Below are 57,487 nucleotides of genomic sequence, written 5' to 3'. Positions count from 1 at the left end.
CGTCGCGGGGTCCCAGAGCGTGAAAGCGCCGGCGGCCACGATCTGGTCCGGGTCGGCGAAGCGCGGCGTCGCGTCCGGCGGTCCGAAGGCACCCCAGGCGATGTAGGTGTTGAGCTGGTCGAGTACCAGCGGTCCGATCTCGGCCCACTCGCGCTCCGGGTCCTCGGCGATCAGGGCCCACTGGCCCGCGTAGATGCGGCCCTGTTCGCGGGGCGTGCCCTGGCGCTCCAGCGCGTCGAGGTACATGTCGTGGTGGTGGTTCTGCGTCGAGAGGAAGCCGTCACCGATGCGCGCGACGCGCTCGATCGCCGGCTCGGCCATGGCCCCGACCAGCAGTTGCGGGGTCTGCTCGGGCACCGGCGTCACCGGCAGGCCCGGGAAGCGGTAGCGCTTGCCCTCGTAGGGCTCCGCCGAGCCCGACCAGGCCCGGCGGATGATCTCGACGCCCTCGGTGAGCAGGCTGGGGCGGTTCTTGATGTTCTTGCCGAACGCGGCGAACTCGCGCTCCCAGTAGCCCTGGCCGACCCCGAGGTCGAAACGGCCGCCGGTCAGCAGCGAGACGGTGGCGGCGTCCTCGGCGAGCCGGATCGGGTCGTGCAGCGGCGAGACGATGAGGTTCGTCCCCACCCGCATGCGCCGGGTCCGCTCCCCGATCGCGGCCGCCAGGGTGAACGGCGAGGGCGTGTACCCGTCGTCGCAGAAGTGGTGCTCGGTGAGCCAGACCGAGTCGAGCCCGAGCTCCTCGGCCCAGGCGATCTGATCGAGCACCTCGCGGTAGAACGTGCTGAATGCCCGGTCGGGGACCGGGTTGCGGAAGTCGTACCAGAGCCCGAACGCCACCTCGTGGTCCATGCCCCGATGCTGACCGGACCGCCGCCCCGGGGGGACCATCGCGGCCGCGTCGCGTTGTGGACCTCTCTAAGAGCCCGTGATGGCCCATGCCTCCTCGAGCAGGGTGGGGACGTCGTGCCCGAGGGCCGCGGCGTACGGGGTGTCGAGGTCGCCGGCGAGGTGCTGGGACCAGGCGGCCTCGACGATCGCGGCGAGCTTGAAGAGCGCGAGCACGCGGTAGTACGCGACGTCGCCGACCGGGCGGCCGACCCGCGCCTCGTAGCGCGTCACCAGGTGCTCGACCGGAGGCGCACCGGGAGTGCGGGAGACCGCTTGCAGGGCTGGCATCGCGGGGCTCTCCACCGGACGCGGGCCCCAGAACGCGAGGAGGAGCCCGAGGTCGAGCAGCGGATCGCCGATGGTGGCCATCTCCCAGTCGATCACCGCGAGCAGGCGGGGCGAGGCGCGGTCGAACAGGCAGTTGTCGACGTGGAAGTCGCCGTGCACGAGGCCGGGCCGGAAGCTCGCCGGACGCCGGCGCTCCAGCCAGGCGGCGAGGTCGTCCATCCGCGGCAGCGGGCGGCGCGCGATCCGCTCCCACTGCCCGTACCACCGCCGCACCTGGCGCTCGAGGAACCCGTCGGGGCGTCCGAACCCGTCGAGGCCCACCTCGTCCCACGCCACCCGGTGCACGGCGGCGAGAGCGTCGACGACCTCATCGGCGAGGGCCACGACACCGTCCGACGGCCAGGTGTCGGGCAGCGTGTCAGTGATCGACACGGCGTCGGCGAGGTGCTCCATGACGAGGAACGGGCCACCAGGGACGTCCGGGTCCTCACAGCACGCGGCGGGTCGCGGGGCGGGCGCGCCGGCGACGGCGAGCGCGGTGAGCACCCGGTGCTCGCGGCCGACGTCGTGCGCGGACGCCGACAGGGCGTGCGGCGGCGGACGGCGCAGCACCCACGAGGCGCCCGCCGCGTCGCTCAACAGGCAGGTCTCGTTGGAGTTCCCGCCGGTGAGGCGCTCGAGACGCCAGGGCCCGGCGCCGTCGAGGTGCTCGTCGAGCCACGCCGCGAGACCGGCGGGCACGGCGAGGGTCGCGGTGGTCACGAGACCGTCTCCAGCGGGTGCTCCAGGACCTCGGTGAAGCGGGCCAGGGCAGCCGCGCGTCGGGTGGGGACGTGCTCGGACGGGATCGGGGTCGGCGTGTAGTCGCGTAGGAGACGCCGGGCGACGCTCACCCGGTGCACCTCGTCCGGGCCGTCGTAGATCCGCGCGGCCCGCGCCCAGCGGTACATCTGCTCGAGCGGCATGTCGGTGGTGAACCCCAGCGAGCCGTGGATCTGCACCGCGCGGTCGAGCACGTCGTGCAGCACCGTCGCCCCGTGGTACTTGATCATGGCGATCTCGGTGCGGGCGGCCGGCGCGCCGACCTGGTCGATGCGCCACGCGGTCTGCAGGGTGAGCAGGCGGGCGGCCTCGATCGCCGCCGCGCTGTCGGCCACCCAGTTCTGCACCGTCTGCTTGTCGGCCAGCGGGCCGCCGTGCACCGCGATCGACACCGCCCGCTCGGCGAGCATGTCGAACGCCCGCCGGCACACCCCGATCCACCGCATGCAGTGATGGATCCGACCGGGCCCGAGTCGGCGCTGGGCGAGGGTGAACGCCTCCCCACGGCCGCCGAGGAGGTTCTCCGCGGGGACCCGCACGCCGTCGTAGTCGACCTCGCCGTGCGCCCACACGGGGTTCTCGCCGCCGGGGTCGTTCATCAGGCCCAGGTCGCGCACGCGGATGCCCGGTGCGTCGCCCGGGACGAGCAGCATCGACATGCGGTGGTGCGCGTCGGCCTCGGGCTCGGTGACGGCGAGGACGATGTGCAGGTCGCCCCGCGAGGCGTTGCCCACCATCCACTTCCGACCCGTGAGCACCCACTCGTCCCCGTCGCGCTCCGCGCGGGTGGTGAACTGGCGTGGATCGGAGCCTGTGCCCTGCTCGGTCATCGCGAATGCCGAGAGGATCCGCCCGTCGAGCAGCGGGTCGAGCCAGCGCCGCTTCTGCTCCTCGGTGCCGGCGAGCGCGATGAGCTCGGCGTTGCCGGAGTCGGGGGCCTGGCAGCCGAAGACGAACGGCGCGAGCTCACTGCGACCGAGGACCTCGTGGAGCAGGCCGAGCTTGAGCTGGCCGAAGCCCCGTCCCCCGAGCTCCGGGTCGAGATGCGCCGCCCACAGGCCGCGTTCCTTCACGCGCTCCTGCAGGGGCGCGGCGAGCCGGCGGAAGGCCCCGTGGTCGAGGTCGAGCACCTCGAGCGGGTAGATCTCCTCCTCCAGGAAGCGGCGCGCCCAGTCGAGCTCGGCCGCGAACTCCGGCTCGGTCGAGAAGTCCCAGGCCATCCCTCTCCCCTCGTCATGTCGCCCGCCGGACGGTAGGGAGCCCCGCGCGCCCTCGCGAGACGGTCTCGGCCGGCCTTTGGAGTTCCGTCCAAACGCCGGCCGGAGAAGGCTCCGGGCTTGACGCGGCTCACGCACCGATCGCGGGTCCGTCGACCCCCGCCCGGGCATCCTGGAGGGAGCCTCGAGGGGAGGTCCGAGTGACCGACGACTCGACAGCAGTCAACCGCCGCACGCTGCGGCGATACGCCACCCTGCACGGCGACCACGTCTCCTTCTGGGACTCCGGTCCCGCGCACGACGTCGACGAGCGCGACGGCGAGCTCGTCCTGCTGATCCACGGCATCGCCGGCTCGGCGCACACCTGGAGCCCGCTGCTGGCCCAGATGGCGCGGCGCCGCGACCGCCGTCGCTACATCGCGCCGGACCTGCTGGGCCACGGATCGTCGTCGGCGCCCTGGGCGGACTACTCGCTCGGCGGCTACGCGACCGGCCTGCGCGACCTGCTCGTCTCGTTGGGCTACGAGCGCGCGACGATCGTCGGCCACTCCCTCGGCGGCGGGGTGGCCCAGCAGTTCGCCTTCCAGTTCCCCCAGCACACGAGCCGTCTCGTGCTCATCGACTCCGGCGGGCTGGGCCGCGAGGTCAGCCCGGCCCTGCGCGCGGCGACGCTGCCGGCCGCCGAGTGGGTGCTGCCCGTCATCGCGGGCACCGGCGTGGTGTCGGCCGCGCGCAGGATCGCCGGGGTGGCGGGACGGCTCCCCCGGCAGCTCGCCCGCATCTCTCCGTCGTCGTGGGAGGCCGGCCGCGCGTACGCGTCGCTCGCCGACCCCGTCCACCGCCGCGCCTTCGTGCACACCGCGCGCAGCGTCATCGACGGCGGCGGCCAGCGGGTACGCGCCACCTCGCGTCTCGACCTCGCCGCGGACCTGCCCCTGCTCATCGCCTGGGGCACCGCCGACACGCTGATCCCCGTCGACCACGGCCGCCGGGCCCACGAGCTGGTGCCCGACAGCGAGCTCGCCCTCTTCGAGGGGGCGGGCCACTTCCCGCACGCCGACCAGCCCGAGGCCTTCGCCGAGCGCCTGCTGCGCTTCCTCGCCGAGCACCCGCCCGTCGCGCTCGACAGCGCGGCGTTCGCCGACCGGATCGCCGGACACGCGGACCTGGACAGCGATCGACAGGACGAACTGAACAGTTCACGTTGAACAGTTGAGACTGTCGATCTAACCTGGGGCCCGTGGCGGAGACGGGTGAGCTGAGCACGTCGGCGGTGCGGGCGGCGCACGAGGTGCGGGTCGCGGTGGGGCGGCTGCGGCGTCGGCTGCGTGAGTCGCGCGACCCCGACGAGCTCACGCCGACGCAGACGTCGCTGCTGAGCCGCCTGGACCGCGAGGGCCCGCGCACGGCCAGCGAGCTCGCGGCCGCCGAGGGGGTGCGTCCGCAGTCGGTGGCGGTGTCGGTGGGCGCGCTCGCCGAGCGCGGCCTGGTGGAGCGCCGGCCCGACCCCGACGACGGGCGCCGGCAGACGATCTCGGTCGCCCCCGCCGGCCGGGCGCTGCTCGACAGCACCCGCGCCGCGGGCGAGGAGTGGCTGGCGCGCACGCTCCACGAACAGCTCACCGAGGACGAGCGCGCCACGGTCATCGCCGCCATGGGCCTGCTCGACCGGGTGGTGACCGCCCGCTGATGACGACAACGACCCTCCACCAGCTGCGTCCCGGTTCGGATCCAGCCCCCGACCACTTCGACCGCCGGCTCGTCGCCCCCATGGTGCTCGGGGCGATCCTCAACCCGATCAACTCGTCGATGATCGCGGTCGCGCTCATCCCCATCGGTGCGGCACTCGGGGCGGCGCCGGCGCAGACGGCCTGGCTGGTCTCCGGGCTCTACCTCGCGACGGCGATCGGCCAGCCCGTGGTCGGGCGCCTCGTCGACCTCTACGGCGCGCGACGGCTCTTCCTCGCCGGCGCGGTGCTCATCGGCGCCGGCGGCCTCGTCGGCGCACTGGCCCCGTCGATCGGCGTGCTCGTGCTCTCCCGGGTCCTGCTCGGGTTGGGGACCTGCGCGGGCTATCCGGCCGCGATGACGCTGATCCGCGGCGAGGCCGACCGCACCGGGCAGGACAGCCCGGCGACCATCCTGACGGTGCTCGCGGTGTCGACCCAGACCGTCGCGGTGATCGGGCCGACGCTCGGCGGATTCCTCATCGGCGTCGGCGGCTGGCGGGCGACGTTCACGGTCAACGTCCCGCTCGCCGTGGGCTGCCTTGTCCTGGGCGCGCTCTACCTGCCACGACGTGCTCCGGACGGGGTGCGGCGCCTCGGCGACGCGTTCCGCGCGATCGACCCGCTCGGCATCGTCCTGTTCGTCGCCACGCTCGTCACGCTGCTGGTGTTCCTGACGCACCTGCGCGCCGACCTGTGGTGGCTGCCCGTGCTCAGCGTCGCCGCGGGCGCCGGGCTGACGTGGTGGGAGCTGCGCGCGCCGGCCCCGTTCCTCGACCTGCGCCTGCTCGGCGGCAACCTCCCGCTGCTCGCCACCTACGCCCGGTCGCTGCTCGCGGCGGTCACGTCGTACGCCCTGCTCTACGGCTTCACGCAGTGGCTCGAGGAGGGGCGCGGGCTCTCCCCGCAGATCGCGGGACTCGTGCTGCTGCCGGTGTTCGCCGCCGGGATCGTGGTCTCGTCGATCACCGGACGGTCGCCGCGGATCCGCGGCAAGCTGCTGGTCGGGGCGCTCGCGCAGGTGGCGCTGGCCGTCGTCCTGCTGTTCGTCGACGCGCAGAGCGCCCTGTGGTTCCTGCTCGCCGTCGCCGTGCTCGCCGGCATCCCGCAGGGCCTGAACAACCTCGCCAACCAGACCGCCGTCTACCACCAGGCCGACCCGGCGCGCCTCGGCTCGTCGGCCGGCCTCATGCGGACGTTCTTCTACCTCGGCGCCATCACGGCGTCGGCGACCAACGGCATCGTCTTCCGCGACGGCGCCGGCACCGCGGGGATGCACGAGCTCGCACTCGTCATGCTCGCCGCCTCCGTGCTGTTCGCCGTCCTGACGGTCGCCGACCGTTCCCTGTGTCGCGTGGCCGCCTGAGCCGCCCTCAGGCCCGCGCGACCTCGCGCATCTGGATCAGCCGGACGCGGGGCGGCGGGGTCTGGGCCTCCGAGGAGCTGTCCGCCGACGTGCGGGCTTCGGGGACGTCGACGACGCCGTCGCGCCGCGACTCGATGGCCAGGATCCTCCGGTGGGCGCGGCCCACGAGGTCGCCCTCGGCGCGGTCGAGGGCCGCGGTCAGCCAGTTGATCGCGCCGCGGTCCCAGCGGCCGGGCTCGGGGGTGTGCGCGGCCGAGCGCTCCCCGAGCGTGACGCCGAGCCGGTAGAGGGCCTCGGGCTCGAGGTCGTCGGGCGCGACCTGCGTGGCCAGCCACAGCGCGACCTGGTCGTCGCCCCGGGCCAGCGCGACCCGCGCGGTGCGGGCGCGTTCCACCGGGCCGAGGCGGCCCCAGAGGTCGCGGGCCAGCTCCTCGGGCACGGCCCAGCCCGCCGCGTCGCGGTCGGCGAGGTGGGAGAAGAGACGGTCGGGGCTGAGGTGCACGCGCCCGTCGCGGCGGCTCGCGCGCAGCAGCCGCATCCCGCTGTGATCGGCCCGGACGAGGTCGCGGGCCACCCGTCGCAGCTCCTCGGGCTCCGGCGCGGGCACGCCCAGCGCCGCGAGGTGCACCGGCGCGACCTCGGCGAGCAGCTGCGGCGTCAGCGGGGCCGGAACGTGGAGACGCTCCCAGTCCACTGCGGTGCGCAGCAGGGCGAGCGGCAGGAGCGACGACCACCCGACCGGATCGAGGATGGCGCGCGCCCTCAGCACCGGACGCACCTGCTCCCCCGCCGGCGTCCCGTCCGCGGGCATCGTCACCAGTGCCGCGTCGAGCAGCGCGCGGGTGGGACCGGCGACGAAGGCGTCGAGGGATGTCCGCCGGGCGGTGAGCACCAGCCGGACGTCGGTGGACAGCCGTCCGACGACGTCGGGGACGACCTGGTCGAGCAGCGCGGGCGGCGCGTCGTCGGCGAGGACGACCACCGGCCCGGAACGCGCGGCCGTCTCCGCGGCCGACGTCAGCGCCCGCGCGAGGTCGACGGTGTGCGGGTCGGCGATCGCCAGGAGCCGGGTGTCCCCGAGCATCCGGCGCAGTCCTCGATGCACGGCCCGGGACGTCCCCGCGAGCCGGTCGCCGGTGACCACCACGAGCGGGCGGTCCGCGCCGAGGACGTTCTCGAGACGGTCGTCGGCCGCGCGCGCCACGTACGGCGCCGTCGCCTCGGCGTCGTGCACCCCGACGAGCTCCGGGCCCACGTCCACCATCCGCATCGCGCCGTCCCCGAAGGGTGATCCCGATCGGTGCGTCCGCCCCCATGTCACGCACGGAGTGTCACGTGGATCGTCGCGACACGCCAGAAGGATGTACGTGCCTCACCCGGGGGCGGGTGCTAGGACTCCGGGCGGCGCCGCCTACTCCTCGTCGGCCTTGAAGTCGTCTGGCGTGGCCTCGGCGAGCGCGCGACGCAACCGTTCCACCTCGTCCTCGACGTCGGGGGACGTCGCGCCAGGGATCGGGTTCGCCTCGTCGGGCTCGTCCTCGGTGCCGCCGACCGTCGCCACGGCGCTCGCGGGCAGGGCGGCCTCGTCGAGGACCGCCTCGGACACCTCGATCGGGCAGCCCTGGTGCACGGCGAGCGTCACCGCGTCGCTGGCGCGCGCCGACACAACGCGGGTGCCGCCGTCGGACGTCGTGAGATCCAGCTCGGCGTGGAACTGCCCCTCGACCAGCTCGGTGAGCCGCACCCGCACGAGCTGGGCGCCGAACGCCTCGACCGCGTCGAGCAGCAGCCGGTGCGTCAGCGGTCGCGGCAGGGTGGCCGCGACCTCGGCGGCCGCGAGGGCCGTGGCCTCGGGCGCGCCGATCCAGATCGCGAGGTAGCGGCGCGCACCGCCCTGCTCGCGCAGCAGGAGCACGGGGTCCTCGCTGCCCTGTTCCTGGCCCACCCCGGCGATCTCGACCTCTGCCATGTCTCCATCGTGCGCCGAGCAGCCGGTCCCGTCGACCGGTGCCCCGTGCGGGTGGCCCTGCGGACACGGGGTACCTGTCCCGAGTGCACGCCGATCTCTCCCTGACCGTCGACGGGCGGCGCCACGAGCTCACCGTCGACACCCGCACCACCGTGCTCGACGCCCTGCGCGAGCACCTCGACATCACCAGCGCGAAGAAGGGCTGCGACCACGGTCAGTGCGGTGCCTGCACCGTGCTCCTCGACGGCCGCCGGACCCTGTCCTGCCTGTCGCTCGCGGTCGCCCACGACGGCTCCGAGGTCACCACCGCGGACGGGCTCGGCGCCGACGGCGAGCTGCACCCGCTGCAGGAGGCCTTCCTCGCCCACGACGCCTACCAGTGCGGGTACTGCACGCCGGGCCAGATCTGCTCCGCCGTCGGCATGCTCGAGGAGGCCGCCGCCGGCCACCCGAGCGTGGTCACCCCTGATCTCTCCGCCGACCTCACGGCCGGGGTCGACCTCGACCGCACCGAGATCGCCGAGCGCATGAGCGGCAACCTCTGCCGCTGCGGCGCCTACGCGCACATCGTCGACGCGGTCGACGAGGTCGCCCACCGGGAGGTGGCCCGATGAAGCCCTTCGCCTACGAGCGGCCCGACGACGCCCAGGGTGCCGTCGCCACCGTCTCCGCCGATCCCGGCGCCGCGTTCCTCGCCGGCGGCACCAATCTCGTCGACCACCTGCGGCTCGGCCTCGTCACGCCGAGCACGTTGGTCGACGTCACCGGCCTGACCTCGACGGAGATCACCGACGCTCCCGGCGGCGGCCTGTCCATCGGCGCCGGGGTGCGCAACGCCGACCTCGCCGCCGACGAGCGTGTCCGCGCCCGCTACCCGGTGCTCGCGCAGGCCCTGCTCGCCGGCGCGTCCGGCCAGCTGCGCAACATGGCCACGACGGGCGGCAACCTGCTGCAGCGCACGCGGTGCGTCTACTTCCAGGACCTCACGACGCCGTGCAACAAGCGCGAGCCCGGTTCGGGGTGCTCGGCGCTGGAGGGCTGGGCGCGCCACCACGCAGTGCTGGGCGCGACCCACGAGCCCGCCGACGTCGCCTGCGTCGCCACCCACCCGTCGGACATGGCCGTCGCCCTGGCCGTGCTCGACGCGCAGGTCCGCGTGCTGGGCGCCGAGGGCGAGCGCTCGATCCCGCTCTCCGCGCTGCACCGGCTCCCGGGGGGCGAGCCGTCGCGCGACACCGTCCTCGCCCACGGCGAGCTCATCACCGCCGTCGACCTGCCGGCCTCGCCGATCGCGGCGCGCTCGTCGTACTACAAGGTGCGCGACCGCGCGTCGTTCGCCTTCGCCCTGGTGTCCGTGGCGGCGGCGATCGAGGTCGTCGGCGACACGATCACCGACGCCCGCCTCGCCCTCGGCGGCGTCGCCCACAAGCCCTGGCGGGCGACCGCGGCCGAGGAGGCCCTCGTCGGCGCTCCCGCCACCGACGACACCTTCCGCGCCGCGGCACGCGCCGAGCTCGTCGACGCACGGCCCGTGGAGAGCCCGCGCGGCGGCACCGCGTTCAAGCTGCCGCTCGTGACCGCCGCCGTCACCGCCGCGCTGCGCGGGCTGACCGGAAGGGAGGACCGAGCATGACCGTCACCCCGCACGCGATCGGCACGGCGATGCCGCGTCCCGAGGGCCCGGAGAAGGTCCGTGGGCGCGCCCCGTACGCCTTCGAGCACCCGGCGTCCGAGCCGCTGTACCTCTTCCCGGTGCAGGCGGCGATCCCCCGCGGACGGGTCACCGCGATCGACACGTCCGCCGCGGACGCGCTCGACGGCGTCGTCCTCGTGCTGACCCCGGAGACCGCGCCGCGCCTGTCCGACGCGATCGACCCCGACCACGGGGTGCTGCAGTCGACGCAGGTGCACCAGCACGGGCAGTACGTCGCCGCCGTGGTGGCCACGACGTCGGAGACGGCGCGCGAGGCCGCCGAGCTGGTGCGTGTGACGTACGAGCAGGAGCCGCACGTCGCCGCGCTCGACGAGGACTCCCCCGAGCTCTACGGTCCCGACACGCTCATCACCGGCGCCCCCGCCGACGACACCCGCGGCGACCCCGACGCGGCGCTCGCGCAGGCCGCGGTGACGGTGCGCGCGACGTACCGGACGCCGATGGAGCACCACCAGCCGATGGAGCCGCACACGACGGTCGCCGTCTGGGAGGGCGGCCGGCTCGTCGTGCACGAGGCGACCCAGGCCGTCAGCTGGACCCGGCAGGCGCTCGCGGGGGCGTTCGGGCTCGCCGAGGACGACGTGGACGTCGTCGCCCCGCACGTCGGCGGCGGGTTCGGGTCCAAGGGCGGCACGCACCCCAACACCGTGCTGACGGCGCTCGTCGCGCGGGCGGTCCCGGGCCGGACGGTGAAGTACGCGCTGACGCGCCAGCAGATGTTCGACCTCGTCGGGCACCGGCCCGCGACGATCCAGCACGTCGCGCTCGGTGCCGACGCCGACGGCCGGCTCACCGCGATCACCCACGACGTCGTCGAGCAGAGCTCACGCATCCAGGAGTTCGTCGAGCCCACGGCGGCGTTCAGCCGCGGGATGTACGAGGCCGACACGCGGCGCACGACCCACCGCGTCGCGCCCCTCGACGTCGGCGTCCCGACCTACATGCGCGCCCCCGGCGAGGCCCCGGGCAGCTTCGGCGCCGAGTGCGCGATGGACGAGCTCGCCGCCGCCCTGGGCATTGACCCGATCGAGCTGCGCGTGCGCAACGAGCCCGAGGTCGACCCCGAGGAGGGCCTGCCGTACTCCAGCCGCAACCTCGTGGCCTGCCTGCGCCGGGGCGCCGAGCTCGTCGGCTGGGAGCGCCGTGACCCGACGCCGCGGTCACGTCTCGTCGACGGCTGGTGGCACGGCACCGGGGTGGCCGCGGCGTCGTTCCCCGTCGTGCGGTTCCCCGGCTCCGAGGCGCGGGTCCGGGCAGCCAGGAACGGGGCAGCTGGGAACGGGGCGGGGCTGCCGCGCTACGTGGTCGAGATCGCCGCGTCCGACATCGGACAGGGCGCGTGGGCGGCGCTCACCGCGATCGCCGCGGACGCCCTCGACGTGCCCGTCGAGCGGATCGACCTCGCGATCGGCGACACCGCGTTCGGCTCCGCGTCGCCCGCGGGCGGCTCCAGCGGCACCACGTCCTGGGGCGCGGCGATCACCGAGGCCGCGGAGCGCTTCCGCGACAAGTACGGCGACGACCCGGACGACGGCGACGCGGCCGACGCCACCACCCCGGACAACCCGTGGGCGGGCGAGTACGCGATGCACGCCTACGGCGCGCACTTCGCCGAGGTCGCCGTGCACGCCGACACCGGCGAGATCCGCGTGCCGCGGATGCTCGGCGTCTTCGCCGCGGGCCGCATCGTCAACCCGCTGACGGCGCGCTCGCAGTTCCTCGGCGGCATGACCATGGGGCTCTCCGCGGCCCTGCACGAGGAGAGCGTGCTCGACGACCGGTTCGGCCACGTCGTGAACCGCGACCTCGCCGGCTACCACATCGCGACCTGCGCGGACGTCGGTCGCATGGACGTCGAGTGGGTCGACGAGGACGACCCCTACGTCAACCCGATGGGGTCCAAGGGCATCGGGGAGATCGGCATCGTCGGCGCCGCCGCCGCGATCGCCAACGCGGCCCACCACGCCACCGGCGTGCGCGTGCGTTCGCTGCCGATCACCCTCGACGCGTTCCTCTGACCGGCCCACCCCACGTGCGTGATGCCGTGCACCGTGCCCTACCGGCTGATGATCAGCGGGCAGCGGCGAGACCTGTCGCGAGGCGTGTCACCGCGACCCGGGTCTCGCCGACGGCGGCCACGCACGTCGCGGGGTCGGCCGGGGCGACGCCGGCGGGGCACCCCGCGCGGAGGAAGTGCTCGTGGCCGGTCTCCACCGCGGCGGCCGGGTCGGTGATCTCGCGGTCGTCAGGTCGGGCGCCCGCCGCCGCGTTCGCGACGTTGCGGACCTCCTCCTCCCAGCGACCGCACACCGGCCACTGCCGCAGGAGGTCGCGCGAGGTGTAGCAGGGGTCCTGCTGGATGAGGCCGAGCTTGGTGCGCGCCGCCTCGAGCGAGGTGTTCGGCCGCGCGGCCGGTGCCGAGGTGCCCTGCGCGTACTCGCTGGAGCAGCCGCCGAGGACCCCGCCGAGGACCCCGCCGAGGACCAGGAACGCCAGCGCCGTCGTCACCGCGGCCCGTGCTGCCCGCCCCGTCGCCGTCACCGCCTCACGGTGTCACGCGCGGCCCGTTCCGGCGCGCCAAGTCGTCACCACCCCGGCCTCCCGGGCCGGACGAGGCAGGAGGCACGCTCGACGACGTGGGTGCCGGGGTCGTCGTCACGACGAGCAAGTCGCCGTCGGACGCGGTGTGCGCCGAGGCCCGGCGCCTCGCCGACGCCTGGGGGTTGCCCGTGGTCGACCGCAACCGGCGCTCGGTGGCGACGGCGCGCGGGGACGCCGCGACCGCGCTGGTGTGCACCGCGGAGGGCTGGGTCGCCGAGTCCGCGCGCGGGCGCCTGACGTTCCACCAGGGCACGGCGGCCAAGCGCCTGCGGGCGCTGCGTCACGGCGACACCGACCCGCTGATCCGCGCCGGCGAGCTCCGCCCCGGCGACCGCGTGCTCGACGCGACGCTCGGCCTCGGCCGCGACGCGCTCGTCGCCGCCTGGGCCGTCGGACCCGACGGCGCGGTGCTCGGCGTCGAGGCCGACCTCGTCCTCGCCGTCCTCGCCACCGAGGGGTTCGCCGGCGCCATCCCCCGGCCCGGCTCGGCCCCGGTGCAGGTCCGCCACGGCGACTCCCGGCCGGTGCTCGCGGACCTGGCCGCGCGCGGCGAGCACGTCGACGTCGTCCTGCTCGACCCGATGTTCACCGACCCGCGCGCCTCCGACCACGGCTTCACCCTCGCCCGCGACCACACCGTCGGCACCCCGCTGACCCCGGAGTGGGTCGCGCTGGCGCGCGCCGTCGCGCGGCGGTGGGTGGTCGTCACCGCGGAGCGGAAGCGGCCGTGGTTCCCCGACGCCGGCCTCGTCCGCCTCGAGGGGACGCGGTCGGGTCGGTGGTTCCGTGCGGGACCGTGTCCTCAGGACACGGTCTCCGCCGGGAAGTCCGTGTGACGCCCCAGCTCCTCGACGGCGTCGAGCTCGGCGAGGCGGGCGTTCAGGGTCGCGCGGATGGAGTCGAACGCCGACGGCCCGAGCGGCAGGCGCAGGGGCGGGTCGTCGAGCTCGGTGACGTCCAGGACGGCCCGGGCGGCGCGCTCGGGGTCGCCGGGCTGGGTGCCGTGGAGCGCGGCGAACCGGGCGCGCGACTCGTCGAGGATCGCGGCGTAGGCCTCCATCGGCTCCGCGCGTGCCGGTGAGCGGCCCGCGAAGTCGGTGCGGAACGGGCCCGGCTCGATCATCGTGACCTTGATGCCCAGCGGCGCGACCTCCACCGCGAGGCCCTCGGACGCCCCCTCGAGCGCGAACTTCGAACCCGAGTACGCCGATCCCCCGAGCGCCGAGCGCACGCCCGCGAGCGACGACATCTGGATCACGTGACCCGACCCCTGAGCGCGCATGACCGGCAGCACCGCCCGCGTGACGGCGAGCGCGCCGAACACGTTGACCTCGAACTGGTCGCGGATCTGCTGCTCGGTGAACTCCTCGAACGCCCCGCGGCTGCCGTAGCCCGCGTTGTTGACGACGACGTCGATGCGCCCGAACGCGGCCACCGTCAGGTCGACCGCCGCCCGCACGGCCGCCGGGTCGGTGACGTCCAGCGGGGCGGTGCGCACCCGCTCCGGGTCGAGGGTGACGAGATCGTCGACGTCCTCGACCCGCCGGGCGGTGGCGACCACGCGGTGACCGCGCGCCAGCGCCTCCCGGGCGATCGCGCGCCCGAACCCGCTGCTCGTCCCGGTGATCAGCCAGACCTGCGCCGACGACATCGCCGTCCCCTCCCGATGCTCGGTGACGCCCCGAATCTAGGCCGCATCCAGCCGCTCAGCTCCGGCGCGTGGGCGCGGCCGGGGGCGTCCACTGCGGCGCACCCCGGTACGGGGCCTGCGCGGGACGCTCCCGACGCCGCGAGGGCCAGGCGATCACGACCGCCATCGCGAGCATGACGACGGACAGCAGGTCGGCCGTGGTGACGCCGTGCCGCCGGCTCAGCTCGAGCAGCACCTCGCCCTCGACGGGCTTGTTGATCAGCACCCAGATCGCCGCGGCGACCACGAGCAGGGCCGCCAGCATGAGACGCCGCGCCGAGAACACCATGCAGAGAAGACGTCCACGGGCCGCACATCGTTCCCCCGCCGGCCACCGATGTGACCCGTCAGTGCTCCAGCACCACCCGGAGGACGAGGACGAAGAACCCCAGCAGGCCCGCGGCGACCGCCCCGACGAGCGCGCCCGGCAGGCCCCGCCTCGCCCGCCACCCGCCGACGCCACCGAGCACGACGAGGTACGCCAGCCCGAGCCAGCAGACGAGGTCGACGGCGTCCTCGGGGTCGTAGAGCCCGCTCACCGCGCCGACCACGACGACGAGCAGCGGGACGACGGCGAGCACCAGGTACTGCGCCGCGTGCCCCGTGAGGTGCCGGAGCTCCGCGCGGGTCGGCGGGGCCGACTGCCGCGCGACACGGGCGAGCACCGACGCGAACAGGTGCGCGGCGAACGTCGCCAGCAGCGGGCCCAGGATCACCTGCGCGGCCTCGGCGAAGTCCTCGATGCCGTCGTCCAGCGCGACGACCAGGACGGTCATCAGCACGACCGTCCCGTAGACGCCGGGCTCGACGTCCAGGCGCAGCGGCCCCCAGCGCACGAGGTGGGTGTCGACGGCCTCGGTGTCGGTCACGCGCGGCAGTCTCCCCGCTGATCCCCGGCCGGACGCTCGGAAGCGCCCGACCGGGTGAGCGGATCAGTCGTCGTCCTCCTGCTCGGGCTGGCCGGGCACCTGCTGGCCCGGCACCTGCTGGCTGGGCGCGTCGTCCTCGGGCTCCTCGGTCTCGGTGCAGGCGGACGCACCGCCGACCACCGCGAACGCGAGCAGGACGGCGGCGGCGCCGCGACGGACGGACATTCCAGGCATACCGCGCACCCTAGGCGCGGCCCGACGGCGGCGCTGTGAAGCCCCGGCTAGCTCGCCGTGGCGCACTGTCCCCGGTCGACGAGTGTCGGGCCGTCGCCCGTGGGGCGGATGTCGACGTCGAAGATGCCGGTGGGCAGGTAGAGCGAGCAGCAGGCGTTGGGGATGTCGACGATGCCGCTGATGCGGCCCTCGATCGGCGCCGCGCACAGGATCAGGTAGGCCTGCTCGCCGGTGTAGCCGAACTGCTTGAGGTACTCGATGGCGTTGAGGCAGGCGCGCTTGTAGGCGACCGTCGCGTTCATGTAGTGCTGGTCGCCCGCCTCGTCGACCGAGATGCCGATGAAGGAGACGAACTCGCTGTAGCGCGGCTCGTGGCGGCCCGGCTGGAAGATAGGCGTGTCCGTCTTGTACTTGTTCACCCCGTCCTTGATGAGGTCGACGTGCACGTCGACGTAGCCGCCCATCTCCATGGCCCCGCAGAAGCTGATCTCGCCGTCGCCCTGGGCGAAGTGCAGGTCGCCGATGGAGAACTTCGCGCCCGGCACGTAGACGGGGTAGAAGACGCGGGAGCCGATCGAGAGGTTCTTGATGTCGACGTTGCCGCCGTGCTCGCGCGGGGGCACGGTGCGCGCGGCCTCCTGGGCGGCCCGCTCCACGTCCGACGAGCTCATCGTCCCGAGCAGCGCGTGGTTCGGCAGCGGCGGCAGCGCCAGCGGCGGCACCCGGTCCGGATTCGTGTCGATCAGCGCCTGCTCGCGGCGGTTCCACCGGGCGAGCAGGTCGGCGTCCGGCGCGCACCCCGCGAGCCCGGCGTGGACGTTGGACGCGATCCGGACCCCGGGCAGGTGCCGCGAGGTGGCGTACATGCCCTGGAAGTCCCAGATGACCTTGCCCGCGCGCGGGAAGTGGTCGGTGAGGAAGCCGCCGCCGTTGCTGATGTCGAAGATGCCGGTGTAGCCCCAGCCCTCGCCGGGCTCGTCGCCCACCGACGCCGCGCCGGCGCGCGCGGGGCCGAGGTCGAGGTAGTCGACGACGAGCAGGTCGCCGGGCTCGGCGCCCTCGACGTGGATCGGGCCGGAGAGCATGTGGTTGTGGTCGAGGACCATGTCGCGGATGTCGTTGGCCGAGTCGTCGTTGCGGACCTGACCGTCGGTCCAGTCCTTGCACTCGATCCGGAACACGTCGCCGGGCCGGACCGAGGAGGCGGCGGGGATGTCCGGGTGCCACCGGTTGTGCCCCGGGACCTCCTGGTCGCGCATCGACTTGGACTGGTCCACGCGGAACACGGTCTCGGGCATGAGCACTCCGATCGTCGCCAAGCGAAAAGTTCTCACATGAGAGTACTTCCGGCCGGTGACGTCAAGGGGCGACGGCCGGGAGGGCCGTGAGCACGTCGAAGTCGACACCGTCCGCGACGGCGAGGTGCACGGGCTGGCGTGCCTGGCGCCCGCGGAACTCGACGGTGCCGCGCGGCCCCTCGTAGGCCGTCCCGTCGACGGCGGCGTCCCACGCCTCGAGGCGGTCGGTGGCCGCGCGGTGCGCGATCGCGGCGAGGGTGTGCAGCCCCTCGTAGCAGCTCTCGGCGGCGCTCGAGAGGGCCGGCGCCTCGGGACCGTGCTTGCGCAGGTAGCCGCCGAGCAGGTCGAGCGCGCCGGCCGTCGCCATCGAGCGGAAGTAGGACGAGGCGACGAAGAGGTTCCCCGTCGCGTCCGCGCCGCTCGCCAGGAGCATGTTCTCCTCCATCAGCGGGCTGAAGCGCACGAGGCGGTCGTCGAGCCCGCGCCGGGCGAACTCGCGGTTGACGTCGACGGCGTCCTGCCCGACGAGCAGCATCAGCACCCCGTCGCACGGTGCGCGCTCCACGCGGTCCACGAGCCGCTCGACGTCCATGGCCCCGAGCGCGACGAAGGCCTCGCCGACGATGTCGAGGTCGAGCTCGTGGGCGAAGCCGCGGACGGCGCGGGCCGAGAGGTGCGGCCACACGTAGTCGTCGCCGACGACGAACCACCGACGCACGCCGAGCTCGTCGCGCATCCACCGCAGCGCGGGCGCGATCTGCACCTCCGGGGTCTCACCGCTGCAGAAGACCCCGCGCCGCGACTCCCCGCCCTCGTAGAGCGACGGGTAGGCGTAGGGCACCCGCCCGGCCAGCACGGGCACGAGGGCCTCGCGCACCGACGAGATGTGCCAGCCGCTGACCGCGTGGACGGCGCCGGCGTCGACGCGCCGCCGGACGTCGGCGGCCACCTGGTCCGGCCGGTCGCCGCCGTCCACGATCTCCGCCACGACCTCGCGGCCGAGGATGCCGCCGTGCGCGTTCACCTCGTCGACCGCGAGCTCGATGACCGCCTCGCAGGAGGGGGCGAACAGGCCCGCCGGACCCCGCAACGGCACGACCATCGCGACGCGCCACTCGTCGTGCGGCATCAGGCCCCCGGAGGTGGAGGGACGGCAGGACCGGCCAGAGCCCTTATGGTCACACCATCTGGGAATTTCTCAACAGCCCGCGATGACGCGGCGGAGGTGGGCCGGATGGCGCAGGAGGACGACTCGCTGACCGTGGCGCTCGTCCACGCCCTCGACGAGGTCACGCGGCGCGTCGAGGAGATCACCACCGGCGAGGGACTCTCCCTCGACCAGTGGCTCGTGCTGCACCGTGTCGCCGTGGCGGGCGACCAGGCCATGCGCGACCTGGTGGCCGGGACGCGTCTCAACGACTCGACGCTCACCCGCGTCGTCGACCGGCTGGCGGCCCTGGGCCTGGTCTTCCGCGAGGCCGACCCGACCGACCGCCGGCGGGTGCGCGTCGCGATCAGCACCCGTGGGCGGACCGCGCACGAGCGCCTCGCCCCGGCCGTCGAGGACGCCGAACGCCGCCTGCTCTCCGACCACGACTCCCCGTCGCTGATCGCCTCGCTGACCCGCCTGGCGCGCCCGCTCGCCGGGACCTGACCGACGGGCACACGACGCTCGGCCGCGCCGGTCCGCCCCGCCCCGCGGCGGGCGCGACACGGACCTAGGGTCCCGGCGTGACGCTCTGGCACGCCGTGCTCATCGCCGTCGCCGGCGTGTGGGCGGGGACGATCAACACGGTCGTCGGGTCCGGGACGCTCGTGACGTTCCCGGTCCTCGTCGCCATGGGCTATCCGCCCGTCACGGCGACGACGTCGAACGCGATCGGCCTGGTCCCGGGCAGCATCACCGGCGCGTACGGCTACCGCGGCGAGATCGTCGGGGCCCGGCGACAGCTGATCCTGTGGTCGGTGATGTCGGCGCTCGGGGCGGTCGGCGGCACGGCCCTGCTGCTCTCGCTGCCCGAGGACGCGTTCGAGACGATCGTGCCGTTCCTCGTCGGGCTCGCGCTGCTGCTCGTCGTGCTCCAGCCGCTGCTGACCCGGCGCCTCAAGGAGAAGCCCGCCGCCACCCGCCGCACCTGGCCCCTCTACCCGCTGATCTTCCTCGTCGGCGTCTACGGCGGGTACTTCACGGCGGCCCAGGGGATCCTGCTCGTCGGCGTCATGGGGCTGATGCTCACCGAGCCGCTGCAGCGCCTGAACGGCTACAAGAACGTGCTCGCGGCCGTGGTCAACGTCGTCGCGGGCGCCGTCTACGCCGTCGTCGCCCCGATCAGCTGGCCCGTCGTCGCGATCCTCGCGGTGAGCTCGACGATCGGGGGCCTGCTCGGCGCGAGGATCGGCCGGCGCCTGTCCCCCACCGTCCTGCGCGCCGTGATCGTCGTCGTCGGGCTCGTGGCGATCGTGCGGCTGGTGCTCGAGTAGCGCTACGGCGACGGCCGGCGGCGCTCGGCCGCCCGGGCCTCGTCGTGGGCGCCGGACCGGGGGGCGGGGAGGTCGCCGGGCTCCTGGGCCACGTCTCCGTCCGGCTCCCCGTCCCCCTCCCCGTCCTCCGACGGCACCGTCAACGGGTCCGGCGCCCGCCGGTGGCGTTCGGGGAGCACGTCGAGGACGGAGACGCAGTTCGCGCGGATGAGGCGGGCGACGACGAGTGCCATGAGCCCCGAGACGACGACCCAGCAGGCCACCCCGACCAGCACCCACCCCAGCACCGACATGGCGACCCCCGCCCGCCCGGGGCCGGCAGGAACACCGCCCCCACCTGATCACTGTTCGTGATCGGTGAGCCGAGGATAGGCCGTCCGGGCACCCGTCGGAGTGAGGGACTGTCACGATGCTGCGACGAAGTGCGATCTCCCGGCTCCGGCATTTCACACCCGCGCCACCGCGATCTCTCCATGGTGAGAGCTTCGCCACTATCGTGAGGGGTACGGGGCTCGACGTCCGGGGGGTGCGGTTGGCGGTGGGCACCACGACCGAGGAGCGGCCCGCCGACGCCCTGGCGCGCGCCGGGTTCTGGGCCCGCCCCGCTCCCGAACGCGACGCCGTCTTCGCCGCCCTGCGCCGCGCCGGCGTCCCCCAGCGGGTCGGCGCGGACGCCACCGCCCACTGGGCGCTCGTCCGCCACCCCCACGTCGTCGCCGCCAGCCGCAACCCGTCGCTGTTCCTCAGTGGCCCGGGGGTCACGACGCCCCCGCCGGCGCGGTGGGTGCGTGCCGTCTTCGGCGATTCCATGGTCAACATGGACGATCCCGCCCATGCCCGGATGCGCCGGATCGTCTCGCGCGCCTTCAGCCCGCGGGTCCTCGCCGCGACGGAGGAGTCGATCCACGCCGTGGCGGAACGGATCGCCGACGATCTGGCACGCCGGGGCGCCGACGACCTCATGCCGGCGGTGGCGACCCGGATGCCCGTCGAGGTGGTCTGCGACCTCATGGGCGTCCCTGGCGACGAGCGGGCGCGGATCGTCGCCGGCGTCGACCGCACGACGGAGGGCACGGGCACGCGCCGCCGCCTGCGGGTACCGGGACGCAGCCTGCGGGCGCTCGCCGGGTTGCACCGGGTGATGGCCCGCGTCGCGCGCGAACGTCGCCGGGCGCCCCGCGACGACCTCGTGTCCGCCCTGGTCGCCGCCGACGTCGACGGTCGCGGGCTGACCCGGCGGGAGCTCGGGGCGTTCTTCTCGCTGCTCCTGGTGGCCGGGGTGGAGACCACGCGCAACGCCATCGGCCACGGTCTGGTCCTGCTCCGCGAGCACCCTGACCAGCGGGCGATCCTGCTCGGTGACCTCGACGGCACGCTGCCGACCGCCGTCGACGAGATCGTGCGGATCGCGACGCCGATCATCCAGTTCCGCCGCACGCTCGCCGCCGACCACGAGGTGGGCGGGCGGGAGATGGCCCGGGGCGACAGCGTCGTCCTCTACTACACCTCGGCCAACCGCGACGAGGACGTGTTCGCCGACCCCTGGCGCGTCGACCTGCGCCGGAGCCCCAACCCGCACGTCGGCTTCGGTGGCGGGGGGCCGCACTACTGCCTCGGGGCCCACCTCGCCCGACAGGAGATGACCGCCCTGTACGGCGCGCTCCTCCGCCGACTCCCCGACCTCCGGGCCGGGACGCCGACCTACAGCCCGTCCGGCTTCGACCACCGCATCGCACGGCTCCCCCTGGAGGCACCACTCCCGTGACCACCACCCGTGCGCCGCGCCGCCTCGGTCTCGCGCTCCTGCTCGTGGGGCTCGCGGTCCTCACCGCCTGCTCCGGCGCCGCACCCGGCGAGCCGCGGATGACGAGGACGAACGCCGAGAGCCGCGTGCCCTTCGGCGCGTTCCTCGGCTCCGACGCGGCGGGGGTCGCCGCCTATCCGGGCTTCGAGGCGTGGCTGGGGACGGATTCCGTGGCCCCGTCCGTCGGCCACACCTATCTGCCCGGCAACAGCTGGCGCGACATCGAGATCCCCGACCCGTACGTCCGGCCGTGGGCCGACTGGGCCGCCCAGGTCCCCGATCGCCTGCTCGTGGTGAACGTCCCGATGCTGACGCCGAACGAACCGCCGCTGCCCGACGACGCCGTGCGCGGCCTGCTCGAGCAGGGTGCCGCGGGACGTTTCGACAGCCATTTCCAGCTCCTCGCCCAGCGCCTCGTCACCCTCGGTGCGTCGCGGGCGATTCTCATCCCCGGCTGGGAGATGAACGGGATCAGCTACACCCACCGGTGCGAGCCCGACCCCGAGGCGTGGAAGGAGTACTTCCGGCGCATCGTCGGCGTGATGCGTTCCGTCCCGGGCCAGCAGTTCCAGTTCAACTTCAATTCGACCCGCGGCACCGACGCCATCCCGTGGACCGAGTGCTACCCGGGTGACGACGTGGTCGACATGCTCGGCATGGACACCTACGACCAGCCGCCCGGCCAGACCTTCGACGACTACGTCCGTCAGCCCCTCGGGCTGGGCGAGCAGGTCGACTTCGCGCAGGCCCACGGCAAGCCGGTGTCGTTCCCCGAGTGGGGTCTCCTGCGCTACGGCGACCGCCCGGAGTACGTCCGCGCGATGCTGGCGTGGATGGAGTCGCAGAACGCGGTCTTCCACACGATCACCGACTACTGCCCGAGCGGGGTGTGGGAGTGCACCCAGAACCCCGCGTCCTCGCAGGAGTACCGCTCGCACTACGCCCCGTCCTGAACCGACCGGCAGAACGGTGACGGGCGAGCTCGGACGTGAGCGCCGCGAGCTCGTCGTTCGTGACGCGGACGTCGAAGTCCTCCGCGCGCCGACGCGCGGCGACCCCTTCACGCCGACGGGCGGCACCGTCGTGCAGCCGGGCGACGAGGGCGTCCGCCAAGGCCCGCGGATCGGTCGGCGGGACCAGAGTGCCCACGTCGAACCGGAGCGGGTCGGCGCGGAGGATCTCCCGCAGGCCCGCGACGTCGCTGGCGACCACCGGGCGGCCGCAGGCCATCGCCTCGAGCGCGGTGAGCGCGAGCCCCTCCCACCGGGAGGGCGCCGCGACCACGTCCGCGGCCACGTACCAGGGCCGCACGTCCTCGACCGCGCCCCACTGACGGATGCCGCCCTCGGCGCCGGCGATCCGGACACCGTCGCCCTGGATGTCGCCGACGAGCACCAGGACGGCGTCCGGGCAGGCCGCGCGCACCCGCGGCCAGGCGGCCACGAGCACGTCCTGGCCCTTCTGCCGCGTGCAACGGCCGACGCACAGGACCACCGGCGCGGACGCCGGGAGCCCGAGGTGCGCGCGGGTCACCACCCGCTCCTCGACGTTGGCCGCCCGGAAGCGCTCCAGGTCCACCCCGCTGCGGATGACCTGGATGCGCCGTCCGAGCCCGGCCCGCCGGCCCGCCGCGGCCTCCTCGCCGCCCACGCAGACCACCGCCGACGTCCAGCGGAGCGCGAACCGCTCCCCGGCCTGCAGGATCGGGGCGAGCCGCGGCCCCACGGCCTGCCACGCCCAGGCGTGCGGCTGGAAGATCGTCGGGATCCGTCCCCGCACCGCGAGCCGGCCGGCGAGTCCGGCCGTCGAGGAGTGCAGGTGGACGACGTCGGGGGCGGCGCTCGCCACGAGCTCCCGCAGCGCGTTGACGTCCCTCCGTCGGGCCCGGCCGCGTCCGGCCGACCAGGGATGGAGGTGCACGCCGACCCCGGCGTCGTCGAGCCGGCGTCGGACCGTCCCGTGCGGCGGTCCCGCGACCGTGACCCGCCAGCCGCGCCGAGCCTGGTCGATCGCGACCTCCGCGACGTACTCGGCGACGCCCCCGCCGACCGGTTGCGCGACGTGCAGGACGCGGAGCGGATCCTCGTCCGATCGCCGTGGCGCCGGGACGCGTGCGCGGCCGACCCGGTCACCGGGGGCCATGGCCGACCCCTCCCACCGCCCGGCGAGCCGACCGCAGCCGGGCCACCGCCGCACGGCACCGCGCGTCCTCGCGCAGACGCTCGCGGGCCAGGCTCGAGGCGCGGACGGCGTGCAGGTACACGGCTGCGCGCCGGGTCCCGCGGAGCGGGAGGACGAGGCGCTCGTGGCGCACCGTCTGCGGGTGCCAGTGGTCCTTGTAGGCCTCGCCGCCGCGCAGCATGCTGAACGTCGCGAGCCCGCGGTCGGCGGCCGCCGACAGATCGGCGGCGAGCAGCATCGCCGTGACGTTCAGCGTGTCCCGGAGCTCCGGGCGGTGGCCGTAGAGGTAGCCGCCTGCGGCGTCCCGCCCGAGGAGCACGAGCTCGACCGCCACGACGTCGTCGCCGACGCGGTGCTCGACCAGGGCCGCGTCGCCGGAGCGGACCAGGGCCCGCGTCGCGCGCGTGAGGAAGTCGGCGAAGCGCGGACGGGTGTGCTCGAGGGTGATCGTCCGGTGCGCCCAGGCCTCCCGGTGCAGCGCGAGGAGCCGCGCGACGCCCCCGCCCACCTCGTCGGGCCGCAGCTCGCGGTGGTGCACCGCCGCCGCGGCCACCGAGCGCAGCTCGCGACGCCGGTGCCCGCGGGTGCGGGACGGGAACCCCGCGACGATCTCCTCCACCGGCCGGGCCGGTAGCTGCGCGGTGGTGGACGACGGCCGCGCGAGCAACGGACGGGGCCAGACCTCCGCCAGGCGCCGCACGTTCGCCCCCGGCGGGACCTCGGGCAGGTCGACGACGTCGGCCAGGTCGCGCAGGGCGCCGACGAGGGCCGGCACCGCCCCGTCCGAGGCGCCGTCGAGCAGGACGTCGGTGTGGTCGGCGAGGGAGCCCCCGACAGGGGCGAGCACGCGGGCGCCCAGGCGCCGGACCTCGTGGAACGGCGCTGCCGCCCGCAGCACGCCGTCCTCCCACACCGTCACCAGGCGCAGCCGGCCCCGACGGCCGTACACCGCCCACCACGCCTCGAGCCAGCCGGGCGCGAGGAAGGGCATCGCCCGCCCGTCGGCCCGGTACAGACGGTCGAGATCCACGCGCAGGTCGCGCAGTCCCGCGAGGTCGGTGGTGACCCGGGTGGTCCAGACCGGGGCCCCGGCCTCCCGCGCCCCCACCACGAGGGCCCGCGGAGCCGCGTCCTCACGCGCCGCCACCGGCCCGGTCCTTCCCCTCGGCGTCCGGCTCGTCCGGTGCCTCGGGCGTCGACGAGGCGGTGGGCTCCCGGTCGCCCTGCACGGCGTCCGTCGTCGCCCCGCCCGTCGCTGGCGACGAGGCCTCCTCGTCCCCCACCGGCGGTGTCGCGACCGTCGGGGCGGAATCGCCGTTCGTGCCGGAGGTCGACCGCGTCCCGGCCGTGGCGGCCATCGACGGCGCGGCCACCGACGGCGCGGCCATCGACGGCGGCACGGAGACGCGGATGGTGGACGGCTCGAGATCGACCAGGCGCCGCACCGGGTCGGGTCGGCCGCTCGACCCTGCCGATCCGGGACGCGGCGACGGGACGCGGGGCGCGACGCCGGCCGTGTCGGGGTCGCCGGGCTCGGTGGGCCGGGGCGAGGTCCGCGCGGAGCGGACGCCCGGGGACGGCGGGCGCCACGCGGCGGCGTCGCCCGAGGAGCCGGGCTCGCGGGACCGTTCGTGCAGCCGGCCCATCCCGGCCGCCACGGCGAGCGCGCCCAGGAGCACCCCGGCTCCGGTCCCGATCGCCAGGACGGCCCCGGTGCTGATGCTCGACGGCACGACGGGCACCGCCGCGTCGCTCAGGACGGCGACGCGCATCCCCGTGTCCGGGGTGCGGAGGTTCGCGAAGTTGGCGAAGACGCCGGCGATCGCGTTGGCGCCGTTCGTCGCCCGCTGCGCGTCGACCGACCGCGTCGTGATCTCGATCAGCGGGGCGTCCGGCGAGGTCGAGGTCCGCGACGACGTCGCGAGCTCGGGCACGGGGATGCCCGAGAGCGCGGAGGCGTCGTTGAGCACCTGCGGCGCCGTCGCGATGCGCCCGAAGGCCTGGGCGAACCCGAGGGCGGCCTGGCTGTTGTTCGGGTCGAGCGCCGCGACGGTCACGTAGCTGGACGTGCTGTAGGTCCTCGGGGTCGTGGCCGCGTAGATACCCCCGACCGCGAGCCCGATCAGCCCGAGCACGACGACCAGCCACCATCGACGGACCGCCCGGTCCAGGGCCTGGGTGAGCGTCGTCCTCATCGGATTCCTCCCTCTCGCGTCGCCGGGACCGGCGGCCGGTCGTCGCGGCCCAGGCGCGCGTACTCCTCGTCGAGCCGGGCGGCGACACGACGGATGTCGTAGACCTCGGCCACCGGTGCGGGCTCCCGGGACGCGAGGGCGGGGTCGGCGAGGAGCTCGGCGACGGCGGCCGCCACCGCGGCGCTGTCCGCCTCGACCCGGCGCGCCCGCGGCGCCAGGTCACCCGGCTGTTCCTCCAGCGCCGGGCAGGCCGCGTAGACCACAGGGAGCCCGGCGGCTGCGGCCTCGACGATCCCCAGGCCGTAGGTCTCCTCGGGACAGGCCGAGACGAAGACGTCCATCGCGGCGAGCAGGTCGGCGACGTCGGCGCGCTCGCCGGTCAGGACCACGCGGTCACCCAGGCCGAGGCGCGCGACGCGGTGCCGGAGCTCGTCCGCCGCCGGGCCCGTCCCCACGACGAGGCCCCACGTCCCCGGCAGGACGGCGAGCGCGTCGATCACCACGTCGACGCGCTTGCTCTCCACGAGGCGCCCCGCCGTGCCGACGACCGGCGCCCCGGCGGGGATGCCGAGCTCCGTGCGCGTGCGGTGCCGCCGTTCCGGCCGGAACGCCAGGCGCTCGACCTCGACGCCGTTGGGGATCACCGTGATCCGGTCGGGCGGGACGCCCCAGCGCTGCAACCGGCGCGCGACCGTCGCCGAGACCGCGATCGACCGGTCCCCGAGGAGCTCCGCGGCCCGGTAGAGCGTCCGCACACCGGGCCGCGCGGTGGGGCGGCCCTCGAGGAGACGGTCCCCGAGGCTGTGCTCGGTCGCGACCACGTGCGCCACCCCGGCCAGGCGCGCGGCGAGGCGGCCGTGCACCTGGGCGCGGAACAGATGGACGTGCACGCAGTCGAAGCGCCCCCGGCGCACGAGGCGGACGAGACGCACCAGGCCGCGCAGGTCGCGGTTGCCCCGCATGCCGACGGCGTGGACCGGTACCCCGTCGGCGAGCAGGCCCTCGGCGACCACCCCGGTCCCGGTGAGGACGGCGACCTCGCTGTCGGTGCGCGAATACCGGCACAGCAGCCGCACCTGCTGCTCGGCGCCGCCCGCGGCCAGACCGGTGATGACGTGCAGCACCTTCATGCGGCCACCCCCCGGTCGCCCGCCCGGTCGCGCAGCGACCGCACGTACTTCGCCGCGAGACGGGCCGGGGAGTCCGCCTCCCCGACGTAGGTGCGCGGGATGCTCCACGCGTCGCACCGGGATGCCCCGCGGACCGCGACCCCGTGCTCGTAGCCGGCGTCGCGGACGGCCGCGGCGGCCGGGGCGTCGACCGCGCCGTAGGGGTAGGCGAAGCCGGTGACCCGCGCGCCCAGGACGTCCTCGAGCACGAGACGGCTCTCCACCACCTCCCGCACGAGCTCGTCGCGCGGGAGCCCGGCGAGGGGCCGGTGCCCGACCCCGTGGGCCGCGACCTCCATACCGAGCGCCGCGACCTCCCGGAGGCGCGCCGCGGTCATGACGCGCTTGACCGGGCCGCCCGGCTCCCAGTCGTTCGTCCCGCCGAGCCGACCGGCGACGACGTAGACGGTGGCGTCGAACCCGTGGTCGTCGAGGACCCCGACGACGACGTCCGCGAAGTCGGCGTAGCCGTCGTCGAACGTCAGGCCCACCATCCGGTCGCGCAGGGGCCCCGGCGGTGTGGCGAGCAGGGTCCGCATCGACACCCCCCGCCGCCCGGCCCGCCGCAGGGCCTCCATCTGGGTGCGGAAGCGGCGCGGCGAGACGGTGACGCGGAACGGGTCGTCGTGCGTCGACCCGACCGAGTGGTACATGAGGACCCAGGGCCAGCGGCCGGTCATCGGACCTCCTCGGACCGTGGCGCCGGGCGGGCGCCGAAGAGCGACCGGCCCGGCACCCACCGCTCGTGGGCGAGCAGCAGGACGCCGAACGCGACGACCATCCCGGTGCCGCCGACGAGCACGACGCGCACCGGCGGCAACCCCTCGAGGGCGCCGGCGAGGAGCAGGCCCATCGCGACGGCGCCCGCGGTCGGGACGAGCAGCATCGACGCCGACCGGGCGAGCCCGGGCAGCGAGGAGCGGTCGAGGGCGAGGCCCGCGCCGGGGACGAGCAGGAGGGCGACCACCGTGATGCCCGCCGCGTTGGACAGCGCGATCCCGGGCGCCCCGAGGGGACCGAGCAGGAGCGCGCCGACGACCGCGGTGACCACGAGGCCGCCGACCATGACGAGGGCGGGGTACCAGGACGGCCGGTCGCGGCTGAAGAAGGACCGGCAGAGGACCTCCACGACGCCCTGCCCGACGAGTCCGAGGACGTAGACCTGCAGGATGCCGGCGGTGGCCGTCACGTCGCCGGGGGTGAAGTTGCCGCGACCGAGGAGCAGGTCGACGACCGGCCCGGCGAAGAGCACGAGGAACGCCGCCGACAGCAGCACGATCGCGGTGATGACGTGCAGGTCCGAGACCAGCCGGGCGCGCACCCGGTCCGTGCGTCCTGCTGCGGCGCTGCGGGCCAGCATCGGGAAGGTGACGGTCGCGATGAGCAGCGCGAGGGTGGCCGGGAGCTGCCCCACCTTCTGGGCGTAGTTCAGGTGCGACACCGATCCGGGCGCGAGCCACGAGCCGAGGAAGCGCTCGATGTAGACCTGGCCCTGGCGCAGCAGGATGTAGGCGCCCACGGGGAGGAAGGCCGCGAGGACGAGGGCGTCGGGGCGTCGGATCGCCCGGGGCCGCGGGAGCCTGCGCCAGGTGCTCGGGAGCAGCACCGCGACCATGCACACGGTGCCCGCGACGATGCCGAGCACCGCCGCCATCACGCCGATGCGCTGGTGCAGGGCGACGAGCGTCGCGATGAGCCCGACGTTGAACGCGGTGCTGACCGCGGCCGGCGGCCCGAAGACGTCGTGCCCGCGCAGGAAGGCGCTGAGATAGCCGGCGACACCGATGAAGACGAGACCGAGGGCGGCCACACGCATGCTCGTGGCCGCGAGCGCCGGGTCGGCGAGCCCGGGTGCGAGGACCCCGACGAGGAACGGGGCGAAGATCGCGACGAGGGCCGAGAGCACCACGAGGACGAGCGCGATGACCGGTAGCGAGCCCTCCACCAGCTCCCGCAGGGCCCGCCGCGGATCCTCGGACGCGGCGGCCCGGACGAAGGCCGGCACGAACACCAGGGCCATCGCGCCCTCGATGAGCAGCGGCTGCGCGGTCTCCGACACCATCCAGCCGAGCAGGAAGGCGTCGGTCTGCGCGGTGGCCCCGAACAGGCCGGCCACGAGCAGGTCCCGGACGAGCCCGAGGAGCGACCCGAACGTCACCAGGGCGATCGAGAGGATCGACGCGCGCACCAGGAGCGTCCGTGTCCGTGAGGCCGGGTCGGGAGGCGGCTCGGGCGGCGGGTCGGGGGACGCGTCCGGGCGCGGCGGGTCCGTCGCGGGCGGGACGGGTGGTGGCGGCGGGAAGGGGGTCGGCGCGGCCGCGCGGTGGGTGGCCTCGGCGGGATGGCGGAACCCCAGCCCCCACCACAGCGTCAGGCCGAGACCCACGGCGATGGCGGTGCTCGAGGGACCGCCGATGTCGCCGTAGACGAAGGTGACGAGCAGGAAACCCAGGAGCCCGCAGGCCGCGACCCCGCTCGCGACACCGTCCCGTCCGGCGGTCCGTCGGCCGCGCACGCAGCGCACGGCCCGTTGGAGTCCTGCCACGAGGGTGACCAGCAGCAGGGCCACCAGCGCCACCGCGCCGAGGACCCCCTGCTCGGCGAGGACCAGCAGGTAGAGGCTGTGCGGGCTGAGCAGGGGCTCGCGGTGGAACCGCTCGCCCGACGCCTGCACGTCGCTGCCGCCCGACAGTCCGAGCGGAGCGTGGGTGTCGCGGGCCTCCGGGAACGCGCGCAGACCGACCCCGGTCAGGGGGTGGTCCTCCCAGATGCCCACCGCGGACTGCCAGAGGCCGTAGCGGTCCCCGACGGACCGGTCGGTCTGGCCCGACGCGGAGGCGACGATCGAGGCCGCGCGCTCCTGCACCACGCTCGGCCGGTCGAGGTCGGTCGGCCCCGACCCCAGCCCGGCGAGGACGACGCCGGCGGCGACGAGGGCGACCGCGCCCATCACGAGGGCCCGCCAGCGGGAGAGGAGCACGACGACGAACGCGCCGACGAGGACACCGATCCACGAGCCGCGGCTGAACGACAGCAGGAGCGGCCCGACCAGCGCCAGCGCCACCACGCCGGCCGCGCACCGCAGGCCGCGCCGGGCGTGCCCCACCGCGATCGCGAGGGCCACGAGCAGCCCGAAGCTGACGACGGTGGCCATGCCCATGATGTCGTCGGCGCCGTAGGTGCCGACGGCCCGGACCTCCTCGGTCCCGTAGGAGGCGCCCGTGCCCGTCAGCGCCTGCACGACGCCGACCCCGCCCTGGACGACGGCGACGCCCAGGACCCCCGCCCCGACGACGATCTCGTCGACGCGGTCGCGGATCACGACGACGACCGCGACCGGGACGAGCACGAAGAGCTGGAGCCAGCGCAGGAGACCCGGAAGGCTCACCGCGGGGTCGACGGAGGTCACCGTGGACACCGCCGCCGCGAGCGCGATCGCGCCGAGCAGCAGCGCCGCCCGCCGCGGCACGAGGGGCCGCCTCTCGCGCAGGAGCATCAGGGCGACAGCGCCGACGAGCAGCACCGACGCGACGTCCCCGGCGGTGAGCGAGCCGCCCTCGGCACCACCGGGGACGAGCGCCACACCGGACCCCGCCAGCGTCGCGACCACGAGCACAGTCGGGCGGCGCAGCACGCCGTGGAGGAGCGCGACCAGGCCCGCGAGGGGCACGGCCGCCAGCGCCCAGGGCGGGATCGCCTCCCGGCCGCCCACCGGCTCCGCGCCGGCCCCCGCGTCAACGGCCACGGGCGAACACCACCTCGACGACGGTCCGGAGCAGGACCTTGACGTCGAGCCAGAGCGACCAGTTCTCGATGTAGAAGTTGTCGAATCGGGCTCGGTCGACCACCGAGCTGTCCCCCCGCAGTCCGCTGACCTGCGCCAGGCCCGTCAGGCCGGACGGCACACGGTGCCGGAGCCCGTAGCGGGGGAGCTCGGCGGCGAACTTCGCGACGAAGTGCGGGCGCTCGGGCCGCGGCCCGACCGTCGTCATGTCGCCACGCAGGATGTTCCACAGCTGCGGCAGCTCGTCGAGCGAGGTCCGTCGCAGGAACCGCCCCACGAGGCCGACCCGCGGGTCGCCCTCGACCGACCAGAGGGTCGCCGACTCCTCACGCGACCGCGGTGCCAGCGTGCAGAACTTCAGGCAGGTGAAGACCGTGCCGTCGCGGCCGACGCGTTCCTGGCGGAAGAGCACGTCGCCGCCCGACTCGAGACGCACGGCGAGGGCGCAGACGGCCATGACCGGCGCGAGGACGACCAGCGCCGTCGTCGCGAGCGTGACGTCGAACAGCCTCTTGAGCACCCAGGACGGTCCGTGCAGTGACGGTGTGCGGATACGCATGATCGGTACGCACGCGATGTGGTCACCCAGCGCCGTCTGTGTGCAGAAGTCGTGGAGGCGCGGGACGACGAGGAGATCGCACGGACCGCACGGTGGCCGGCGGACCAGCTCCACCAGGCGGGACTCGGGGAGGTCGCCCTCCGAGACGACGATGACCTGGACCCCGAGGGACGCGACGACGTCGTCGAGCTGCTCCAGGTCCGCGAGCCGCGGGATCACCTCCTCCGCCTCGGGGCACCCGTGGTCGTCGACGAAGCCGATGGGCCGCAGCCCGTACTTCGGCTGCTCGAGCAGCATCTCGGCGAGGTGACGGGTCAGCCCGGCGCCGCCGACGAACACCGTCGGGCGGGCGACCAGACCCCGGGTCCGGGCGAGGCGGATCGCGTGCGTGGTGATCGTCCGGCCGAGCAGGACGAGCCCCGCGCCGAGGAACGCGAGCGGGAGGAAGGCGGTGGCATCGCCCCCGACGAGGAGGACGACGCCGGCGACGAGCGCGATGGTGGCGAGGAGACGGGCGAGGATCGTCGGCAGCTCGTCGAGGACGCTGATGTGCAGCCGCGCGCGGTAGCGCTGACCCCCGGTGAGCAGCGCGAGGCCCACCGTCGCCAGCCCCACCATCGCGAGGCGGTACCGCGACGCCAGGAGCGCGGGCGCCAGCAGGGCCGCCATGTCGATCGGGAGGACGAGCATCCAGGCGCACAGCTGTCCGGGCAGGCGGCGTCGAGCCTCGTCGACCGGCCACGGGCCGGCTCGCCGGGACACGTGCGCGAGCGCCCCGGCCGACGCTGTTCTCCCCATTTCGCCCCCCTCATGAGGGGCTCCCGGGACGAGTGGTGGTGTGCGAACGCGATCATTCTCCGAGCGCGCTCCGCGGGTTCCCGACGAGCCCCTGCAGCGGCTTGTCAGGACTAGCACAGGGGCTGTGGCCCCTACCACTCTCTGCAACGGGAGAAGTGCTGTTCAGACTCAGTCGTGTCTCGTCCGTGCGGCAAGCGACGAAGGATCGTGACACCGGACGAGGCAACCTCGCTCGCAGGCACGAATGCGTAGCGAGTGGGTGACGTCGAGTGACATTCCGGTGATTGCATTGAGTGACCGGGCGGAGAGACCCGAATGATCGCGCGAAGTGTCACGGCTCGTCATCGTGTCTTCACGGGCGTCCGACACTTGCGGCCGATGACTACGCTGACTGGCCCAACTACGTCACTCGTGGTGTGCAGCGGACGGTTTCGGCTGGTAGGAAATTGAAGCCGACACGATCGTCGGCGCTGCCATCCCGGGGGGGAGATCGCATGCGAGGTATTTTCCGTCGATCATCCGGACCGACGCCCGCGTAGCGCGGGGTCCACGTCCCGATCACGACGACGGGTGTCGCGCCGATGCTGCGACCCCGACACCACAGGCGGAAGACGAACAGATCTGTGGCCCGGTCCAGGCCGCGGCGTTCGTCGAGAGATCCGTCTTCCTGACGCGTCCCGAACCACACGCGTCGGCATCCCGCATGCGCGGATGCCGTGCGTGTCGGCGCGCGCTCTCGCTTCTCGATCAATGATGTGCGGAGTCGCTGATGTGTGGAATCGTTGCTTTCCGCGGCCTCGAGCCGGCGCTGCCGGCCCTGCTCGACGGTCTGGCGAAGATGGAGTACCGGGGATACGACTCGGTCGGTATCGCGCTCAATTCCGGGGACGGACGACCCCTCGCCGTGCACCGCACGAGCGGGCGCATCCCGGCACTGACCGCGCTCGTCCCGCCCGGGGAACGCAGCACCACGGGGGTGGGGCACACGCGCTGGGCCACGCACGGCGCGCCCACGGCGGTCAACGCCCACCCGCACGTCGACTGCTCGGGCTCGGTGGCGGTGGTGCACAACGGCACCCTCGACAACGTCTCGGAGCTGCAGGCCGAGCTGGTCGCGGCAGGCCACGTGCTCACCACCGAGGTGGACACCGAGGTGATCGCCCACCTCGTCGAGCAGTTCCTGCCGCATCCGCCGTTCCTCGCCGAGGGCGTCGCCGCCCCGTCGGCCGACGACGTGGTGCGGGCCGTCGAGCAGGCCACCGCCCGGCTGCGCGGCAGCTGGGCGCTCGGCGTCACCGTCCGCGGGCTCGACGCGGTCGTCCTCACCCGCCACCGCAGCCCGCTGCTCGTCGGCGAGGCCGAGCGGTTCGCCATGGCGTCGTCGGACCTGTTGGGGTTCGCCGTCGGGACCCACACGGTGCGGGAGCTCGACGACGGCGACGTGGTCGTCCTGGGGGCGGCGCAGGCCTGGTACCACCGCGGGCAGGCCCTCGCCACGCCCCGGGCCGGCCGTCCGGCCGCTCCCGTCGAGCCCCTGGCCGACATGGGGGACGCGGAGGACTTCACCGCCAAGGAGATCGACGACCAGCCGGCGGCCGCCGCCCGCCTCGTCGACGCCCTCTCGGGAAGGCTCGCCGGTGGGCTCCTCCTCCGGGAGCTCGGGGTCCCGGCGCGGACCCGGCTCCGCCTCGTCGCCTGCGGTAGCTCGTCGTACGCCGCGCACGTCACCGCCGCGGTGCTCGGGTCGGTCGCGCGCATCCCGGCCCACGTCGTCGTGGCCAGCGAGCCCCCGCCCGCCGTCGAGGACCCGGACGTCCTCACCGTCGCGTTCTCGCAGTCCGGCGAGACGGCGGACGTCCTGACGGCCCTCGAGCACTGGACCGACCCCGTCCTCGCCGTCACCAACAACCCGCGGTCCACGCTCGCGCGCCGGGCGGACTCGGTGCTGGACCTCGCGTGCGGGCCCGAGCGCGGGGTCGCCGCCACGAAGTCGTTCACCAACCAGGTCCTCGCCGGCGCGGCGCTGGCCGTGGCGCTGGGGGCCGCGCTCGGGCGACTGTCGGCGGAGGACGTCGCGGGCCTCGAGGCCCAGCTCCGGGCCGCACCGGAGCACATGGCCGCGACCCACCGGCTCGCGGCACCGGCCGCGGAACGGCTGACCCGCGACCTCGCCGGCGAGCCCGCCTTCATCTACGTCTCGCGGGGCACCGGGGTGCCCTACGCCCTCGAGGGCGCGCTCAAGCTCAAGGAGCTCGCGTACCGCTGGGTCGAGGCCCTGCCCGCGGGCGAGCTCAAGCACGGGCCCCTGGCGCTGATCCAGGAGGGGACCCCGGTGATCGCGGTGCAGGCCCGTCCGCACGATCGCCTGGCGGTCAACACGCGGGAGATGACCACCCGTGGCGCCCGCCTGGTCACCGTCGGCCCCGGTGAGGACGCCGACCTCCCGGTGAACGCCCCCGCCGTCGAACCGCCGTGGGGGCCGCTCGAGTCGGTCGTCGCTCTCCAGCACTTCGCCCGCGGGCTCACCCGTCTCCTCGGCTACGACGTCGACCGACCCCGGAACCTCGCCAAGTCGGTGACCGTCGAATGACGGCGGTGCTGAGCGGGAGACGCGGGCGGTGGTCCCTGGTCGTGGGCGGCGTGGTGCTGGCGGCCGCCCTCGTCGCCGCGTTCGTGACGTCGTCCGGTCTGACGGCCGCCGCGCCGTGGAGTCCCGCACCGCGCCAGGTCGCCCCGTACGTGGACGTCACCGGGGCGCTCCCCGCCGACCCGGGGGCGCTCGTGGGCCCGAGCGGTCCGGGCGACGCGGTCCTCGCCTTCGTCCTCGCGGGCGACGGGGGGTGCACGCCCTCCTGGGGCGGCACGGTCCCGCTCGACGACCCGGCCGTCGCCGGGGTCGTCAACGGACTGAGGGCCCGGGGCGGCGCCCTGACCCTCGCCTCGGGCGGAGCGCAGGGGCCCTACCTGGAGACCGCGTGCCCCGACGCCGGCGCGCTCGCAGCCGCGTACGCCTCGGCCCTCGACGCGGTCGGCACGAACCGCCTGGACGTCGACGTCGAGGGCGACATCCCCGAGGCCACCGTGGCCGCGGCCCTCGCGGACCTGCAGCGCAGCCGGGGCACTGAGGTCACGCTCACGGTGCAGATCGAGGACCAGCTCACCGGGATCACCCCCGAGGGCATGGCGATCGTCCGGGCCGCGCAGGGGGCCGGCCTGGAGCCCCGGGTCAACGTGATGCTCATGAACTTCACGCCCGAGGGGTCCTGGCTCTCGGCGATGACCGGGGCGCTCGACCTCGCCCTGGGGCAGGTCGGCGCCCTCGACCCGGGGAGCGACCCGGCCGACGTCGCCGAACGGTTCGGCGCCACGGTCATGATCGGCCGCAACGACATGGGTATGACCACGACGCTCGACGACGCCGCCGGGATGCGCGACCACGCCGAGACGCGGGGGCTCGGCTTCCTCGGCTTCTGGTCCGCGGCACGGGACAACGGGGGCTGCCCCGGCGCGCCGGAGGCGCGCAGCGACTGCAGCGGCGTCCAGCAGGCGCCCCACGCGTACACCGAGACGCTCGGCGGTTTCCGGGCGTGATTTCCGATGGCACACCAATGGGGGGAACACCATGACTGAGTTGATCGACCGGATGACCGAGACGGACGCGCACCCGGAGCCCACGGAGTCGCAACACCCGCTCGTCCCGGTCCCCGTGGAGCCGCGCCCGGTCTTCGTCGACCTCACCGGACGTCGGCGACGGGGCATGCGTGCGATCGGCTTCCTCGCGGCCACCGCGTGCACCGCCTACGTCGCCGCCGTCGGGATGACCTTGTCGGCGGAGCGGACCGGCGTCGGCTCGGACACCGTGCTGGAGATGATCACGGACGCCCCGATCGACGTCTTCGAGCAGCTCCGCGACGGCGCCGCGCAGCTCCTCGACCTGTGGCCGGACGCGGTCCCGGCGTCCGGGCCCGTCCTGGTGGCGCTGCCGGCGACGCCCGCGATCCCGGCGGCGATCCCGGGCGGGACGGCGGCCCTGACGATCCCGCCTGCGGCGTCGGTCACCGCTCCCGCCGCGTCGCTCGTCCCGCCCGTTCCCGGCACGCTCGCCTCGCCCGCAGAGGCCGTCGCGGAACCCGGGGCGTCCCCCGCCGCGCCGGTGACGCCCCCGGCGGCCGGCGAGGTCCTCCCCGCTCCGACCGCTCCCGTGACCGAGGCCCCCGCCGGCGGGACCGAGACGCCCACCCAGCCCGACCCCGGCCCCGCGGCGCCCACCGACCCTGTCGGCGAGACCCCCGTGTCCCCGACCGACCCCGGCCCGACCACCCCCGTGCCCACCGACACCACGCCCACGGGTCCGGGCGGCACGACCGACCCCGGCAGCACCGACCCCGGCCCGACCACCCCCGTGCCCACCGACACGACGCCGACCGACCCGGGTGGCACGACCGACCCGGGTGGCACGACCGACCCGGGCGGCACGACCGGCCCGGGCACCACCGACCCGACACCCACCGACCCGACACCCACCGACACGACGGAGCCGGGTGGCACGCCCGGCCCCGGCACGCCAGACCCCGGCACGCCAGACCCCGACCCGGGCCCCACGACGCCCAGCGACTCCGGCAGCACCGGCGGCTCCGACGACGGCGGTTCGGGCAGCGGCTCGACCACCGAGCCGCCCACCGGCAGCGGCACCGAGACCGGCAGCGGCTCCGACAACACCGGTAGCAGCGGCTCCGACGACACCGGTAGCTCCGGCAGCGGCAGCGGCACGACCGAGCCCGAGGCGTCGACCGGCGAGGACTCCTCCGGATCGAACGGCAGCGGGTCAAGTGACAGCGGGTCGGACAACAGCGGGTCGGACAACAGCGGGTCGAGCTCCGAGGAGCAGCCCGACACGGTGAGCACGGGCAGCGGTTCGTCGTGAGCATCCGCTTCCCGCGTCGTCCGACGAGGCGGGGAGATCGGCGGCGCCTGCACCTGCCGCTCCCCCGTCTCGGCCTCTTCCTGGCGGTCCCGGCCCTCATCACGTTCGTCTGCCTGCTGATGGTCAACGGCATGGTGAACGGGCAGATCGAGAACGACGCGTTCCCGCACGCGCACGAGGGATCGGACACGTCGACGCACGTCCCGGCCACGGTCTCCGAGGGCGGGCCCGTGATGGACGCGTCCTCGCCCACCCCGCACAGCGTCCACATCCCGGCGAACACCATCGTGCTGACGTTCGACGACGGCCCCGATCCCCGATGGACACCGGCCGTCCTCGAGGTCCTGCGGCGGCACGGCGTCCCGGCGACGTTCTTCGTGGTCGGCTCGGAGGCGGCCCGCTACCCGTGGTTGCTGCAGGACATCCGGGCGGCCGGGTCGGAGGTCGGCCTGCACACCTTCACCCACCCCGACCTGTCCACCTCGTCGCGGATGCGGGTCGACCGGGAGCTCACCGAGACGCAGCTCGTCGTCAACGGAGCGACCGGCGAGTCGAGCTACCTGATCCGGCCCCCGTTCTCCTCGACGGCGGGCGCGGTCGACGACCTCGACCTCGCCTCGTTCCAGCTCACCGAGTCGATGGGCTACATGACGGTGCTGTCCGACGTGGACAGCCGGGACTGGCAACGGCCGGGGGTCGACGCCATCGTCCGGAACAGCACCCCGGCTCCGGGCGTCGGCGGCGTGGTGCTCATGCACGACGCCGGCGGGGACCGCAGCCAGACGGTGGCCGCCCTGGACCGGCTCATCCCCACGCTGCAGCAGCAGGGATTCCGGTTCACGACGCCGACGGTCGCGCTCGGCCTCCCGCCCAACAACCGGCCCGCACCCCTCGCGGACCGGGTGCTGGGGCAGACCGTCCTCGCGGCGGTGGGCGCCGCCGGCACGGTCGTCCAGGTGCTCACCTGGGCGCTGGTCGTCGTCGGGGTGCTGATCCTGCTCCGGCTCGCCCTGATGATCGTCATCGCCATCCGGCACAAGCGCCGTCGTCACCGGCGCGACTTCTCCTGGGGCCCGCCCGTCAGCGAGCCGGCGTCGGTGATCGTGCCCGCCTACAACGAGAGCGCGAACATCGCGTCGACGGTGCGATCGCTGGTGGCGTCCACGCACCCCGTCGAGGTGATCGTCGTCGACGACGGATCGACGGACGGGACCGCGGACATCGTCGAGGCGCTCGGGCTACCCGGGGTCCGCGTGCTGCGCCAGACCAACGGCGGCAAGGCGTCGGCGCTCAACAACGGGATCGCGCACGCCCGCCACGAGCTCGTGGTGATGATCGACGGGGACACGATCTTCGCCCCCGACACGATCGCCCGCCTCGTCGAGCCGTTCGCGGACCCGACGATCGGGGCGGTGGCCGGCAACGCGAAGGTCGCCTCCCGCCGCGGGCTCCTCGGACGCTGGCAGCACATCGAGTACGTCATGGGGTTCAACGTCGACCGCCGCGTCTTCGACCTCGGGCACTGCATGCCGACGATCCCGGGCGCGGTCGGGGCGTTCCGGCGCGGGATCCTGCTCGACGTGGGCGGGGTCAGCGAGGACACGCTGGCCGAGGACACCGACCTGACCATGGCGATCTGCCGCCGCGGGTGGTGGGTCGTCTACCAGGAGCACGCGCGGGCCTGGACCGAGGCGCCGGCGAGCCTGGGCCAGCTGTGGCGCCAGCGCTACCGCTGGAGCTACGGGACGATGCAGTCGATGTGGAAGCACCGCCACGCGGTGGTCGAGGGGGGCGCCGCCGGCCGGTTCGGGCGGCGCGGGCTGGCCCACCTCGCGATGTTCCAGGTGATGCTCCCGCTGCTCTCGCCACTGATCGACGTCTTCCTGATCTACGGACTCGTCTTCCTCGACCCGTGGACCACGCTCGCGCTCTGGGGCGCGGTGCTCGCCGTCCAGTTCGTCGCGGCGTTCATCGCCTTCCGTCTCGAGCGCGAGCCGGTGGGGGTGCTGTGGGCGCTGCCGCTGCAGCAGATCGTCTACCGGCAGGTCATGTACGCGGTGCTCATCCGGTCGACGATCACCGCTCTGGCGGGCATCCGGCTGGGCTGGCAGAAGCTCCGCAGGCTCGGCGGGCTCGACACCCTCCTGGCGCGCAACGCCGAGGGGACCGAGCCGGCGGAGCAGGGGCCGCCCACACCCGGATCGGTCGTCGAGGCCCCGCCACCGTTGACCGACGGGGCGGTCCTGCAGCGACGATGAACCGATGAACCGGCGCAGCTTCCTGGTCCTCGGCGGACTGGTCGGTGGCGGGCTGGTCGGCGGCGCGGTCCTCGCGGGGTGCCAGCAGCCCGGGGCGGCCGGGGGTGCACCGGCGGGGAGTGCCTCGTCGGACGTCCCCGGCGTCACCGACCTCGCCGACCCGGGCCGCCTGCGCACCGCGGAGGCCGTCATCAGCTCCTTCGAGAACTCCTCCACGGAGCTGCCCTACGCGTCGGCCCAGGACATCGGCGACGGCCGGGGCATCACGGCGGGACGGGCGGGCTTCACCAGCGGCACGCACGACCTGCTGCTGGTCGTGCGCCGGTACGAGGAGTCGGCAGGCGGGGAACGGACCCCGTTGACCGGGTACCTGCCGGCCCTCATCGCCATCGACGCCGCCGTGACCGCCGGCGGCGACGGGGGCGACACGACGGGTCTCGAGGGCTTCCCCGCCGCGTGGCGGCAGGCGTCGCAGACCGACCCCCGGCTCAACCGGGCCCAGGACGACGTCTACCGACGGCTGTACTTCGACCCGGCCATGGCGCAGGCGCGCAGGATCGGCATGACCTCCGCCCTGGGGCAGCTGGTCCTCCTGGACTCGGCGGTCCAGCACGGCACCGGCACCGACCCGGACGGCCTGGCCACGATGATCGACGAGACCACCGAGGCGCACGGCGGCGTGGAGCAGCCGGACCGGTCCGGGTGGCTGGAGGAGTTCCTGGAGGTGCGCCGGGCCCACCTGCTCGATCCCGCCGACGCGGAGACCGCCGAGGTCTGGCGGAGGTCGGTCCCGCGGGTGGACACCCTCGAGACGCTGCTCGACGAGGAGCGGTTCGACCTGGCGACGCCCCTCGACTGGACGTTCGCCGGCCAGGCCTTCCACGTCGCCGGATAGTTGTTGCGTCGAACGGCACTGCTGGATGGTCCGTCCTCGCGCGAGAATGGCCCCTCACCACGCGGGGGGAGCGTGCGCGTGACCGACCGACCGCGACCCGAGGTCATCGGTCGTGCGCGCGAACGAGAACTGCTCGCCGCCGCGGCCGACCCGCAGCGCACCGACGGCACGGTCACCGTCCTCGCCGGCGAACCGGGCAGCGGGAAGTCCACGCTGCTCGACGAGGTCGTCGGGACGTCGTCGCGCCGGGTCCTGCGCACGGCGGGGGTCGAGAGCGAGGCGGTGCTCCCGTTCGCCGCGGTCGCCGACCTGCTGATGCCGCTCCTCAAGCACGTCGAGGGCCTCCCGGAGGTCCAGCGGGAGGCGCTCGAGATCGCCCTCGCGCTGCGCACCGGCACGGTCGGCAGCCCGCTCGCCGTGTGCGCGGCCGCCCTGGGCACCTTCGCCTCGGCCGCCGACGCCGAGCCGCTGCTGCTCGTCGTCGACGACTTCCCGTGGATCGACGCACCGTCCCAGCAGGTGCTGATGTTCGTGGCCCGGCGTCTCGGGCCGGAGCGGATCGCGCTGCTCCTGTCGGTGCGGTCCGAGGTGCCCGTCGACCCCGGGGTGTGGCGGCTGCCGACGATCGAGCTCGGCCCCCTGTCCACCGAGGAGAGCCGTGCGCTGGTCGAGGCGCTGCCCGTACGGGCGTCGCCCCGTGTGGTGGAGACGATCGTGGAGCGGTGCGCCGGCAATCCGCTCGCCGTCGTCGAGATCGCCCGCGCCGCCGGCCCGGATCTCCTCGTCCCGGACGACGCCGCGGCGCCCGCCCTGCCCCCCGGCTCGGCGCTCGAGCGCACGTGGTCGGCGGCGATCGACGCCCTGCCCGAAGCGAGCCGGACCGCGCTCGCGGTGCTCGCGCACAGCCGGACCCCGTGCCGGGTGCAGCTCGAGCCGGTCTTCCGCGACCTGGGCATCGGGGGCGAGGACCTGGCGCCCGCCGAGCGTCGCCGGCTCGCCCTGCGCGACGGCGAGGAGGTGTGCCTGCGCCACGGCCTGCTCCGCCCCCTGATCGCCGCGCGGACGTCCCATGCCCTGCGGCGCCGGGTCCTGGACGGTCTCGCCCGGCACGCCCCGCCGGACCTTGCCGTCTGGTACCTCGCCGAGGCGGGCGAGCCGCCGGACGACGAGCTCGCGGGGCGTCTCGTGGAGGCCGCACACGCGGCGCGGCAGCGCGCCGGGCTGCTGGCCGCCGCCCGGACCTGGGCGCGCGCCGCGGACTTCACCGCCGACCCGCGGCTGCGCGCCGAGCGCCTGCTCGCCGCCGCCACCGACGCGTCGATGTCGGGCGGCGGGGCGGAGGCGGTCCGCTGGTGCGAGCGGGCGCTGGCCGAGCGCGACGACGTCCTCTTCGCCGCCGACGTCGAGGTCGTCCGCGCCCGGACGTTGAGCTGGCTCGACCCGGCGCGCGCGGTGGACCAGGCCCTCCGGACGGCGGACGCGGTCCTGCCCCACGACCCGCAGCGTGCCGCTCGGCTCTACGGCGAGACGGTGATGCCCCTGACGATGATGGCGCGCCTGCGCGAGACCGAGACCGTGGCCGATCAGGCGCGGGCCCTCGACGTCGGCGACATCGTGACCCTCGCCGACCTGTGCCACACCTACGTCCTGGTGGGGCGACGGGACGAGGCGCATCCCCTGCTCGACGACCTGCTCCGGCGCGCCGACGCGGCCGACCTCCTGTGGGACGCCCCCGCCCTCGCCACCGGCGCGCAGGCCGCGGTGTACCTCGAACGGTTCGACGAGGGCCGACGTCTCGTCGAGCCCGTGGCGACGACGGCCCGGCAGGCCGGGGCGCCGTTGGTCCTCTCGTACTCCCTCGCGGTGCGGGCCGAGGTCGACTGGTGGGCGGGTCGGTGGCCGAGCTCCTACGCGGACGTGACGGAGTGCGTCGCGTGGGCCGACGAGCTCGGTCAGGCGGGCAGCAAGGCCTTCGGCCTGTGCCTCCAGGCGCGGATCGAGGCCGTCCGCGGCGACGCCGGGTCCTGCCGGGCCCACGCCGACGAGGCGATGCGGCTCGCGGTGCCGCTCGGTGTCGAGAGCCTCTTCAGCTACGCGACCGGAGCCCTGGGCGCCGGTGCCCTCGCCGCGGGCGACGTCGCCGCCGCGACGGCCCACCTCGAGCGTGCGCGCCGCCAGTTCGACGAGCACGGCGCACGGAGCCTCCCCGCGGTCCCCTTCGCCGGCGACCTCGTCGACGCGACGGCCCGCGCCGGCGACCGGACGGCGGCCGAGGCCGCGGTGGCGTGGGTCGCCGCGAACGCGGAGCACACCGGGTCGGCGTACGCGGAGGCGATCGCGGCGCGCGGTCGCGGGCTGCTCGCCGACGACCCCGACACCGCCGAGAGCTGGTTCGCCGCGGCCCACCGGGCGCACGAGCGGTTCGCGGCCCCGTACGAGAAGGCCCGGACGACCCTCGCGCACGCGGAGGTGCGCCGCCGGTGGCGACGTCCGGGCGCCGCACGACCGCTGCTGCTCGAGGCCGAGGCGGCGTTCGCCGGGCTGGGGGCGCACCCGTGGACCGAGCGGACCCGCAACGAGCTCGCAGCGACGGGGCACCGGGCGTCCGTCGAGGCCGCCGACGACACGGTCTCCCTCGAGGTCCTGACCCCGCAGGAGTTCCAGATCGCCCGCGGCGTCGCCGAGGGGCTCAGCAACGTCGAGGTGTCCGCCGCCCTGTTCGTCTCCCGGAAGACGGTGGAGGCCCACCTGACCAGGGTCTATCGCAAGCTCGGCGTCCGCTCCCGCACCGAGCTGGCGGCGGAGTTCACGCGCCGTCGCGACACTGAGGGACCTCCCTAGTACCGCGCTCAACCATCACTCGACAGGATCAACGGCGAACACGGGGAGTACACGGGGGGAGGGGGTGGCGATGAACGCATCGACGAGCGAACGGCCGGCGTTCACGGGTTTCCACCACTACGCCCCCCTCGTCCGCGACCTCGACGCCAGCGCGGCGTGGTACGAGCGCGTGCTCGGGCTGACCCACGCCGGGACGCGGTGCCCGGAGGACGAGGAGATCGACGGCGTCCTGCTGTCCGATCCCGACTCCGGGGTCGCGATCCGGCTGCAGCGCGCCGGCCAGGGGCAGCCGCCGTCGCACACCGCCTTCTCGGTGGCGTCACGGTCGCAGCTCGACACCTGGGCGGGCTGGCTCGACGGGCTCGGGGTGACCCACGGCGGCGTCGTCGACGTCGGTGCTCCGGAGCCCTACGCCTACCTCGTGTTCCACGATCCGGACGACCTCCCGCTGGTGCTGGTGCACGTGGCGGGGTGACGTCCATCAGGGCCGCGGAGCGCGGTGCACACGGCGGGGGGCGTGTGTCGGGGGACGACGCGGGGGGCGTCGTGCACCGGGCTCCGTGTTCCCGGCTCCGGCGGCGAGGGGGGCGCCGCCGGAGCCGGGTGCAGGACGGGGTATCCCGGCGGCATGACCGATTCGCTCGCCCGGGTTCTCGGCCCGGCGCTGCACAGCGTCGCCCGCGACGGCGTGGCCCACGAGCCCGGCGTGATCCCCGAGGGGTTGCGCCGCGACGTCCTCGCCGAGCTCGACGCCGAGCACTACGTCGCCCTGCCGTCGGTGGAAGGACCGCACCGCGTGCGCCAGCAGGGCGAGCACCTCGTCCTGGTCGGCGACGAGATCACCGCCCGCCCCGCCGTGCACGCCCTGCACCGGGCCGTGGTCGCGGCGACCGCTCCGCACGTGCCCGCGTGGCAGCCCGACGAGGTGACCGTCCAGCGCTACGCGCCCGGGAGCTCGGGCATCTCGACCCACCTCGACGGGCGCCGCCACCGCCACCTCGTCGCGATCCTCACGCTCGAGGGGTCGGCGACGCTGCGCCACTGCATCGACCGCGAGGGCACGACCGCGCAGGCGTGGGACGCCGACGCCGGGAGCCTGGTCCTGCTGCGCGGTCCCGGGCTGGCCGGGCTCTCCGACGGGCGGCCGCTGCACGCCGTCGACGGCCCGCGCGAGCGGCGCCGGACGTCGCTGACGCTGCGCGCGACCGCGCCGCGGGACGTCACATCCCGAGGCTGAGGTGCAGGTCGATGCCCAGCAGCACCAGGGGCCAGAGGAACAGCGCGAGGAGGAAGGACAGCAGCGACGACAGATCGGTGATCCCGTAGCCGTTCGACAGCGCGACCACCAGACCGATGATCAGATAGATGACGGTGCCCAACGAGACGCTTCGGTTCCGGCGCATCGCTCTCTCCTGTCCTCGGTGTGGGGCACAGCCAACACCGGTCGCGCACCGTGTCGACGGAGGGTCGCGCACTCGGGCGCGGTCCTGGAGCCGGCCGTCGCTGATACTGCTGCCGAGCAGGGGATCGTTATCTTTCCGTGATGCTCGCTGGGGCTCGCGAGAGCCTTCGGTGGGCCGTCACTGTCGGGGGTCGGGGCTAGCGTTCTTCTCGTGAGCATCGACTACGGTGTCCGGGTCGGCCTGGTGGCCGAGCTGGACGCTGTCGCGCCCGGCGCGGAGCTGGCCGCTGCTCTCGAATCTCTCTCCCCGGCCGCGTTGACCGGAGAGGACCTCGCTGCCTACGTGCGGGGCCGGTGGCGGTTGCAGAACCGGGCGACCGCCGAGCTGCTCGAGGCGATCCATCATCTGGGCCGGGCGCAGGACGGGCGCACCGAGCGCCTCGCGGCGTGCGACGAGTACTCCGGCGACGAGGTCTCGGCGCAGCTGGGCTGGTCGCGCACCATGTCGAGCCGCAAGCTCGACCTGGCCGACGATCTGCAGGAGCGGCTGCCCGAGGTCGGCGACGCGCTGTACGCCGGGTGGCTCGACGAACCCAAGGCCCGCACGATCTGCGACCAGACCCGCGACCTCGCCGACGACCACGCCCACCAGGTGTGCCGGATCGTGCTGCCCGAGGCGCCGGAGCTGCCGGTCGGGGCGTTGATCGAGCGGATCGAGCAGGTCGCGACGGCGCTGGACCCGGAGTGGGCCCAGCGGCGCCGCCAGCGCGCCGAGGCCCGGGCGCGGGTGATCCTCTCGCCGACCCCGTCGGGTACCGCGAACCTGTCGTTCTGCGACGCGCCCGCCCCCGATGGCATCGCTTCCCGGGCCCGCATCGACGCGCTCGCCGCGGCCGTGCGCCACCTCGGGGTCCTGGTCCCGATCAACCAGCTGCGCCTGCAGGTCGGGATGCGGCTGCTCGACGGCTCCACCGCCGGCATGGACGACCGCACCATCGCCCTGCTGCTCGCCGCCGAGCACCACGCGCACAACACCCCCGACGACCCCGACGACGAGCCCGATGACACCGGTGACGACGGCCCCGATGACGATGGCCCGGACGACGGCGGCCCGGACGACGGCGGCCCCGACGACGACGGCGGCCCCGATGACGACGGCCTCGACGACGACGGCCCGGACGACAACGGCCCAGTCTCGACCGTGCCCGCGCCGCGGTCACCGTCGGAGCAGGGCGTCCTCGATCTCCCCGACCTGCCTGACGCGCCCGAACCCGCGGTGCCGCTCGACCCACCCGACACCGGCCCGGGCCGGATCCGGGAGGGCTGCGTCGAGGTGCGGCTGCGGCTCACCACCGCCCTCGGGCTCGACCAGCACCCCGGCAGCGTCCCCGGCTACGGGGCCGTCCTCGCCGGGGACGCCCGCACGCTCGCCCTGCGACACCGTGACGGCGAGTGGCGTGTGGTGGTGACCGACGACCAGGGCCGACTCCAGCACGTCCTGCTCGCCCGGCGCCGACCTCCCGGCCCCCGCGGCCGGCATCGGGTGCGGGGACGCAGGGCATCGATCGTCGAGCTCCAGGTCCCGACGACGGTGCTCGCCGCCTTCGACCCGGACGACCACCCCGACTGGGCGCCACTCCTCCGAGAACTGCAGCAACGGCTCGCCGAGCTCGGGCGCCCCGGCGCACCACCCGACCAGGACGCCGGACCCGAGGACCGGGCACGACGGCGGCCCGGCGCCGAGCTCGACCGCTGGATCCGGGTCCGCGACCGGTACTGCGTCGCACCCTGGTGCCGGCGCCCCGCCCACAACGCCGACCTCGACCACACCCTCGCCCACGCCCGGGGCGGGCCCACCTCGTCCTGGAACCTCGGCGCCTGGTGCACCCACGACCACCGCGCCAAACACCACGCCGGCTGGACGGTGCGGCAGCCCGCTGCCGGCCGGTTCGTCATCCGCACCCGCGCCGGCATCACCTACACCAGCCACCCGAAAACGGATCACCGAGCCACTCCCGACGCCCCGTCCCGCCACCGCGCCCCGACCCCTCCCCGACGACGGCTGGTCCGACGACCGCACCGACATCCACGACGACATCGACCCCGACTGGTTCCAGAAACTCACCCAGAAGGTCCGTCCAACGTCCACCATCCCGACCCGCAGCTGCTACGACGACGAGCCACCGTTCTAGCGTGCCGAGGTCCGATGGGCCGCCCGCTGCGCGGGATGGCCTACCGTCGCGCCGGTGAACCGACGCGGCTTCCTGGTCCTCGCCGGGCTCGCGGGGTGGGCCGTCACCAGCGGGTGCGGGGCGACGGACGCCGCCGCCGGCCACCCGGAGCGCCTCCCGGGCCTCGCCGACCCGGACCGCCGACGCGTCGCCGAGGCGGTCATCAGTACGTTCGAGAACTCGACGATCGAGCTGCCGTACGCCGCTGCCCACCGCCTCGACGACGGTCGCGGCATCACCGCGGGCCGGGCCGGCTTCACCAGCGGCACCCACGACCTCCTGCTCGTCGTGCAGCGCTACGCCGCAACGGCCGGCAACGACACCGCCGTGAGCCGGTACCTCCCCGCGCTGAGGGCCATCGACACCAAGGTGGCCGACGGCGGCGACGGGTCGAGCACCAAGGGCCTCGACGGGTTCGAGGACGCCTGGCGCACGACATCGCAGACCGATCCGCGCCTCAACGCCGCGCAGGACGCCGTCTACGACGACCTGTACTTCCGCCCGGGCATGGACCGCGCCCGGCGTACCGGCCAGACCACCGCCCTGGGCCAGCTCGTCATCCTCGACACCGCCGTGCAGCACGGCCTCGGCTCCCCGGACGGCCTGGACGCGCTGATCAGGCAGACGAACGCGAAGGCGGAGGGCGCGGAGCCCGTCGCGTGGCTGCGCACGTTCCTGCAGGTCCGGAGGGCCGATCTCGAGAACCCGGTCGACGAGGAGACCACCGAGGTCTGGCGGGAGTCGATCCCCCGCGTCGACACCCTGGAGACCTTGCTGCAGCAGCAGCGGTTCGACCTGGACGCGCCGCTCGCCTGGACCTTCGCCGGCGGACGCTTCAGCCTCCCCGCATAGCACCGGGAGGGCGCCGTCCCACGCGGTTCCATGTCGAGGGATCGTTCCACGAACGGGTGACTCTGCGTCTATTGGTGATAACGAGTCGTAGTGCCTGCCCGATGGCCTGGTTGCGGAACACGCGATCAACCATCGAGAGCTGGGAGCACCCTCACGTGAGCAAGCACCGCAGGCCCACCGCTGCCGCTGTCGGCGGGATGACCCTCGCCGTGGCCGTCCTGCCCCTCTTCGGCGGCACCGCTGCGGCGGAGACCTTCACCGAGTGCCAGACCCGCCGTGCCGAAGCGGTGGAGGTCCTGAACGGGCAGCGCGCCGACATCGCTCCCGGCCAGGCCGCGCTCGCCGAAGCCCGCACCACGCTGGCGGACGCGGTCTCCGCGCGGAACGCCGCGCAGGATCCCGCCCGGGAGGCGCGGCGCGCCCTGCCCGGCCTCGAGGCCGCCGTCGCGGCGGCCCGGGGCGAGCTGGACTCCGCACAAGAGGCCGAGCGGGAGGCCCGCGACGAGCAGTCGGCGGCGCAGGCCGCCGTGCGGGCGGCGAACGCGCTGCCGAAGGACACGGCCGAGCAGCGCGCCGAGCGCCAGGAGGCGATCCAGGCGGCGCAGTCCCGGCTTGAGGCGGCCCGCGAGGCCACCGCAGAGGCGGTCTCGGTGAAGAAGGCCGCCAGCAGCGCCCTGTCGGAGGCGAACCAGGCGGTGCAGCAGGCGAACGAGGCCATCGCCGAGCTCGGGGACGCGGAGGACGCGGTCGACGCGGCTCGGACGGGGCTGGCCGCGGCCCGGTCGGCGCTCGACACCGAGCAGGCCGAGGTCCGTGAGGCTCGCGCGGCGGTCGACGCCATCACCTGCGAGCGCCCCGAGCCCGCCCCGGCCGAGCCCGCCCCGGGTCACGACCCGCACGGGCCTCAGCACCACGACGCCGGCCACCACGGTGACCACGGCGACTCCGGTTCCGGCGGCCACGACGACGTGAACGTCGAGGTCGTGAACGAGCAGGTCACGCAGGTCGGATGGCACGGCGGCGAGTGGCACGGTGGCGAGTGGCACGGCGGCCAGTGGCACGGCGCCGCATCACACGACACCGCCGACGTTGAGCACACCGCCGAGGTGGAGTACACCGCCGACGAGTCCGACTACCCCGTGGGCGGGGTCGACGCCGGAGACGGCTCGTCCGCCGGCGGGCACATCGGGCTGGCCGTGGCCGGCATGACCGCGCTCGGCCTGACCGGAGCCGGTGCGGGCGTGTACGCGTGGCGCCGGCACCAGCTGAACTGACTGAGCGCGCGCACCTGCTGCACGACACCGTGACCCCGCCGCCGGCTTCGACAGCGGGGTCTCGGCCGTTGTCGGACCTTCGCCGGGAGACGGTTCAGCCCCCCGTCGTAGATCCCTCGCAGGGCTCACCCGGGCTCGCGGGCCGGACCTGCACCGTCGCGGCGTCGACCCGGCCGGCCTCCCGCAGCACGGCCACGAGACACCCTCCGTAGCACGCGGTCTCACTGATCGCGTACAGCAGGCAGGTCGTGACGAAGTCCCCCGTGACGAGCGCCCCTCCCGTCACGGCGGCCAGCGCGACGACGGCCCGGACGACCTGGAGGCGGAACAGCACACCTTGGCGGCCGATCATGATCAGCAGAGGGACGAGGGGCGCCGTGGTGATCTGTAGGGCGAACGGCACGGCGAGGACGGCGGTCACGGTGCCGACCGCGGCGTACTCCGCCCCGAGCACCGTTCCGGCCCAGCGGGGCGCGGCGACGATGAGGACCACCGCGACCATCGAGGCGCCCCCGCCGAGCACGGCCAACTGACGCAGCACCGCGCGGCGCAGCTCGCCGCGGGGAGCGCGGACGTGGGGCGCGAGCAGGCTCTGCGCCACCTGCCCCAGAGCCTGGCCCACCAGGGCGGTGGGCGCGCCGGCGATGCGCTGGGCGAGTCCGACGTACCCGGCCGCCGCGACACCGAAGAACGGGGCCGTCAGCAGGGTCATCGTCTGCATCGACAGGACCCAGATCGACTGGGCCCCGACGGTCACCAGCGTGTCGCGCGGGGACAGCGCGACACCGCCCGGCGCGCTGCCCGCACCCGGTGACCGGGTCACGGCGATCGCCACCAGCCTCCCCACCAGCACCGCCGTCCCCAGGGCCACCGCCGAGCCGACCAGCACTCCGGCCGCGACCTGCAGGCCGGCCCCGAGCACCCCGCTGAGCAGGTTCCGCACGGCGAGGGCGGACCGGCGCTCCTCCCGGATCAGGACGGCGTTGTCCAGCACCGTCCCGCCGTAGGCCAGGAGCAGCAGGCCCGTCGTCAGCGCCACCACCGCGGGGTCGGCCGCCCCCAGGAGCGCCGCCCCACCCGCGACGACCACTCCGAGCCCCGCCACCGCCCCGAGGGCGGCCAGACCGACCCGCCGCAGCCCGGCCACCTGCCCGCGTGTGTCCGCCACCGGGATGCGGAACTCGTGGCACAGCGTCGCCGCGGGCTGCAGGACGACGGCGACGGCCGCGGCGATCTGGAACAGACCCATCTCGGCCGGATCCACCAGTCGCGTGAGCACCGGGACGGCGGCGACGAGGCAGAGCTGCCCGGTCACCTGGCCGAGGAGCAGCCGGACGAGCGCCGATCTCACGCGAGTTCCCGGACCACCCGGGCCACCCGGTCGGAGACGAGGTCCCAGTCGTGGCGCGAGACCCACGCCGCCGGCATGCGCAGGCGCCCGCCGGTGATCACCGCCTTCTCCATCGCCTCCGCCCACTCGCCGGGGTCGGTGGCGACCTCGACGGCGCAGCCCGTACCGGCGGCGATCTCCGCCACCGGCGCGCACCCGGCCCAGTGCACGACGCGGGTGCCGCACGACATCGCCTCGAGCACGGGCAGGCCGAAGCCCTCGCGGATCGAGGGCATGAGCAGCGCGACGCTGCCGCGGTAGAGGCGGGCGAGCTCGTCGTCGGTCACCCCGGAGCGCACCTCGACCCGGTCGCCCACGCCGGCCCGGCCAGCGAGCTCGGTCATGGCGTCCGGCGACGGCCCCACGACCACCAGCCCCGGGTCCGGGCACCGTGCGAGCGCTGCGAACACCACCTCGACGTTCTTGTGCGCCTTGACGTTGCTCACCAGCGTGAAGGTCGGGCGGGAGAAGACCTCGGCCTCACCGTCAGGCGTGAAGGCGGGCGAGCAGCCGTTGCCCACGACCTCGACGTCGACGGCCGGGGCCCGACCCCCCAACCACTCCTCGATGGCCGCGCGGGAGGCCTCCGAGACCGTGAGCACCCGTCCGGCCCGCACGATCTGCGGCCGCACCACCCGCTTGTAGTAGAGCTCCTTGAGACGCGAGCCGTCGTCGAGGTGGATCAGGTCGTGCACGGTGACCAGCTGGCGCGCCCGGGCAACTCCCGCGTTGGACCCAGGGCTGACGATCACGTCGCGCGGACCGGGGCGCAGCCGTCCGGCACGCACACAGTCCAGTGGCGTCGTCGCGGACCCCGTCACCGGGAGGCGACGCACGGGTGCCCCGACCCGGGCGGGCAGCCGGGCTAGCACCTCTCGCGCGAACCGCGCGATGCCGTGGTCGCCGGCCCGGCGATCGTCGACGTAGATCATCTACACGGCCCTCTCGAGCGGGATCGGGGCAGGGGACGACGGCGTCCTCGTCGCCGCGACGACGACCGCGCCCCCGAGGACGGCGACCAGCAGGAACACGACGATCCCCTGGCTGAACAGGAAGGTCCGCCAGAGCTCGGCCACGCCGTACCCGACGACCCCGCCCGCGGCCACCACGACCGACCGGTAGCGGGCGAGGTGTCCGAGCAGCGCGCCGATCACGGCCGTGGACAGCGCGAGGGCGAGCAGCCCGACGTAGCCGTAGTCGGAGAGCACGTCGGCGAAGGCCGAGTTGGTGGTCAGGGTGTTCGCGACGTCGACGGTCGAGGCGTACCGCTCGCCGGCGCGCGGCAACCCGTCGGTCGCGATCACGAAGTCGTCGCCGCGTTCGTGACGCAGGACGTAGCCGTCGGGCGTCTGCTCGGCGTCCTGGGGCGCGCGCAGGAACGTCGGCACCCACAACCCGACGGCGTGCGCGGCGTCGTACTGCTCCGGGTAGCGACCGCTCGCGATCGCGTCCGCGACGCCCAGCGACACCTGGAACGGGGCGCCGAGGTAGGTCAGCAGCTGGTAGCCGTTGGCGGCGAGCGGGCTGTCGACGCCCTGGGCGGTGTAGTAGTTCTCGTTGCGCAGCGAGTTCAGCACGGTGAGCGCGCCGAACAGCACCAGGCCGGCGACGGCGAGAGCCGACCAGCGCACCCGCGCTCCGGGCCGGCGGGAGCAGGACAGGAACAGGTACACGACGACGGCCATCAGCACGGCCAGCCGGGAGGCGAACAGCGCGTTGACGGCGAGCAGGAGCACGCTGCCCGCCGCCTCGGCCGGACCGACGAGTCCCCGTCGCCAGAGGTGGATCCCCATGGGCGCGGCGAGGGCGGTCGCGTAGCGCAGTGTCGCCGGTCCGGCGGCGCCGCCGAGCGCGGCCTTGAGGTCGTTGCCGGTGCTGCCCTCGAGGGCGGCGAGGACGTCGACGGTGGACGCGGCGACGACCAGCGAGTACCCGACCCCCGCGACGGCGACGACCGCGACCAGCCGGAACAGCCGCCGCTCCAGCACCGGGTCGTGGTCGAACCGCGCGAGCACCGCCGGCTGCGGCGCCGCCGCCCCGCACCGGTGACCGAGCACGAGCAGCCCGGTGCACAGCAGGTACCACCCCGCGAGCACGACGAGCCCGCCGAGGGAGACGTCGGCGCGCTGGGAGAACCCGCGCAACGTCGTGGACCCGCCCGGCACCGCCCACGCCAGCGCGCTGAGCAGCACGGGCGCGAGCAGCAGCACCCCCGGGTGGAGGGCGAGGCGCAGTGGCATCAGACAGGCATCAGGACCCGGTGACCGCGCCGGCGACCGCGCTGGTCATGGCGGCGTCGAAGACGCGGGCGTCGAAGCGTCGGGCGTGCTCGGCGACCGGAGCCCGCGGCAGCCGGGACGCGGTGTCCACCGCCTCCCGCAGCGAGCGCGGCGAGGCGGCGTCGAAGACGGCACCGACCGGCCGCCCCGCGAGGGTCTCCAGGGCACCCCCCTCGGCGTTGACCACCACCGGCGTACCGGTGGCCATCGCCTCGACCGGCATGATCCCGAAGTCCTCGATGGGCGGGAACACGAACACCCTCGCGCGCTGGTAGAGGCTGTAGAGCAGGGCGTCGGACGGGTCGACGACCAGGTGCACCGGCACCCGGGCCGCGGCAGCGATCTCGCGCAGGTGCCCCTCCTCCGGGCCCCCGCCGGCGAGGACGACCGGGAGACCGACGGCCTCGCCCGCGCGGACCACGAGGTCGAGTCGCTTGTAGGGGATGAAGCGCGAGGCGCCGAGCACGAAGTCGTGCGGGAGTGCCGCGGCGGTCCCGGCGTCGCGCCCGCTGAGGCGGCTCCGCCAGTCGCATTCCGACGCGATCCGCTCCACCTCGACGGGCGGGTGGACGACGCTCGCCTCCCGGCTCCAGGTCCGCGCGATGCGCCGCGCCACGTACTGGCTGTTGGCGATGACGGTGTGCGCGTCCGCGGCCCGGCGGCGATCGACGGCACGCAGCAGGGGGCTCGCCGCCCGGGCGACGCGGCTGCCGCCGCGGGCGTCGAGGTCCGGCTCCCACACGTAGCGGGCCGGCGTGTGGACATAGAGGATCTTGCGCATGCCCGGGGCGCAGGAGAACCGCACGTGGTGGGCGAAGCTGTGGGTGCTCACGACCGCCCAGTCGTAGGAGCCGCGCATCCGGTGCGACCACACCAGCGGCATGAGCGGGAGGGCGAGCGCCTTGTGGCGACGCAGGGGTGTCCGGGCCAGCCAGGTCTCGCGCACCGTACGGCCGGGGAACCGGTCCCGACGGTCGTCCCACAGGCACAGGACGTCGGCCTCGGGGAAGTCGTCGACGAGGCGTTCGAAGACCTGTTCCGAGCCGCCGGTGCGCGCGAGCCACTCGTGGACGAGCAGTCCGCGGCCCGGGAGCGGGGCGGTGCCCGTCGCCGGGGGCGGGAGCCGGCGGAGGCGGGCGTCCACGGTCACGAGCGGCTCCGATCTGCGAGGCGGTCGGCCCGGTGCCCGGGGCCGCCGTGCTCGGGTCCGGCGTGCTCGGGTCTGGCGTGCTCGGGTCCGGCGTGCTCGGGTCTGGCGTGCTCGGGTCCGGCGTGCTCGGGTCTGGCGTGCACCCGCACCCGGGGCGACGGCCGGGAGGAGACGACGGCCGGGCCCGGGCCGGACGGGGAGGCCGGCAGGTTGCCGTACCCGCCGGCGTCGGCAGGCGCCGATCGCGCGGGCGCCATCGTGAGCACGGCCCCCAAGGCCCGCGCCGACACGGCGCGCAGGGTGTCGGCGGACTGCGCGAGCTCGGTCCGCGACGTCCGTCCCGACCGGCACAGCAGCAGGACGCCGTCGACCAGCGGTGCCACCGCGGTGGCGTCGCTGACGGCGAGCAGCGGCGCGGTGTCGATCACGACGTGGTCGTGGCGCTCCCCCATCTCGGCGACGAGGCGGCGCATCCGGTCCGAGGCGAGCAGCTCGCTCGGGTTGGGGACGAGCGGCCCGCTGGCGAGCACGTCGACACCCGCCGCCGTCGGCTGCACCGCGTCGCCCACCTCCACCCGTCCGGCCAGCACGCCGGTCAGCCCCACCGCGCGTGGCAGGCCGAAGCGCTCGGCCACCGCGGGCCGTCGCAGGTCGGCCTCGACGAGCAGGACGCGGCTCCCGCCGGCCGCGAGCGCCACGGCGAGGTCGCAGGCGAGGGTCGTCTTGCCCTCGCCGGACACCGAGCTGGTCACGGCCAGGACGCGTGGCGGATGGTCGACGTCGACGTACTGCAGATTGGTCCGGAGCCGACGCGCGGCCTCGGCGGTGGGTGAGCGCGGCGCGTCGCGGGCGGGCACGAAGGCAGCCGCGCCGTCGGCGGGCACCGACTCGGCGTAGGTCGTGGCCAGCAGCGGGAGGCCCGTCGTCTCGCGCACGGTGCGCGCCGAGGCCACCGAGGTGTCGGTCGCGTTCCGGGCCAGGGCGAGCAGGACCCCCGCGACGAGCCCGCCGAGCAGCCCGAACGCCACCGGGACGGGCCACGCGGGCGAGGTGACCTCCGCCGAGTCGGCGGGCTCGACGACCCGCACGCTGACCGGCGGAACCGCGCCCGGGCGCAGCGGACGCTCGAGCTCCTCGACCGCTCCGGGCAGGACCTGGCCGACCGCGTTGGCGATCCGCACGGCCTGCTGCGGGTCGTGGCTCGACACGGTGACGTCGAGCAGCACCGAGTCCTGCTCGCTCGACGCGGTGAGGTCCTCGGCGAGCTCGTCCGGCGTGGTGTCCAGGCCGAGGTCGCGGATCACCGCCTTGGTCACGCGCGGGCGGGTGACCAGCTCGACGTAGGAGATGACGCGGGCCTGGGAGAACTGCGCACCCTGGTAGGCCTCGGCGCTGTCGCCCCCGCTCTGCGCCGCGACGTAGAGCGAGATGCGGGCGCTGTAGGTGGCAGGTACGACGAACACGACCAGCAGCGCGGCGGCGAGGCCGAGCACGACCCCGAGCGCGACCCACCACCACCGTGCGCGCAGGACATGCAGGTGGTCGAGCAACGTCGGGGCGGACCGGGCCACCGGGACGCCGCGACCGTTGTCACCGTCCGCGGGCAAGGAGCACCTCCGAGACGGTGCGCAGCAGCACCTTGACGTCGAGCCACAGCGACCAGTTCTCGACGTAGTAGTTGTCGAAGCGGGCGCGATCGGAGATGGGGGTGTCCCCCCGCAGACCGCTGACCTGGGCCAGGCCGGTGAGTCCCACGGGCACCCGGTGCCGGGGCCCGTAGTCGATGTACCGGTCGGAGAACTGCTCGACGAAGTGGGGACGCTCGGGGCGGGGGCCGACCAGCGCCATGTCGCCGCGCACGATGTTCCAGAGCTGGGGGAGCTCGTCGAGGGACGTGCGCCGCAGGAACCGGCCCACCCGTCCGACCCGATGGTCCTGGGCGATGTTCCACTGCGTGGCCGATTCCGTCTCCGTGGTCGGCTTCATCGACCGGAACTTCAGGCACTGGAAGTGCCGGCCGTCCCGACCGACGCGCTCCTGGCGGAAGATCACGCCCGGACCGCCCTCGAGTCGGACGGCCAGGGCGCACAGCGCCATCAGCGGCGACAGGGCGAGGAGCGCCGTCCCCGCCAGCACGACGCCGGTGATCCGCTTGACCACCCGCGCGAGCCCGTTGAGGGAGGGCCGGCGGATCCGCAGGACCGGGATGGAACCGATGTGGTCGGCGACGCCCGTCTGGGTGTGCAGCGAGTACAGGCGCGGGACGACGAGGATGTCGCAGGACGCGCAGTCGGGTTCGCGCAGGAGGGCGAGGAGCTCGAGGTCGCTGCGATGCCCACCGGTGACCAGGAGGACGTCGACCCCGTACGTGGCGACGGCCTCGCTCAGGGCGGACACCGGGCCGAGACGGGGGACGACGAACATCGCCTCCGAGCGGTCGCAGTCGTCGACGAATCCGACGACGTCCAGGCCGTAGCGGGCGTGGCGACGCAGCAGGGTCGCCAGCTCGGCGGCCGTCACGCCCCCGCCGACGAGGATCGTCGGGTGCGCCACCAGCCTCCGGCGCCGGGCCCAGAGGAGGGCGCTCGTCGTGGCACAGCGGCCGAGCACCACGTGGACGATCACCGGGAGCGTCAGCACCAGGGCGACCGTGCCCGCGTTGTCGCGGGAGGTGATCGCCGTCGGGTCGACCGCCAGGAACCAGAGCGCGCGCAGGGTGCCGACGATCGCGATCACCACGAGCAGGTGGCTCACGATGCTGGGCAGCTCGTCGAGCACGCTGAGATGGAGCTTGGCGCGGTAGCGGCCCCCGACCGAGAAGGCCAGCACCGTGAGCACCGCGGTCAGCGCGAGCGGGAGGATGTGGCGGGGGAACCACAGCGCCGGGGAGACGGCCATGAGGGCGTCGACCGGCAGCACGAGCATCCAGGCCTGCAGCCCCCAGCGCGACCACCGCCCTGCGGGTCGGGGCGGTGGCGCGACGACGGAGGGCACGGCGCCCTGCCCCGACAACGGCTCGGCCAGCCGACCGATGTTCTCGGCCACGAGTTCGGTTCCCCCCACCGGCATCGCTTTCCTGCCGAACGCGATACGCGCTGAGTTACGACATTCGAGCCAGTGGCTCTGCGTCGTTCGGCGTAATCACGCTAAGCGAGGGACCATGACCGAGCAGCTCGAGGACTCCCTTTCACTCCATCGAGCATCGAGAGGGGCCCGACACGTCACCGGGTTGGCCGAGGGACGCCGTCCCCGCCACGATGGCTCGATCCCAGCGCGTGGAGGTGGACGGGTGGCCCGAGGTCGATCGAACACGGTGTTCTCGGCGGGGTTCTTCGCCGACGAGGGGTGGGACTTCGCCGTCCGGATCGCGCTGGGCCAGTGCGCCTCCGGCGGCGCCGACGCGGGCGAGGTGCTCGCGACCGTCGCCCGAATCCACGGCGGGAAGAGCTGGACCCCGGAGTGGTCCTCCCGCGCCGAGCAGCTCGGGGGCACCGCCGAGCAACGGGCCCAGCGGGGCGACGAGCGCGGCGCCGCGGCGGCGTTCCTCCGGGCGGCCGGCTACGGGGCCCTCGCCCTCGACGGTCTCACCGGCGACGAGGACTCCGAGCGCCTCACCGCCGCCTTCCGCGCCCACCGCGCGAGCTGGGAACGGTTCGTCGACTGCTCGGCGGGGCGTCACGAGCGGGTCGCGGTGCCCTACGAGGACACCACGCTGCCCGGCTGGCTGCTGCGCCCGGACGCCTCGGGCAGGGCGCGCCCGACGCTGGTGATGACGAACGGCAGCGACGGTCCGGTCACCTCGCTGTGGGGCAGCGGGGCGGCGGCCGCTCTGGAGCGGGGATGGAACGCGTTCGTCTACGACGGGCCGGGCCAGCAGTCCCTGCTCTTCGAGCGCGGAGTCGGGTTCCGTCCGGACTGGGAGGCCGTCCTCACCCCGGTGGTCGACGCGCTCGTCGCGCGCGACGACGTGGACGCCGACCGGCTGACCGGCTACGGCATCAGCCAGGCCGGCTACTGGCTACCGCGTGCCCTCGCCTTCGAGCACCGCCTCGTCGCCGCCGTCGCCGACCCCGGGGTGGTCGACGTGTCGACCGCGTGGACCGAACGCCTGCCGGCGAGCATGGTCACGATGCTCGAGCAGGGCGACCGGGAGAAGTTCAACCGGAACATGCGGCTGCCGCTTCTCATGCCGTCGGTCGCCCGCACCCTGCGCTCCCGCGCCCGCCCCTTCCGGTGCGACGACTGGTTCGACACCTTCACCGAGGCCCGCCGCTACCGGCTGACCCCGGAGCTGGCCGACGCGATATGCACGCCCCTCATGGTCACCGACCCGG

At 74.7% G+C, this 57,487-nt stretch carries 51 protein-coding genes (2 of these 51 running past the window's edge); 22 read left to right on the top strand and 29 right to left on the bottom strand.

All coding sequences use genetic code 11. From position 1 onward, the window contains the following. The 3 genes from OG774_RS26265 to OG774_RS26255 form a co-directional block, all read right to left on the bottom strand. Positions 1–852: the 5' portion of an LLM class flavin-dependent oxidoreductase gene (locus OG774_RS26265; RefSeq protein WP_328305275.1), read on the bottom strand. Its footprint begins 177 nt before the window's first position; 852 of the gene's 1,029 nt are visible here — the first part of the coding sequence; it begins with the start codon at positions 850–852; the stop codon falls past the left edge of the window. A 66-nt stretch (positions 853–918) separates the two neighbouring features. Then, entirely contained in the window at positions 919–1,941 is a 1,023-nt protein-coding gene (locus tag OG774_RS26260; RefSeq protein WP_328305274.1) for a phosphotransferase family protein, read from the bottom strand. Further along, positions 1,938–3,221 (bottom strand): acyl-CoA dehydrogenase family protein, encoded by a 1,284-nt coding sequence (locus OG774_RS26255; RefSeq protein WP_328305273.1) that lies wholly within the window; start codon positions 3,219–3,221, stop codon positions 1,938–1,940. Before OG774_RS26255 ends, OG774_RS26260 begins: the two co-directional genes overlap by 4 nt. A 197-nt stretch (positions 3,222–3,418) precedes the next feature. Between OG774_RS26255 and OG774_RS26250 the strand changes: the two genes are divergently transcribed. The 3 genes from OG774_RS26250 to OG774_RS26240 are packed head-to-tail and all read left to right on the top strand — an operon-like array spanning position 3,419 to position 6,311. Further along, positions 3,419–4,426: an alpha/beta fold hydrolase gene (locus tag OG774_RS26250; RefSeq protein ID WP_328305272.1), complete on the top strand. Its 1,008-nt coding sequence runs from the start codon at positions 3,419–3,421 to the stop codon at positions 4,424–4,426. Between the two features lie 32 nt (positions 4,427–4,458). Beyond that, a complete protein-coding gene (locus OG774_RS26245) occupies positions 4,459–4,908 on the top strand; it encodes a MarR family winged helix-turn-helix transcriptional regulator (RefSeq protein WP_328305271.1) in 450 nt (149 codons plus the stop codon). Then, a complete protein-coding gene (locus OG774_RS26240; RefSeq protein ID WP_328305270.1) occupies positions 4,908–6,311 on the top strand; it encodes an MFS transporter in 1,404 nt (467 codons plus the stop codon). Before OG774_RS26245 ends, OG774_RS26240 begins: the two co-directional genes overlap by 1 nt. 7 nt (positions 6,312–6,318) lie before the next feature. Here OG774_RS26240 and OG774_RS26235 read toward each other — a convergent pair whose 3' ends face one another. Both OG774_RS26235 and OG774_RS26230 read right to left on the bottom strand, forming a co-directional pair. Beyond that, on the bottom strand, positions 6,319–7,581 hold the full coding sequence (locus tag OG774_RS26235; protein WP_328305269.1) for a hypothetical protein: 1,263 nt from the start codon (positions 7,579–7,581) through the stop codon (positions 6,319–6,321). Positions 7,582–7,722: 141 nt separating this feature from the next. After that, complete coding sequence (locus tag OG774_RS26230) at positions 7,723–8,280, bottom strand: bifunctional nuclease family protein (RefSeq protein ID WP_328305268.1); 558 nt, start codon at positions 8,278–8,280, stop codon at positions 7,723–7,725. Between the two features lie 83 nt (positions 8,281–8,363). Here OG774_RS26230 and OG774_RS26225 point away from each other — a divergent pair, with 83 nt between their 5' ends. From OG774_RS26225 to OG774_RS26215, 3 genes are read left to right on the top strand one after another with little or no spacing between them, the layout of a single operon-like run. Beyond that, on the top strand, positions 8,364–8,894 hold the full coding sequence (locus OG774_RS26225; RefSeq protein ID WP_274194056.1) for a 2Fe-2S iron-sulfur cluster-binding protein: 531 nt from the start codon (positions 8,364–8,366) through the stop codon (positions 8,892–8,894). Next, positions 8,891–9,913 carry an FAD binding domain-containing protein gene (locus OG774_RS26220; protein WP_328305267.1) on the top strand — a complete coding sequence of 341 codons (1,023 nt, stop codon included), beginning with the start codon at positions 8,891–8,893 and terminating at the stop codon, positions 9,911–9,913. The genes OG774_RS26225 and OG774_RS26220 overlap by 4 nt, the downstream gene beginning before the upstream one ends. Next, complete coding sequence (locus OG774_RS26215) at positions 9,910–12,012, top strand: xanthine dehydrogenase family protein molybdopterin-binding subunit (protein ID WP_328305266.1); 2,103 nt, start codon at positions 9,910–9,912, stop codon at positions 12,010–12,012. Before OG774_RS26220 ends, OG774_RS26215 begins: the two co-directional genes overlap by 4 nt. A gap of 52 nt (positions 12,013–12,064) precedes the next feature. On the opposite strand, the gene OG774_RS26210 is transcribed toward OG774_RS26215, so the two are convergent. Continuing rightward, entirely contained in the window at positions 12,065–12,535 is a 471-nt protein-coding gene (locus OG774_RS26210) for a hypothetical protein (RefSeq protein WP_328305265.1), read from the bottom strand. A gap of 95 nt (positions 12,536–12,630) precedes the next feature. Here OG774_RS26210 and OG774_RS26205 point away from each other — a divergent pair, with 95 nt between their 5' ends. After that, positions 12,631–13,431 (top strand): class I SAM-dependent methyltransferase, encoded by an 801-nt coding sequence (locus OG774_RS26205; protein ID WP_328305264.1) that lies wholly within the window; start codon positions 12,631–12,633, stop codon positions 13,429–13,431. Here OG774_RS26205 and OG774_RS26200 read toward each other — a convergent pair. The 6 genes from OG774_RS26200 to OG774_RS26175 all read right to left on the bottom strand — a co-directional run bounded on the left by OG774_RS26200 (position 13,398) and on the right by OG774_RS26175 (position 17,815). Beyond that, the gene (locus OG774_RS26200; RefSeq protein ID WP_328305263.1) at positions 13,398–14,246 is read right to left on the bottom strand and encodes an oxidoreductase; all 849 of its coding nucleotides are present in this window, start codon (positions 14,244–14,246) and stop codon (positions 13,398–13,400) included. The two genes, OG774_RS26205 and OG774_RS26200, sit on opposite strands and share 34 nt — an antisense overlap. 55 nt (positions 14,247–14,301) lie before the next feature. Continuing rightward, positions 14,302–14,574, bottom strand: coding sequence for a hypothetical protein (locus OG774_RS26195; protein ID WP_328305262.1), 273 nt, complete (start codon positions 14,572–14,574; stop codon positions 14,302–14,304). A 58-nt stretch (positions 14,575–14,632) separates the two neighbouring features. Then, on the bottom strand, positions 14,633–15,154 hold the full coding sequence (locus tag OG774_RS26190) for a hypothetical protein (protein WP_328305261.1): 522 nt from the start codon (positions 15,152–15,154) through the stop codon (positions 14,633–14,635). Positions 15,155–15,217: 63 nt separating this feature from the next. Next, on the bottom strand, positions 15,218–15,388 hold the full coding sequence (locus tag OG774_RS26185; RefSeq protein ID WP_328305260.1) for a hypothetical protein: 171 nt from the start codon (positions 15,386–15,388) through the stop codon (positions 15,218–15,220). 47 nt (positions 15,389–15,435) lie between these two features. Beyond that, positions 15,436–16,686, bottom strand: a complete 1,251-nt coding sequence (fmdA, locus tag OG774_RS26180) for a formamidase (protein WP_328305259.1) — start codon at positions 16,684–16,686, stop codon at positions 15,436–15,438. A 61-nt stretch (positions 16,687–16,747) separates the two neighbouring features. Further along, positions 16,748–17,815, bottom strand: a complete 1,068-nt coding sequence (locus OG774_RS26175) for a substrate-binding domain-containing protein (RefSeq protein WP_328305258.1) — start codon at positions 17,813–17,815, stop codon at positions 16,748–16,750. Positions 17,816–17,920: 105 nt separating this feature from the next. Here OG774_RS26175 and OG774_RS26170 point away from each other — a divergent pair, with 105 nt between their 5' ends. Both OG774_RS26170 and OG774_RS26165 read left to right on the top strand, forming a co-directional pair. Beyond that, positions 17,921–18,340 (top strand): MarR family winged helix-turn-helix transcriptional regulator, encoded by a 420-nt coding sequence (locus tag OG774_RS26170; RefSeq protein WP_328305257.1) that lies wholly within the window; start codon positions 17,921–17,923, stop codon positions 18,338–18,340. 77 nt (positions 18,341–18,417) lie between these two features. Beyond that, entirely contained in the window at positions 18,418–19,167 is a 750-nt protein-coding gene (locus OG774_RS26165) for a sulfite exporter TauE/SafE family protein (protein ID WP_328305256.1), read from the top strand. A gap of 2 nt (positions 19,168–19,169) precedes the next feature. Here OG774_RS26165 and OG774_RS26160 read toward each other — a convergent pair whose 3' ends face one another. Continuing rightward, on the bottom strand, positions 19,170–19,460 hold the full coding sequence (locus OG774_RS26160; protein WP_328305255.1) for a hypothetical protein: 291 nt from the start codon (positions 19,458–19,460) through the stop codon (positions 19,170–19,172). A 245-nt stretch (positions 19,461–19,705) separates the two neighbouring features. Here OG774_RS26160 and OG774_RS26155 point away from each other — a divergent pair, with 245 nt between their 5' ends. Both OG774_RS26155 and OG774_RS26150 read left to right on the top strand, forming a co-directional pair. Beyond that, positions 19,706–20,932, top strand: coding sequence for a cytochrome P450 (locus OG774_RS26155; RefSeq protein ID WP_328305254.1), 1,227 nt, complete (start codon positions 19,706–19,708; stop codon positions 20,930–20,932). Then, complete coding sequence (locus OG774_RS26150; RefSeq protein ID WP_328305253.1) at positions 20,929–21,924, top strand: glycoside hydrolase family 26 protein; 996 nt, start codon at positions 20,929–20,931, stop codon at positions 21,922–21,924. The genes OG774_RS26155 and OG774_RS26150 overlap by 4 nt, the downstream gene beginning before the upstream one ends. Here OG774_RS26150 and OG774_RS26145 read toward each other — a convergent pair. The 7 genes from OG774_RS26145 to OG774_RS26115 are packed head-to-tail and all read right to left on the bottom strand — an operon-like array spanning position 21,836 to position 31,657. Further along, positions 21,836–23,113 carry a glycosyltransferase gene (locus tag OG774_RS26145; RefSeq protein WP_328305252.1) on the bottom strand — a complete coding sequence of 426 codons (1,278 nt, stop codon included), beginning with the start codon at positions 23,111–23,113 and terminating at the stop codon, positions 21,836–21,838. The two genes, OG774_RS26150 and OG774_RS26145, sit on opposite strands and share 89 nt — an antisense overlap. Beyond that, positions 23,100–24,299, bottom strand: a complete 1,200-nt coding sequence (locus OG774_RS26140; protein ID WP_328305251.1) for a GNAT family N-acetyltransferase — start codon at positions 24,297–24,299, stop codon at positions 23,100–23,102. Before OG774_RS26140 ends, OG774_RS26145 begins: the two co-directional genes overlap by 14 nt. Further along, positions 24,286–25,347, bottom strand: a complete 1,062-nt coding sequence (locus tag OG774_RS26135) for a YveK family protein (RefSeq protein ID WP_328305250.1) — start codon at positions 25,345–25,347, stop codon at positions 24,286–24,288. The genes OG774_RS26140 and OG774_RS26135 overlap by 14 nt, the downstream gene beginning before the upstream one ends. Next, the gene (locus OG774_RS26130; protein WP_328305249.1) at positions 25,344–26,477 is read right to left on the bottom strand and encodes a glycosyltransferase; all 1,134 of its coding nucleotides are present in this window, start codon (positions 26,475–26,477) and stop codon (positions 25,344–25,346) included. Before OG774_RS26130 ends, OG774_RS26135 begins: the two co-directional genes overlap by 4 nt. After that, positions 26,474–27,196: a polysaccharide deacetylase family protein gene (locus OG774_RS26125; RefSeq protein ID WP_328305248.1), complete on the bottom strand. Its 723-nt coding sequence runs from the start codon at positions 27,194–27,196 to the stop codon at positions 26,474–26,476. Before OG774_RS26125 ends, OG774_RS26130 begins: the two co-directional genes overlap by 4 nt. Further along, complete coding sequence (locus OG774_RS26120) at positions 27,193–30,261, bottom strand: lipid II flippase MurJ (protein ID WP_328305247.1); 3,069 nt, start codon at positions 30,259–30,261, stop codon at positions 27,193–27,195. The genes OG774_RS26125 and OG774_RS26120 overlap by 4 nt, the downstream gene beginning before the upstream one ends. Then, positions 30,251–31,657, bottom strand: coding sequence for a sugar transferase (locus OG774_RS26115; protein WP_328305246.1), 1,407 nt, complete (start codon positions 31,655–31,657; stop codon positions 30,251–30,253). The genes OG774_RS26120 and OG774_RS26115 overlap by 11 nt, the downstream gene beginning before the upstream one ends. 769 nt (positions 31,658–32,426) lie before the next feature. Here OG774_RS26115 and glmS point away from each other — a divergent pair. The 8 genes from glmS (at position 32,427) to OG774_RS26075 (ending at position 43,812) form a co-directional block, all read left to right on the top strand. Beyond that, entirely contained in the window at positions 32,427–34,247 is a 1,821-nt protein-coding gene (gene glmS / locus OG774_RS26110) for a glutamine--fructose-6-phosphate transaminase (isomerizing) (RefSeq protein WP_328305245.1), read from the top strand. Positions 34,248–34,252: 5 nt separating this feature from the next. Further along, positions 34,253–35,248 (top strand): hypothetical protein, encoded by a 996-nt coding sequence (locus tag OG774_RS26105; RefSeq protein WP_328305244.1) that lies wholly within the window; start codon positions 34,253–34,255, stop codon positions 35,246–35,248. A 31-nt stretch (positions 35,249–35,279) separates the two neighbouring features. Then, positions 35,280–36,581, top strand: coding sequence for a hypothetical protein (locus tag OG774_RS26100; RefSeq protein WP_328305243.1), 1,302 nt, complete (start codon positions 35,280–35,282; stop codon positions 36,579–36,581). Next, positions 36,578–38,839, top strand: a complete 2,262-nt coding sequence (locus OG774_RS26095; protein ID WP_328305242.1) for a bifunctional polysaccharide deacetylase/glycosyltransferase family 2 protein — start codon at positions 36,578–36,580, stop codon at positions 38,837–38,839. The genes OG774_RS26100 and OG774_RS26095 overlap by 4 nt, the downstream gene beginning before the upstream one ends. Before the next feature lie 4 nt (positions 38,840–38,843). Continuing rightward, entirely contained in the window at positions 38,844–39,734 is an 891-nt protein-coding gene (locus OG774_RS26090) for a chitosanase (RefSeq protein ID WP_328305241.1), read from the top strand. Positions 39,735–39,812: 78 nt separating this feature from the next. Further along, entirely contained in the window at positions 39,813–42,575 is a 2,763-nt protein-coding gene (locus OG774_RS26085) for a helix-turn-helix transcriptional regulator (RefSeq protein WP_328305240.1), read from the top strand. Positions 42,576–42,645: 70 nt separating this feature from the next. Next, a complete protein-coding gene (locus OG774_RS26080) occupies positions 42,646–43,050 on the top strand; it encodes a VOC family protein (protein WP_328305239.1) in 405 nt (134 codons plus the stop codon). Between the two features lie 153 nt (positions 43,051–43,203). Continuing rightward, positions 43,204–43,812, top strand: a complete 609-nt coding sequence (locus OG774_RS26075; RefSeq protein WP_328305238.1) for a hypothetical protein — start codon at positions 43,204–43,206, stop codon at positions 43,810–43,812. Here OG774_RS26075 and OG774_RS26070 read toward each other — a convergent pair. From OG774_RS26070 to OG774_RS26060, 3 genes are all read right to left on the bottom strand, one after another. Beyond that, entirely contained in the window at positions 43,796–43,978 is a 183-nt protein-coding gene (locus OG774_RS26070) for a hypothetical protein (RefSeq protein ID WP_328305237.1), read from the bottom strand. The two genes, OG774_RS26075 and OG774_RS26070, sit on opposite strands and share 17 nt — an antisense overlap. A gap of 177 nt (positions 43,979–44,155) precedes the next feature. Further along, positions 44,156–45,001 (bottom strand): hypothetical protein, encoded by an 846-nt coding sequence (locus OG774_RS26065; protein WP_328305236.1) that lies wholly within the window; start codon positions 44,999–45,001, stop codon positions 44,156–44,158. A 192-nt stretch (positions 45,002–45,193) separates the two neighbouring features. Next, positions 45,194–45,817: a hypothetical protein gene (locus OG774_RS26060; RefSeq protein WP_328305235.1), complete on the bottom strand. Its 624-nt coding sequence runs from the start codon at positions 45,815–45,817 to the stop codon at positions 45,194–45,196. A 406-nt stretch (positions 45,818–46,223) separates the two neighbouring features. Here OG774_RS26060 and OG774_RS26055 point away from each other — a divergent pair, with 406 nt between their 5' ends. Together OG774_RS26055 and OG774_RS26050 are read left to right on the top strand one after the other, a co-directional pair. Continuing rightward, positions 46,224–47,060: a chitosanase gene (locus OG774_RS26055; RefSeq protein ID WP_328305234.1), complete on the top strand. Its 837-nt coding sequence runs from the start codon at positions 46,224–46,226 to the stop codon at positions 47,058–47,060. A gap of 155 nt (positions 47,061–47,215) precedes the next feature. After that, the gene (locus OG774_RS26050) at positions 47,216–48,334 is read left to right on the top strand and encodes a hypothetical protein (RefSeq protein ID WP_328305233.1); all 1,119 of its coding nucleotides are present in this window, start codon (positions 47,216–47,218) and stop codon (positions 48,332–48,334) included. A gap of 94 nt (positions 48,335–48,428) precedes the next feature. Here OG774_RS26050 and OG774_RS26045 read toward each other — a convergent pair whose 3' ends face one another. The 6 genes from OG774_RS26045 to OG774_RS26020 all read right to left on the bottom strand — a co-directional run bounded on the left by OG774_RS26045 (position 48,429) and on the right by OG774_RS26020 (position 56,198). Then, positions 48,429–49,685: a lipopolysaccharide biosynthesis protein gene (locus tag OG774_RS26045; protein ID WP_328305232.1), complete on the bottom strand. Its 1,257-nt coding sequence runs from the start codon at positions 49,683–49,685 to the stop codon at positions 48,429–48,431. Beyond that, a complete protein-coding gene (locus OG774_RS26040; RefSeq protein WP_328305231.1) occupies positions 49,682–50,419 on the bottom strand; it encodes a glycosyltransferase in 738 nt (245 codons plus the stop codon). Before OG774_RS26040 ends, OG774_RS26045 begins: the two co-directional genes overlap by 4 nt. 237 nt (positions 50,420–50,656) lie before the next feature. Continuing rightward, positions 50,657–51,964 (bottom strand): hypothetical protein, encoded by a 1,308-nt coding sequence (locus OG774_RS26035; RefSeq protein WP_328305230.1) that lies wholly within the window; start codon positions 51,962–51,964, stop codon positions 50,657–50,659. A 10-nt stretch (positions 51,965–51,974) separates the two neighbouring features. Beyond that, positions 51,975–53,153: a glycosyltransferase gene (locus OG774_RS26030; RefSeq protein WP_328305229.1), complete on the bottom strand. Its 1,179-nt coding sequence runs from the start codon at positions 53,151–53,153 to the stop codon at positions 51,975–51,977. Beyond that, entirely contained in the window at positions 53,150–54,760 is a 1,611-nt protein-coding gene (locus OG774_RS26025; RefSeq protein WP_328305228.1) for a polysaccharide biosynthesis tyrosine autokinase, read from the bottom strand. The genes OG774_RS26030 and OG774_RS26025 overlap by 4 nt, the downstream gene beginning before the upstream one ends. Beyond that, positions 54,744–56,198 (bottom strand): sugar transferase, encoded by a 1,455-nt coding sequence (locus OG774_RS26020; protein ID WP_328305227.1) that lies wholly within the window; start codon positions 56,196–56,198, stop codon positions 54,744–54,746. The genes OG774_RS26025 and OG774_RS26020 overlap by 17 nt, the downstream gene beginning before the upstream one ends. 244 nt (positions 56,199–56,442) lie before the next feature. Here OG774_RS26020 and OG774_RS26015 point away from each other — a divergent pair, with 244 nt between their 5' ends. Then, positions 56,443–57,487, top strand: partial view of an alpha/beta hydrolase family protein gene (locus OG774_RS26015; RefSeq protein WP_328305226.1) — the 5' portion only. The gene runs 182 nt beyond the window's last position; only the first 1,045 of its 1,227 coding nucleotides appear in the window; it begins with the start codon at positions 56,443–56,445; the stop codon falls past the right edge of the window.

Origin of the sequence: Actinomycetospora sp. NBC_00405 (assembly GCF_036044095.1) — a bacterium.
GTDB classification, from domain to species: Bacteria; Actinomycetota; Actinomycetes; order Mycobacteriales; family Pseudonocardiaceae; genus Actinomycetospora; species Actinomycetospora callitridis.
Note: the sequence above shows the minus strand (reverse complement) of the source record. Positions and strands in the feature narration are given on the sequence as shown.

Bases quoted from the DNA above. Each gene is read 5' to 3' on its own strand.
- OG774_RS26255 (WP_328305273.1), bottom strand. From the start codon at position 3,221: ATGGCCTGGGACTTCTCGACCGAGCCGGAGTTCGCGGCCGAGCTCGAC.
- OG774_RS26240 (WP_328305270.1), top strand. From the start codon at position 4,908: ATGACGACAACGACCCTCCACCAGCTGCGTCCCGGTTCGGATCCAGCC.
- OG774_RS26235 (WP_328305269.1), bottom strand. From the start codon at position 7,581: ATGCGGATGGTGGACGTGGGCCCGGAGCTCGTCGGGGTGCACGACGCC.
- OG774_RS26230 (WP_328305268.1), bottom strand. From the start codon at position 8,280: ATGGCAGAGGTCGAGATCGCCGGGGTGGGCCAGGAACAGGGCAGCGAG.
- OG774_RS26220 (WP_328305267.1), top strand. From the start codon at position 8,891: ATGAAGCCCTTCGCCTACGAGCGGCCCGACGACGCCCAGGGTGCCGTC.
- OG774_RS26215 (WP_328305266.1), top strand. From the start codon at position 9,910: ATGACCGTCACCCCGCACGCGATCGGCACGGCGATGCCGCGTCCCGAG.
- OG774_RS26200 (WP_328305263.1), bottom strand. From the start codon at position 14,246: ATGTCGTCGGCGCAGGTCTGGCTGATCACCGGGACGAGCAGCGGGTTC.
- OG774_RS26195 (WP_328305262.1), bottom strand. From the start codon at position 14,574: ATGGTGTTCTCGGCGCGGCGTCTCATGCTGGCGGCCCTGCTCGTGGTC.
- OG774_RS26185 (WP_328305260.1), bottom strand. From the start codon at position 15,388: ATGCCTGGAATGTCCGTCCGTCGCGGCGCCGCCGCCGTCCTGCTCGCG.
- fmdA (WP_328305259.1), bottom strand. From the start codon at position 16,686: ATGCCCGAGACCGTGTTCCGCGTGGACCAGTCCAAGTCGATGCGCGAC.
- OG774_RS26175 (WP_328305258.1), bottom strand. From the start codon at position 17,815: ATGCCGCACGACGAGTGGCGCGTCGCGATGGTCGTGCCGTTGCGGGGT.
- OG774_RS26170 (WP_328305257.1), top strand. From the start codon at position 17,921: ATGGCGCAGGAGGACGACTCGCTGACCGTGGCGCTCGTCCACGCCCTC.
- OG774_RS26160 (WP_328305255.1), bottom strand. From the start codon at position 19,460: ATGTCGGTGCTGGGGTGGGTGCTGGTCGGGGTGGCCTGCTGGGTCGTC.
- OG774_RS26145 (WP_328305252.1), bottom strand. From the start codon at position 23,113: ATGGCCCCCGGTGACCGGGTCGGCCGCGCACGCGTCCCGGCGCCACGG.
- OG774_RS26135 (WP_328305250.1), bottom strand. From the start codon at position 25,347: ATGAGGACGACGCTCACCCAGGCCCTGGACCGGGCGGTCCGTCGATGG.
- OG774_RS26130 (WP_328305249.1), bottom strand. From the start codon at position 26,477: ATGAAGGTGCTGCACGTCATCACCGGTCTGGCCGCGGGCGGCGCCGAG.
- OG774_RS26125 (WP_328305248.1), bottom strand. From the start codon at position 27,196: ATGACCGGCCGCTGGCCCTGGGTCCTCATGTACCACTCGGTCGGGTCG.
- OG774_RS26115 (WP_328305246.1), bottom strand. From the start codon at position 31,657: ATGGGGAGAACAGCGTCGGCCGGGGCGCTCGCGCACGTGTCCCGGCGA.
- glmS (WP_328305245.1), top strand. From the start codon at position 32,427: ATGTGTGGAATCGTTGCTTTCCGCGGCCTCGAGCCGGCGCTGCCGGCC.
- OG774_RS26100 (WP_328305243.1), top strand. From the start codon at position 35,280: ATGACTGAGTTGATCGACCGGATGACCGAGACGGACGCGCACCCGGAG.
- OG774_RS26090 (WP_328305241.1), top strand. From the start codon at position 38,844: ATGAACCGGCGCAGCTTCCTGGTCCTCGGCGGACTGGTCGGTGGCGGG.
- OG774_RS26080 (WP_328305239.1), top strand. From the start codon at position 42,646: ATGAACGCATCGACGAGCGAACGGCCGGCGTTCACGGGTTTCCACCAC.
- OG774_RS26075 (WP_328305238.1), top strand. From the start codon at position 43,204: ATGACCGATTCGCTCGCCCGGGTTCTCGGCCCGGCGCTGCACAGCGTC.
- OG774_RS26070 (WP_328305237.1), bottom strand. From the start codon at position 43,978: ATGCGCCGGAACCGAAGCGTCTCGTTGGGCACCGTCATCTATCTGATC.
- OG774_RS26035 (WP_328305230.1), bottom strand. From the start codon at position 51,964: ATGCCACTGCGCCTCGCCCTCCACCCGGGGGTGCTGCTGCTCGCGCCC.